At 40.6% G+C, this 57,671-nt stretch carries 51 protein-coding genes and 1 pseudogene (2 of these 52 cut by a window edge); 21 read left to right on the top strand and 31 right to left on the bottom strand.

Going from position 1 to position 57,671, the window contains the following annotated elements; all coding sequences use genetic code 11:
* A protein-coding gene (gene hemL / locus FCR06_RS02155; RefSeq protein WP_138497226.1) for a glutamate-1-semialdehyde 2,1-aminomutase crosses the window boundary here: on the bottom strand, positions 1–1,261 show its 5' portion. It extends 38 nt beyond the left edge of the window; the window shows 1,261 of its 1,299 coding nt (coding positions 1–1,261); it begins with the start codon at positions 1,259–1,261; its stop codon lies off the left edge, out of view.
* A 106-nt stretch (positions 1,262–1,367) separates the two neighbouring features.
* Here hemL and FCR06_RS02160 point away from each other — a divergent pair, with 106 nt between their 5' ends.
* Complete coding sequence (locus FCR06_RS02160; protein ID WP_138497227.1) at positions 1,368–1,562, top strand: ChaB family protein; 195 nt, start codon at positions 1,368–1,370, stop codon at positions 1,560–1,562.
* A 95-nt stretch (positions 1,563–1,657) separates the two neighbouring features.
* Positions 1,658–2,308, top strand: a complete 651-nt coding sequence (gene hisIE, locus FCR06_RS02165) for a bifunctional phosphoribosyl-AMP cyclohydrolase/phosphoribosyl-ATP diphosphatase HisIE (protein WP_138497228.1) — start codon at positions 1,658–1,660, stop codon at positions 2,306–2,308.
* Positions 2,309–2,326: 18 nt separating this feature from the next.
* Here hisIE and FCR06_RS02170 read toward each other — a convergent pair whose 3' ends face one another.
* Together FCR06_RS02170 and FCR06_RS02175 are read right to left on the bottom strand one after the other, a co-directional pair.
* Positions 2,327–3,220, bottom strand: a complete 894-nt coding sequence (locus tag FCR06_RS02170) for a phosphotransferase (RefSeq protein WP_223280013.1) — start codon at positions 3,218–3,220, stop codon at positions 2,327–2,329.
* A gap of 150 nt (positions 3,221–3,370) precedes the next feature.
* Positions 3,371–4,636: an MDR family MFS transporter gene (locus tag FCR06_RS02175; RefSeq protein ID WP_223280014.1), complete on the bottom strand. Its 1,266-nt coding sequence runs from the start codon at positions 4,634–4,636 to the stop codon at positions 3,371–3,373.
* Between the two features lie 481 nt (positions 4,637–5,117).
* On the opposite strand from FCR06_RS02175, the gene FCR06_RS02180 reads away from it, so the two are divergent.
* A complete protein-coding gene (locus FCR06_RS02180) occupies positions 5,118–5,315 on the top strand; it encodes a DUF2811 domain-containing protein (protein ID WP_073640948.1) in 198 nt (65 codons plus the stop codon).
* Positions 5,316–5,387: 72 nt separating this feature from the next.
* Here the strand turns inward: FCR06_RS02180 and FCR06_RS02185 are convergent, their stop codons facing one another.
* Positions 5,388–5,624 (bottom strand): hypothetical protein, encoded by a 237-nt coding sequence (locus FCR06_RS02185; RefSeq protein WP_138497230.1) that lies wholly within the window; start codon positions 5,622–5,624, stop codon positions 5,388–5,390.
* A 323-nt stretch (positions 5,625–5,947) separates the two neighbouring features.
* Positions 5,948–6,667 carry a response regulator transcription factor gene (locus FCR06_RS02190; protein WP_138497231.1) on the bottom strand — a complete coding sequence of 240 codons (720 nt, stop codon included), beginning with the start codon at positions 6,665–6,667 and terminating at the stop codon, positions 5,948–5,950.
* 695 nt (positions 6,668–7,362) lie between these two features.
* Between FCR06_RS02190 and FCR06_RS02195 the strand changes: the two genes are divergently transcribed.
* Complete coding sequence (locus FCR06_RS02195; protein ID WP_138497232.1) at positions 7,363–7,989, top strand: CPP1-like family protein; 627 nt, start codon at positions 7,363–7,365, stop codon at positions 7,987–7,989.
* A 148-nt stretch (positions 7,990–8,137) separates the two neighbouring features.
* On the opposite strand, the gene FCR06_RS02200 is transcribed toward FCR06_RS02195, so the two are convergent.
* Positions 8,138–8,857: a response regulator transcription factor gene (locus FCR06_RS02200; protein ID WP_138497233.1), complete on the bottom strand. Its 720-nt coding sequence runs from the start codon at positions 8,855–8,857 to the stop codon at positions 8,138–8,140.
* 1,667 nt (positions 8,858–10,524) lie between these two features.
* Between FCR06_RS02200 and FCR06_RS02205 the strand changes: the two are divergent.
* A pseudogene (locus FCR06_RS02205) lies at positions 10,525–10,971 on the top strand (rhodanese-like domain-containing protein); the annotation flags it as partial.
* Positions 10,972–11,638: 667 nt separating this feature from the next.
* Here FCR06_RS02205 and FCR06_RS02210 read toward each other — a convergent pair.
* The 6 genes from FCR06_RS02210 to trpB all read right to left on the bottom strand — a co-directional run bounded on the left by FCR06_RS02210 (position 11,639) and on the right by trpB (position 16,768).
* Complete coding sequence (locus FCR06_RS02210) at positions 11,639–12,268, bottom strand: ribonuclease H-like domain-containing protein (protein WP_138497520.1); 630 nt, start codon at positions 12,266–12,268, stop codon at positions 11,639–11,641.
* 88 nt (positions 12,269–12,356) lie between these two features.
* Complete coding sequence (locus FCR06_RS02215; RefSeq protein WP_138497234.1) at positions 12,357–12,905, bottom strand: CAP domain-containing protein; 549 nt, start codon at positions 12,903–12,905, stop codon at positions 12,357–12,359.
* Between the two features lie 299 nt (positions 12,906–13,204).
* Entirely contained in the window at positions 13,205–13,735 is a 531-nt protein-coding gene (locus tag FCR06_RS02220) for a CAP domain-containing protein (protein WP_138497235.1), read from the bottom strand.
* A gap of 248 nt (positions 13,736–13,983) precedes the next feature.
* Entirely contained in the window at positions 13,984–14,271 is a 288-nt protein-coding gene (locus tag FCR06_RS02225) for a hypothetical protein (RefSeq protein WP_138497236.1), read from the bottom strand.
* An 89-nt stretch (positions 14,272–14,360) separates the two neighbouring features.
* A complete protein-coding gene (locus FCR06_RS02230) occupies positions 14,361–15,497 on the bottom strand; it encodes a class I SAM-dependent methyltransferase (RefSeq protein ID WP_138497237.1) in 1,137 nt (378 codons plus the stop codon).
* 35 nt (positions 15,498–15,532) lie between these two features.
* Positions 15,533–16,768, bottom strand: a complete 1,236-nt coding sequence (gene trpB / locus FCR06_RS02235; protein WP_138497238.1) for a tryptophan synthase subunit beta — start codon at positions 16,766–16,768, stop codon at positions 15,533–15,535.
* A 286-nt stretch (positions 16,769–17,054) separates the two neighbouring features.
* On the opposite strand from trpB, the gene FCR06_RS02240 reads away from it, so the two are divergent.
* Both FCR06_RS02240 and FCR06_RS02245 read left to right on the top strand, forming a co-directional pair.
* Positions 17,055–17,402 (top strand): translation initiation factor, encoded by a 348-nt coding sequence (locus tag FCR06_RS02240; RefSeq protein ID WP_138497239.1) that lies wholly within the window; start codon positions 17,055–17,057, stop codon positions 17,400–17,402.
* A gap of 145 nt (positions 17,403–17,547) precedes the next feature.
* Complete coding sequence (locus tag FCR06_RS02245; protein ID WP_012410519.1) at positions 17,548–17,706, top strand: YqaE/Pmp3 family membrane protein; 159 nt, start codon at positions 17,548–17,550, stop codon at positions 17,704–17,706.
* A gap of 444 nt (positions 17,707–18,150) precedes the next feature.
* On the opposite strand, the gene FCR06_RS02250 is transcribed toward FCR06_RS02245, so the two are convergent.
* The 9 genes from FCR06_RS02250 to FCR06_RS02290 all read right to left on the bottom strand — a co-directional run bounded on the left by FCR06_RS02250 (position 18,151) and on the right by FCR06_RS02290 (position 28,054).
* Positions 18,151–18,843: a carbonic anhydrase gene (locus tag FCR06_RS02250; protein ID WP_138497521.1), complete on the bottom strand. Its 693-nt coding sequence runs from the start codon at positions 18,841–18,843 to the stop codon at positions 18,151–18,153.
* Between the two features lie 28 nt (positions 18,844–18,871).
* Positions 18,872–19,183 carry a P-II family nitrogen regulator gene (locus FCR06_RS02255; protein ID WP_138497240.1) on the bottom strand — a complete coding sequence of 104 codons (312 nt, stop codon included), beginning with the start codon at positions 19,181–19,183 and terminating at the stop codon, positions 18,872–18,874.
* 4 nt (positions 19,184–19,187) lie between these two features.
* Positions 19,188–20,156: a sodium-dependent bicarbonate transport family permease gene (locus FCR06_RS02260; protein WP_138497241.1), complete on the bottom strand. Its 969-nt coding sequence runs from the start codon at positions 20,154–20,156 to the stop codon at positions 19,188–19,190.
* A gap of 471 nt (positions 20,157–20,627) precedes the next feature.
* The gene (locus FCR06_RS02265; protein ID WP_138497242.1) at positions 20,628–21,275 is read right to left on the bottom strand and encodes a carbonic anhydrase; all 648 of its coding nucleotides are present in this window, start codon (positions 21,273–21,275) and stop codon (positions 20,628–20,630) included.
* Positions 21,276–21,818: 543 nt separating this feature from the next.
* Positions 21,819–22,076, bottom strand: coding sequence for a DUF5340 domain-containing protein (locus tag FCR06_RS02270; RefSeq protein WP_138497243.1), 258 nt, complete (start codon positions 22,074–22,076; stop codon positions 21,819–21,821).
* 276 nt (positions 22,077–22,352) lie between these two features.
* Entirely contained in the window at positions 22,353–23,243 is an 891-nt protein-coding gene (gene trpC / locus FCR06_RS02275; RefSeq protein ID WP_138497244.1) for an indole-3-glycerol phosphate synthase TrpC, read from the bottom strand.
* 90 nt (positions 23,244–23,333) lie between these two features.
* Complete coding sequence (gene lpdA, locus FCR06_RS02280) at positions 23,334–24,764, bottom strand: dihydrolipoyl dehydrogenase (RefSeq protein ID WP_138497245.1); 1,431 nt, start codon at positions 24,762–24,764, stop codon at positions 23,334–23,336.
* A 427-nt stretch (positions 24,765–25,191) separates the two neighbouring features.
* Complete coding sequence (locus FCR06_RS02285; protein WP_138497246.1) at positions 25,192–25,797, bottom strand: LuxR C-terminal-related transcriptional regulator; 606 nt, start codon at positions 25,795–25,797, stop codon at positions 25,192–25,194.
* Between the two features lie 367 nt (positions 25,798–26,164).
* Positions 26,165–28,054, bottom strand: a complete 1,890-nt coding sequence (locus tag FCR06_RS02290; protein ID WP_138497247.1) for a tetratricopeptide repeat protein — start codon at positions 28,052–28,054, stop codon at positions 26,165–26,167.
* 138 nt (positions 28,055–28,192) lie between these two features.
* On the opposite strand from FCR06_RS02290, the gene FCR06_RS02295 reads away from it, so the two are divergent.
* On the top strand, positions 28,193–28,558 hold the full coding sequence (locus tag FCR06_RS02295) for a hypothetical protein (protein ID WP_138497248.1): 366 nt from the start codon (positions 28,193–28,195) through the stop codon (positions 28,556–28,558).
* Positions 28,559–28,647: 89 nt separating this feature from the next.
* On the opposite strand, the gene FCR06_RS02300 is transcribed toward FCR06_RS02295, so the two are convergent.
* Positions 28,648–31,038, bottom strand: a complete 2,391-nt coding sequence (locus FCR06_RS02300; protein WP_138497249.1) for a tetratricopeptide repeat protein — start codon at positions 31,036–31,038, stop codon at positions 28,648–28,650.
* A 134-nt stretch (positions 31,039–31,172) separates the two neighbouring features.
* Between FCR06_RS02300 and FCR06_RS02305 the strand changes: the two genes are divergently transcribed.
* Positions 31,173–31,421, top strand: coding sequence for a hypothetical protein (locus tag FCR06_RS02305; protein WP_138497250.1), 249 nt, complete (start codon positions 31,173–31,175; stop codon positions 31,419–31,421).
* Positions 31,422–31,639: 218 nt separating this feature from the next.
* Positions 31,640–31,978 (top strand): hypothetical protein, encoded by a 339-nt coding sequence (locus tag FCR06_RS02310; protein WP_138497251.1) that lies wholly within the window; start codon positions 31,640–31,642, stop codon positions 31,976–31,978.
* A gap of 65 nt (positions 31,979–32,043) precedes the next feature.
* On the opposite strand, the gene FCR06_RS02315 is transcribed toward FCR06_RS02310, so the two are convergent.
* From FCR06_RS02315 to nfi, 3 genes are all read right to left on the bottom strand, one after another.
* A complete protein-coding gene (locus FCR06_RS02315) occupies positions 32,044–34,002 on the bottom strand; it encodes an FHA domain-containing protein (protein ID WP_138497252.1) in 1,959 nt (652 codons plus the stop codon).
* A 50-nt stretch (positions 34,003–34,052) separates the two neighbouring features.
* Complete coding sequence (locus FCR06_RS02320) at positions 34,053–34,631, bottom strand: FHA domain-containing protein (protein ID WP_138497253.1); 579 nt, start codon at positions 34,629–34,631, stop codon at positions 34,053–34,055.
* 107 nt (positions 34,632–34,738) lie between these two features.
* Complete coding sequence (gene nfi / locus FCR06_RS02325) at positions 34,739–35,404, bottom strand: deoxyribonuclease V (protein WP_138497254.1); 666 nt, start codon at positions 35,402–35,404, stop codon at positions 34,739–34,741.
* A gap of 144 nt (positions 35,405–35,548) precedes the next feature.
* Between nfi and FCR06_RS02330 the strand changes: the two genes are divergently transcribed.
* A complete protein-coding gene (locus FCR06_RS02330) occupies positions 35,549–36,388 on the top strand; it encodes a prohibitin family protein (protein WP_138497255.1) in 840 nt (279 codons plus the stop codon).
* A gap of 25 nt (positions 36,389–36,413) precedes the next feature.
* Positions 36,414–36,995, top strand: a complete 582-nt coding sequence (locus FCR06_RS02335; protein ID WP_223280015.1) for a hypothetical protein — start codon at positions 36,414–36,416, stop codon at positions 36,993–36,995.
* 363 nt (positions 36,996–37,358) lie between these two features.
* On the opposite strand, the gene sbcD is transcribed toward FCR06_RS02335, so the two are convergent.
* The 3 genes from sbcD to FCR06_RS02350 form a co-directional block, all read right to left on the bottom strand.
* On the bottom strand, positions 37,359–38,612 hold the full coding sequence (sbcD, locus tag FCR06_RS02340; RefSeq protein ID WP_138497256.1) for an exonuclease subunit SbcD: 1,254 nt from the start codon (positions 38,610–38,612) through the stop codon (positions 37,359–37,361).
* Positions 38,613–38,723: 111 nt separating this feature from the next.
* The gene (gene cysH / locus FCR06_RS02345; protein ID WP_138497257.1) at positions 38,724–39,449 is read right to left on the bottom strand and encodes a phosphoadenosine phosphosulfate reductase; all 726 of its coding nucleotides are present in this window, start codon (positions 39,447–39,449) and stop codon (positions 38,724–38,726) included.
* 550 nt (positions 39,450–39,999) lie between these two features.
* Positions 40,000–41,589, bottom strand: coding sequence for a DHA2 family efflux MFS transporter permease subunit (locus FCR06_RS02350; protein WP_138497258.1), 1,590 nt, complete (start codon positions 41,587–41,589; stop codon positions 40,000–40,002).
* A 169-nt stretch (positions 41,590–41,758) separates the two neighbouring features.
* Here FCR06_RS02350 and FCR06_RS02355 point away from each other — a divergent pair, with 169 nt between their 5' ends.
* Positions 41,759–42,412 (top strand): TetR/AcrR family transcriptional regulator, encoded by a 654-nt coding sequence (locus FCR06_RS02355; protein ID WP_138497259.1) that lies wholly within the window; start codon positions 41,759–41,761, stop codon positions 42,410–42,412.
* Positions 42,413–42,607: 195 nt separating this feature from the next.
* Here FCR06_RS02355 and patD read toward each other — a convergent pair whose 3' ends face one another.
* Positions 42,608–42,961, bottom strand: a complete 354-nt coding sequence (patD, locus tag FCR06_RS02360; RefSeq protein WP_138497260.1) for a heterocyst frequency control protein PatD — start codon at positions 42,959–42,961, stop codon at positions 42,608–42,610.
* A 296-nt stretch (positions 42,962–43,257) separates the two neighbouring features.
* Here patD and FCR06_RS02365 point away from each other — a divergent pair, with 296 nt between their 5' ends.
* Positions 43,258–45,531 (top strand): RelA/SpoT family protein, encoded by a 2,274-nt coding sequence (locus FCR06_RS02365; RefSeq protein ID WP_138497261.1) that lies wholly within the window; start codon positions 43,258–43,260, stop codon positions 45,529–45,531.
* 123 nt (positions 45,532–45,654) lie between these two features.
* Here the strand turns inward: FCR06_RS02365 and FCR06_RS02370 are convergent, their stop codons facing one another.
* Positions 45,655–46,851, bottom strand: a complete 1,197-nt coding sequence (locus FCR06_RS02370; protein ID WP_138497262.1) for a sensor histidine kinase — start codon at positions 46,849–46,851, stop codon at positions 45,655–45,657.
* 438 nt (positions 46,852–47,289) lie between these two features.
* Between FCR06_RS02370 and FCR06_RS02375 the strand changes: the two genes are divergently transcribed.
* The 5 genes from FCR06_RS02375 to FCR06_RS02395 all read left to right on the top strand — a co-directional run bounded on the left by FCR06_RS02375 (position 47,290) and on the right by FCR06_RS02395 (position 54,101).
* On the top strand, positions 47,290–50,295 hold the full coding sequence (locus tag FCR06_RS02375; protein WP_138497263.1) for a type ISP restriction/modification enzyme: 3,006 nt from the start codon (positions 47,290–47,292) through the stop codon (positions 50,293–50,295).
* 31 nt (positions 50,296–50,326) lie between these two features.
* Positions 50,327–51,043, top strand: coding sequence for a class I SAM-dependent methyltransferase (locus tag FCR06_RS02380; protein ID WP_138497264.1), 717 nt, complete (start codon positions 50,327–50,329; stop codon positions 51,041–51,043).
* A 582-nt stretch (positions 51,044–51,625) separates the two neighbouring features.
* Positions 51,626–52,705: a M4 family metallopeptidase gene (locus FCR06_RS02385; protein ID WP_138497265.1), complete on the top strand. Its 1,080-nt coding sequence runs from the start codon at positions 51,626–51,628 to the stop codon at positions 52,703–52,705.
* A 171-nt stretch (positions 52,706–52,876) separates the two neighbouring features.
* Positions 52,877–53,176 carry a protealysin inhibitor emfourin gene (locus tag FCR06_RS02390; protein ID WP_138497266.1) on the top strand — a complete coding sequence of 100 codons (300 nt, stop codon included), beginning with the start codon at positions 52,877–52,879 and terminating at the stop codon, positions 53,174–53,176.
* Positions 53,177–53,192: 16 nt separating this feature from the next.
* Entirely contained in the window at positions 53,193–54,101 is a 909-nt protein-coding gene (locus tag FCR06_RS02395) for a DUF4437 domain-containing protein (protein WP_138497267.1), read from the top strand.
* Between the two features lie 5 nt (positions 54,102–54,106).
* Here FCR06_RS02395 and FCR06_RS02400 read toward each other — a convergent pair whose 3' ends face one another.
* Complete coding sequence (locus FCR06_RS02400) at positions 54,107–55,606, bottom strand: amidohydrolase family protein (protein ID WP_138497268.1); 1,500 nt, start codon at positions 55,604–55,606, stop codon at positions 54,107–54,109.
* A gap of 117 nt (positions 55,607–55,723) precedes the next feature.
* Between FCR06_RS02400 and FCR06_RS02405 the strand changes: the two genes are divergently transcribed.
* Together FCR06_RS02405 and zwf are read left to right on the top strand one after the other, a co-directional pair.
* Positions 55,724–56,518, top strand: a complete 795-nt coding sequence (locus tag FCR06_RS02405) for an aspartyl/asparaginyl beta-hydroxylase domain-containing protein (protein ID WP_138497269.1) — start codon at positions 55,724–55,726, stop codon at positions 56,516–56,518.
* Between the two features lie 250 nt (positions 56,519–56,768).
* On the top strand, positions 56,769–57,671 hold the 5' portion of the coding sequence (gene zwf / locus FCR06_RS02410) for a glucose-6-phosphate dehydrogenase (protein ID WP_138497270.1). The gene runs 477 nt beyond the window's last position; 903 of the gene's 1,380 nt are visible here — the first part of the coding sequence; its start codon is at positions 56,769–56,771; the stop codon falls past the right edge of the window.

Raw genomic sequence — 57,671 nt, forward strand, 5'->3', positions numbered from 1 at the left:
TTCGGTCAATATCTTCTTCGGTGTGAGCCAAAGATGTAAACCCAGCTTCAAATTGAGAAGGTGCTAAGTAGATACCGCGCTCCAACATACCGCGATGGAAGCGTCCGAATTTGACTGTATCAGACTTTTTCGCGTCTTCGTAGTTGTGAACTGGACCAGATGTAAAGAATAGGCCGAACATAGCGCTGATTTGACCACCACAAGCCGCATGACCAGTTTCTTTGGCTACTTGTAACAAACCATCTGCTAACTTTTTAGTAATTCGGTCAAGATACTCGTAAGTACCGGGCTTTTGCAGCAATTCCAAAGTCTTAATACCAGCAGTCATCGCTAAGGGATTACCTGAAAGAGTTCCGGCTTGATATACGGGACCAGCAGGGGCAACCATTGACATAATATCCCGACGACCGCCATAGGCTCCTACTGGCAAACCGCCGCCAATTACCTTGCCTAAGGTTGTTAAATCAGGAGTTATGCCAAACTTTTCCTGAGCGCCACCGTAACCAATACGGAAGCCCGTCATCACTTCGTCAAACACCAATAACGCCCCATGCTCATGGGTAAGTTCGCGTAAACCTTCGAGGAAACCAGCATCAGGCGCAATAAACCCAGCATTACCGACCACTGGTTCAAGAATGACACCAGCAATTTCGTCCTTATTTTCTTCAAACAAGGCTTTGACGGCTTCTAGGTCATTGTAAGGTGCGGTTAAAGTCCCGCTAGTTGCTGATTTAGGTACTCCTGGCGAGTCTGGTAAACCGAGTGTCGCAACACCAGAACCCGCCTTTACTAAAAATGAGTCAGCGTGTCCGTGGTAGCAACCTTCAAACTTAATGATTTTGTCTCGATTTGTGAAAGCCCGCATTACGCGCAAAACTCCCATACAGGCTTCAGTTCCCGAGTTAACAAATCTTACCATCTCAATGCTAGGAACAGCATCGATCACCATTTCTGCTAAGACATTTTCTAGTACCGAAGGCGCGCCGAAACTGGTACCTTTATCTAAGGCATCATGCAACGCTGCAATCACTTCCGGATGAGCATGACCGCAAATAGCTGGCCCCCAAGTGCCTACATAATCTATATATTGGTTACCATCTACATCCCAAATGTAAGCATCTTTAACGCGATCAAAAACAATGGGTTGTCCGCCCACAGATTTAAAAGCACGAACTGGAGAACTGACTCCTCCTGGCATCAGGTTTTGAGCAGCGCCAAAGACTTCTTGTGATTTTGTTGTTTTAATTGAGGTATTTACCAAGGTTCTCTCCTAACAGTGGGCAATAAAAAGCTCTATCTTAGGATAGGGTCAAAAGCTGCTTAGAACTTCYATCGTATAAAATTAGCCGAACCAAGAAAATAATAATATGTTATACAAGTCTAACGAAGACTTGCCTTTAGATATTCAGACTCAATTATCTGAGGCATACCAGGATCTTTACCGGGCAGCTTTTAACTCGGCAATTCATTGGTATGGTGAAGCTTCAAAAGCTCACCAAGTTGCGCGAAGTGCTGTAAAGATGCAGTCTGCGATGGAACGAACTGCTCTTGTTGAGAGCTAAATTAAGATTACTAAATTCAAAAAACATACCAGCTGCCCTATTTAGAATGATATCGTGAATCCATTAATCATTCTCATTAGAGCAGATTAGCTGGTATGTATTCTAACGATTCGCATTCGCTACATTACGCCATCCCTGTTGAGGAAATTCGCTACGATGAACGGGGTCTAGTGCCTGCAATTGTCCAAGATTATCTTGATGGCACTGTCTTGATGATGGCGTGGATGAATCAGGAGTCGTTACAAAAGACTTTGGAAAGTGAAGAAACTTGGTTTTGGAGTCGTTCTCGGCAAGAGTTGTGGCACAAGGGAGCGACTTCTGGGCATATTCAAAAAGTGCGGAGTATCCGTTATGACTGTGATAGTGATGCCTTGCTAATTGGGGTAGAGCAAGTAGGAGATATTGCCTGCCATACAGGAGAACGGAGTTGCTTTCACCAAATCGAAGCAAAAATAGCTCCTCCACCCGGGGATACATTGTCACAATTATTTCAAATAATATGCGATCGCCGCGATAATCCAATTGAAAGTTCTTATACCTGCAAGTTATTAGCAGGTGGTGACAATAAAATTTTAAAAAAGATTGGTGAGGAAAGTGCTGAGGTGATAATGGCTTTTAAAGATGATGAACCAGAAGCGATCGCTGGTGAAGTTGCCGATTTGCTATATCATACTTTGGTTGCCTTAGCTCATCATCAAGTTGATTTAAAATCCGTATATCGGAAGCTCCAAGAACGCCGCCGATAGCAAGTGTCGGAAAGAGGATTAATTTAACCTTGTACCTACGGGTTCAACTTCTCTAGCCAAACCAATATGTGCCAATGATAATGAGATATCGTTAAATTTTATCCCGGCTAAAGCCCACTGAAGTTCAAGTGTTCCCACCCAGAAACGCGCTCGGTCAATAACACTTGGTAACATGGGATAGTCACTTTCCATATGCTGCACAATACTTTCACCGTAATTACCAAGTTGCACGGCAATATCACAAGCTGGGTCGCCTAAACCAGCTGTCCCAAAGTCAATCAGACCACTGATGCTGTCTGATATGGGGTCAAACAGAATATGATACACTGCCTTATCACCGTAGATTAGTACGGGTGTGTATGTCATATCAAGTTCACCTGTAATCACGGGCGCAAAAAGTTCATGTATCCAAGTTTGCTGATGACGCCATAAGTGAGGAAAAAGAGTTTCTTGAACTTGCTCATACAACCGCAACCAATCTTCACGAGAACGCGCTGCATTAGAAGAAGACACCCCGGCATTGACTAAAACTTCATTTGGAATGCTGTGCAATTGGTGATGAAATTTGGCTAATTGAGAGATAGTACGCGCTTGTGATGCTTTACTGAGTTTGAGCAGGGTGTTACGGGATAGTGGTTCACCTTCGATAAATCTGTAGCTAGCAAAGCCTTCTTCTAAGTGTTCAAAGTAAGGAACCCGCAGTTCAAGATATTTTTGCACTACTTCCAACACCTTAGCTTCATGGAAAAGCGCTTGTTTTCCCCAGTCATCTTTGGCAAAGCGACATACAAGTTCACGATTAACAATTACCACATCATTAATCATCCCATCTTGATTAAAGTCAAGGTGGTCAATAGAAAGATTTAGATAGACAGCACGAATTTTTTTGAGATACCAAAAAGGGATATTCACAGTGAAACTTACACAATTACAACAAATAAAAAATCAAAGTTCATCGAACTTTTAGCCCGATCGCAGCGACTGATAATGATTTAGCTGTTTGTTGTATTAACCTATCACTGTGATTTAACTCCTGAGAAATATCTACGTGTGAGCATAACACTATTTGGCTGATTCATTGGCCAAAATTCGATTTAGGTACTGTAAAATTACCACAGCGAGCGCCACGCTCAAAGAAAAGCATAACCAAAAGCGATCGGCAATGATTCGCGGTTGGTCTAATGCCCATCCACCCAAGGGATGACCAATAGAATAGCCAACAGCCCAACACAAAGCGTTAATGGAGAAATAAACGCCGCGTTGATTTTCTGGGGCTAATTCAGTAACTAAAGACGCAGCAGATGGCGTATAAGAACTAATCGCAAAAGCAAATACTCCCAATGCCAATGCTGCCCAAACCATATTATGAGATGTGGCAGTACCACTTACCCAAATCAGTCCAAAACCAACTGCCCAAAGAATGCCAGAAACAGTGAGCGCAAGTGTGTGAGAGCAGCGTTTTAAGGCGCTGGTAACAGGCAACTGACAGATAATAGCTACCACCAAATGCCAAGCAAATAATCTGCTAATAGTAGTTTCAGCAAATCCTCGGTCAGTACTCTCGATGACAAAGTTTTTGAAGTAAAGCGGCAGGATACTGTGTATCTGAGAAATATAAATTGTAAAGAAGATATTAGCTGCGATGTAGACGAGGAAACGACGATCCCTGAACACTGCCATCCAAGAAGCAAAATATTGTGTTTTTTCTTGGTCGATTTCCTGCGCCTTGGTATCACTAACTCCTACATAGATAATGCCAAAAAACACTAGAAAAGAGATGGCATCAATCATAAATAGCCAGCGATAACTTCCAATTATCGCTATCAAAAACCCTGCTAGCGTAATTCCGATCGCTAACCCCAGATTATCTGCTAATCGGCTGATGGCAAAAGTTTCACGCCGATTCTCAATCTCGCTGGCGTCAGCAACAATAGCTTCAACAGCTGGCCAATAGAAACCTATTCCTAAGCCGTTAATCAAGTTACCGATTACCAAAATAGTAAAATTATTGGTTGCAGCGAAAACTAAGGAAGCAATAGCAGAAATCGCCGTGGCCAACAACAAAGTGCGGCGGCGTCCCCAGTCCCTAGAATCAGCCAAAGAACCACCAACAATGCGCCCGAAAATACCGGAAATTGAGGCACAAGCTAAGGCTACGCCAACAGAGGTTGCAGATAAACCAACTTCGTTGACAAAAAAGATGGGCGCGTAAAACAAGGTAAAGCCCGTACCAACTTCCGAGAAAAATCTACCAATCGCTAAAATCCAGACCTGAGGATGTATCGAGGGCAACCACGAGGATAACTGGGATTGGGAAGCTAATTTCATCAGCTTAAATGTCATTTTTTCCTGACATTTTTGTAATTCTTATCATTGGCAGCAATTTTCCTCATTAATTCCACAGGGTTTCCACAGGGATTTTAGCAGTTTTCCACAGGTGTTCTACGAGCTAATGGGCTTCTGGTTATCTACTGGGGATTGTTAGTTAATAGTAGTCAGAACTTAAAGGACTGAGTTTTTGTCAAGTTAAGTAACAAAAATTAGGCTAAAAGTCTGATTCTTTCGTGCTTATTTATTTTTTATACAAGCGTTTTTAACATTTCGCAGCATTGACAAACCCACCCCTTCTTAGCGCACAATGATGCGGCTTGCTTTTGTAGTCCATTCAACTGTTGACATCGACTGTGTAAAATTACCTGAGTTGTTGGCGTAGATTCTCAAGCAAGCGAAAGATTGTGTGAGGTAGCCCGAAGCTAGTTCACAGCAAGCAACTTATCCCTCTTGATTGACCTCAGAGGAGGAAAATCTTATGAAAGCAACAGTTAGTATTTTTACAGAAATTCCCGAATCACTTCACGAATCCTTAAAAAACTACTTAGAAACCCATCCTGATTGGGATGAAAACAGAGTATTGACAGCGGCGCTATCATTATTTTTACTCCAAAATGGAGAGAGCGATCGCCGTGCTGCTAGAGTCTATCTAGAAACTTTGTTTCACCATTCCTAAGTAAAAATACCCTGGATTGCAGCAGCAATAGCTAATTTACTAGACACTCCATAGGTACTAGTATCAAGGGCGTTATTCTGGCTCATGCCTGATATAGGAACAACAAACCCGTGCCCGATTAATGGGTTTTGAAAGCAAGCAGCTGCTTTGCACTTGGGGGTTCCAAAAGTTCGACGAAGTGGGTGGAACCACCTGTTGTGAGCGCTGCCGACGCTTTTCTAGTGCAAAGTCGAGCAGTAGCCTTTGCTCCGATAGTGCAGCTAAGCCGAGTCTTCTAGTGTCAAAGACACTCTTGCATTCGAGCGTCATAATCCTCTCTAAGAGACGCTTTGCGTAGCGTTAGCGAGGCAGGAGCATCATCCCGAAGGGGTAAGCAGTCATCAATCATCAGTCAGCAACTTCAAACCGGATAATTTATTTCTTAGAGTTGCCCTATGTAGCGGTTTTTGTCTAAATATATACTTAGTGTAGCACAGTTAGCTGTGCTACACTCCGAAGGTACACCAGTTTGCTCAAGTTTGCTAAACTTTTTGTAGTTCCTCCTGATGGCTGAAAAACCAAAATAAATTTTATCCAAAATCTGAAATCTAAAATTGTTTTGGTCAAGAGTTAAAAAACTCTAGACTATGTACTCAGGACTTAGCTTCCAACTGTTGAGGGTGAGCAGGAGATTCAAACTTATACCCTACACCACGTACAGTTTGAATTAACGCTGGCTGACTCACATCAATTTCAATCTTCTTGCGAATTTGACCGATGTGCACATCTACAACCCGTTGGTCGCCGACATATTCATAGTCCCATACCTCTTGAATTAATTCTGCACGCCGCCAAACTCGACCTGGATGACTGGCTAAAAAATGCAATAAGTCAAATTCTAGAGCAGTTAAGGGTACTGGTTGGTTATTAAGTGCCACCTCCCGGCGCACAGGATCGATCATCAGTTTTTCAAATACCAAACGTTTCTGCTCGGCAGTAGTTATGACTCGCTGGCGTCTCAAAATCGCTCCTACTCTGACTTCTAGCTCTCCCAAACCAAAAGGCTTCGTGAGATAGTCATCAGCACCTTTGGAAAAACCGCGAATTTTGTCAGCTTCGTCAGCACGACTAGTCAACATTAGAACAAAAACACCATTACGACTTTGCATCTCTTGGCAGAGGTTAAACCCAATTACATCTGGTAAATTTACATCTAAAATCACCAAATCAGGGTTAAATTGCTCAAATAGAGTTAAGGCTGTCTTTCCATCTTCGGCAGCCTCCACCTGATAGTTCTGCTTCATTAAAAAGCGTTGAATTAAATTCCGAACCGCAGGGTCGTCGTCAACAACAAGAATCTTGGCGGGAGCCATGACCATCACTTTGCACAAAAATTCGTAAGATTAACAAGAAGGTTGCGTAAAAACACAGTTGCCACTTTAGGAGCTATTAAGAATTTACAGAGCTACGGCATGATTATCTTGATTATTCAAATAATTAATATTGGAATCAGGATTGTTGGGGATGAGAACGGTAAACTTCTGGAAAACCATAATCTAGCCCTGCATGGTGTGCAGGTTTTGTAACTGTCAATGTGCTTACCATAAAGACGTTCAAACCCTAGCCACAGCGGTTTGTAAAACCCGAATACTTTTTACCCCAATTAGCTGGTAACTTAAAACGTTTCAATTTTAAATCGAGATGTGGTTTTACACCACAAGCGATCATCAGTATAATTAAAAAAACTTTGTTAGGGCACAGTAAGTCGCCAAATTTGAAACAGTAAAGTTAATTTTTTCATAAAAACTCTGCGTTTTAGGTACTATTTAGTTCAAATTCTAGATTAGAGCGAGAATTAGGCAACGACATGAGGGTATACACGGAGTTATGGCGATATGTTAAAGTGACTATAGTCTAAATCTCAAAGTCGGTCAAACTAACTCGTGCTACTATCCTGATAGACCATAAATATAAGTCGAAACATTAAGTTTCGATATAGGCAAAAGCTAAATTTGTTTTTTCTTTGACAATAGACTGCCGCTGACTGAGGCTGAAGTAACAAACTCCCATGAGCGATCAAAATCCCTACGAAAAACTTGGGGTATCAGAAGAGGCTTCCTTCGATGAAATTCAGGATGCTCGTAATCATCTATTCGAGCAACATAGTGGTGATGCCAAGCATCTAGAAGTGATCGAAGCGGCTTACGATGCGATTTTAATGGATCGTTTACGGATGCGTCAGGAAGGTAAAATTAAAGTTCCTGAACGTATTCGCTTTCCAGAGTTGCGAGTACAATTGCCCCCTAAAGAAGCTCAAACCCCTCGTGAGCATTCACCTGCATGGCTGCAACGAATGATTGATCGGCCAACACCAGCTGATATCCTCTTACCAGGAGCCTGGTATCTTGGTTTGAGTGCTATTAGTCTGTTTTACCCAGAGGGAGGCGACCAGGTTTTACAATTAGCATTAGTGGTTGGGGTAAGTATCGGTATTTACTTTCTCAAGCGCAAAGAAGGTAAGTTTGGCAGAGCAGTTTTATTCACTCTTGTCAGTTTAATAATTGGCTTAATAGCTGGAGGTCTACTTGCTAGCTGGCTCTTACCACAAATATCATTCATAAATATCGGATCAAATCAGTTTTCTACAGCACTAACTTTTATTTTGTTATGGTTAGTTAGTAGCTTTCTACGCTAAATCTATACCTTTAGGAAACACACTTCAAAAAATACAGGGAGTAGGGAGTGAGCAGAGGGCAGAGGGGAGAATAACTCTTAATTCCTCACTCAGCACCGGACGCTCTTAACTCCTGATTTAGCACTGGGCACTTAATAATGTCCAATCTTTATAAATTAGTATTTTCCTCAGGGGCTTCAAACTTGTAGCCGTAGCCGCGTACAGTTTTAATAAACTCTGGTACACTGGCGTCGATTTCCATCTTCTTACGAAGCTGACCAATATGTACATCAACCACTCGTCCATCTCCAACGTATTCACAACCCCAGATTTTTTGGATTAGCTGTGGACGACTCCAAGCTTGACCCGGATGACTTGCCAAAAAATGCAAGATATTAAATTCTAAGGCTGTTAAGGTGAGAGGTTTATCATTAAGTGTTACCTCGCGACCTTCTGGGTTAATTACTAACTGCTTGAAGACAATACGTTGTGTAGGGGAGGGATTAATGTAGCGTATCCGCCTCAAAAGAGCTTCTACTCTCACTTCTACTTCTGCAAGGCTAAACGGTTTAGTCATGAAATCATCAGCACCAGCGGCTAAGATTTTAATTTTATCAGCTTCGTCAGTTCTACTAGTCAATATCATCACTAAAACATTAGTACGACTCTGCATTTCTTGGCAGAGGCTATAACCGTTAACATCTGGTAAATTCCAATCCAAAATCACTAGGGCTGGGTTAAATTGCTCAAACAACGACAAAGCAGTCTTACCATCTGCCGCCGATTCTATTTGATATTTTCGACTCAAGAAACGATAGACGAGATTTCGAACGCCGAAGTCGTCATCGACGATGAGAATTTTCGCAGTAGTATCGGGAACTGTAATCATAATGTTACCTTGCTGCTTATTGTTGGTTGGGCAATTAACTGTTGTGCTAGTTTTGCTTTACGTGTTTGTGTTGAAAGTATATTCACGCTGATTTTGCTAAGTGCGATCGTTAGTGTAGTACTTGTTTACAATTAAATCTCCATAAAATTGAGCAAAACTTCAGCCATCGTTATGCTTATACAAGTTATAAGCATTGTATAACTTTGGTAAAAGTTTTAAATTTTATGGTAAAATCCTAAACTGAATACACACAGTTAAGTGCTACTAAAGCTGATCTGCATCACCACAAATAGCTCAAATGAAACACCAGAGCAACGGCGATCGCTAAAATTTTGTCAAAGAACACACTGCCTGATTAATACGTTTCTATCAAGGCTCGGGAACCAAGCCATAAGCCAATCTAGATTCTCAATTATCTACTCAACTGTACTTTAGCCAAGGGATATGATTCGTTGAGGAAGACTGGGAAAATTTACTCAACGTGCATTTGTATGTAGTTATTCTCTTAAGCATATACTATACTACAAGTTTTACTTTCAGACTACGAACAGAATAATTAGTAATTCCTCATATCAGTTAAAGAAGGATAAAGCCCTAAGTAATTCGTAATTGATGGACAGAGGAGTTAATAAATTAATAGATATATAAAAATGTAATAATAAATATTTTTAAATTAACTGTAACCATGGATGAGTTATAATTATGAATTCATCCGAGCAGGTAAAGACTTAGAGCATCAGCAGAAGGCATAAGAACAGCAAAAATAACTTTAACAGACAAAACTTTGAGTCAGCACAATATTAGCAAGAGCTTTAAAGATTATATCGTTTCCTAAAAAGTCTGATAAAAATAGTGGATCTACAATAAAACCACAACCTGTAATAAAAGCAACAAATGATGTGTTTAATTTCTCAATACTTTGCTAAAGACTTCTCTCGATTCATGTAAATAGAACGGTGTGAAAAAACAAAACTATTTTAAGAAAAATTAAATTGGTTTAAACCTTCTTTCTTCAAGCATGGCTGCCTCCTACATCCTGCCATATTAACATTGCGTAAAGCTTTTTCTTGACAAAGACGCACTTGCGTTCGGCATAGCTTCTGTTCTTGCACCAATGCATAGAGCGACACATCACAAAGTTAAGATCTGTACGTAAGTGCGTCTTGTAGAGAAGAGAGGCTTTCAACGCTCGAATGCAAGAGCGTGTGGTAGACAAAACTAGATTTAGCTGCAATCTCGAATCAAAATGTCACTTGGTTGAGAGCCGCCAGAGCCGTTCAATGCTAGTGGCTCAACTTTATAACATAGGGGCGTCAGTTTTCAAGAAAATGCATTATGACTTCAATCCTCCGTTTCGTTCTCTTGGTAACTCATTTGCGTTTTCAAATGAAAAATTTTATCAATTAAACAAGAAAATTATTAATCTTCTTTTTTAAATAGTTTTAAATTATCAAATTTTAGAAAGATAAAAATAATTATTTTTAGAGTAAATATATAGATTTATATAGTATTAATTGACTAAATTTGCAATGGATTAAATGGTAGAAGTTGAGAAAATTACTAAGTCTATCTGAAGAGAGACTTTAAATATGTTCATCCTCGCGAAAGAGCAATTCGAGATATCTTATTTGTTAAATTGCTATTAATATCGTCAGCAAGGAATAGTTATGAATAACAATTTAGTAGGCGGCATCATTCCCCCACAGCCACCAATACAAGCACAATCTGATGCTCATACACTGAAGTCTCGCTTGGAATGGGGTGAACCAGCTTTTACAATATTGGATGTGCGCGATCGCAGAACCTATAATGAAGGTCATATTATGGGAGCGATGCCTATGTCAATAGATGAATTGGTAGACCGTGCAGTAGCCTCTTTAGATAAAAGCCGTGATATTTATGTTTACGGCGCTAATGAAGAAGAAGCTGCCCAAGCCGCACAACAACTTCGTTCTAATGGGTTTGAGCATGTTTCTCAACTTCAAGGTGGTCTTGAGGCATGGAAGGCGATTGGTGGTCCCACCGAAGGCATTATTGAATCAAAAACTCCTGCAGGTGCTGATGAGTACAATGTGGTAGCTCGGCTACAAAATCATGCAGAAAATCAGCCAAAGGGAGGTAGTAGTCCCGTTGAAAGTATTAAAAAGGGAGTCAGTAACCTTAAGGAAGACATTCAACAGAAAGCTGGTGAAGTTAAGGAAGGCGTTCAACAGAAAGCTGGTGAAGTTAAGGAAGGCGTTCAACAGAAAGCTGGTGAAGTTAAGGAAGGCGTTCAACAGAAAGCTGGTGAAGTTAAGGAAGGCGTTCAACAGAAAGCTGGTGAAGTTAAGGAAGACATTAAAGAATCTTGAACTTTTAGAAGTTCAGACGGTCATAATGTTGGATCTCAGACAAGAAATAGCCTGAAAAATTAGTCATTAGCTGTAGGCGAATGTTGGGGAGCCGCTGCAAAGAGAGGGGTCTCCCCAATAAGCAAGTGGTATTTGAGAAGCATAGCTTGCTTACCTTACATTAACCTATATTGTAAAGGTTTTCTTCGATAACGCTAAAGCTTGAACTAATCCGACTATAAATTAATGACTAAATAGTTTATAATCATATTCCACAATTGGGAAATTTCAATTTAGGATCAGCTGTGTGGTTAGCGACCAGAGTTAAATGTGTAGTTAATGCTTGTTTAGAGACCCTGTAATCCAAGACAAAAAGCAGTTAACAATAAATCAAGATTTTGGCATTTTTGTTTTAATCACAAATTTAAGATTGATTCTACTTTTAAAATAATTAATGTTCAAATAAATCTTTGAATAGTAACAAATCTAGAGAAACTATTGTTGGCAAAAATTCAAAACATTCTTGAGCAAGTTGCCAACGTTGTTCTCGTTTGAGCATTTCGGTGAGTTTCTCTTGCACGTTAAGTAAGTAGCGCACATCATTGGCGGCATAACTCAATTGAGCCTCAGATAGATTAGCAGCATTACCCCAATCAGAACTTTGAGCGCTTTTATCCAGTTCGACTCGTTCTAATTCTTGGACTACATCTTTGAGTCCGTGGCGATTTGTGTAAGTACGAGCTAACTTACTAGCGATTTTTGTGCAAAAAACAGGGTGAACTTGAATTCCTAAATTGGCTCGCAAAGTAGCAAGGTCAAAACGAGCAAAGTGAAACACTTTTACAACATTCGCGGCCAATAAAAGTTCTTGTAGATTTGGGGCGTCACTTTGTCCTTTGGCAATGCGGATTACAGTAACTTTTCCTTGTTGGGTGCACAACTGAACCAGACACAAACGATCGCGTTGCGGTAATAATCCCATCGTTTCTGTATCTACTGCAATTGCTGCCGATTCTAAATACTCTTTAAGGGCTGCATCACTGAGGTCGCGATCGCTCACCTGAAAATCTTGTAATGTCATCAAAGGTTCAAAAATAATGTAGTGTCCAGCAGACAAAAGTCTTGTCAGACAATACATTATTATTGTCCAAAAATATCAAAAATTAAATCTACCTAGTGTGAAAAAACATTTGTGTTAGATAAACTTCGCCTTGACTATTAGTAGCAACCCCAATTCCTGTGAGGTTATAATTTCCTTTAATATTTTTTAGATGTCCAGGGCTTTTGACCCAACCACTAACAGCTTCGGCTGCCGGGTTGCTATATCCCAGGTTGAAAGCGACATTTTCTGCTGCACTGTTGTAAGGAATGGTGATAGCTTTGACTCGTCCTTCAAATCCCCGATGGCTAAATGGCGTTTTACCTTGAGCCATATTTTGACTATGAATTCTTGCCTGTCGTGTAATGCTTGCATTTAGGGTCAATTTTGATAGCCCTTTAGAAGCTCGATATCGATTAATTTGCTCAAAAACAGATTTTTCTAGCTCAGTAGGTTTAAAAGTAGGAGTTGATATTGCAACCTGACTAGAAAAAAGCGACAACAGCTTATTACGGGTGGATGTATTTGTAAAAGTATGATTTGGTATCGGAACAGTCGTTAATCCACTAGCAAGGACAAGCGCAGTTAAAGCGATGCCAAAAGCAGTTTGTCGAAACATGGAGAATTGCGTAATATGTAGAGATATAAGACTTATACTCTACCTTATAGTTCTGAAAATATATACGAGAATACTATTAAGGATTGATGAATTTCGGCAATTTGACCGCATCCTTTCTAGGCAATACAAGCAATCATTTCCAATTGTCAATAGTTCCATAGGTTAGCTGAGGAAAAATTAGCCTTAGTTTGATCAAGAATTGAAGATTTTGATCAATTTAGACATCTTTCGGAGCGTATAGCTGTACGCTCCTATATATCAATTGCGAATTTCGTCAAATAGTCTAAATTTTACTTAACCTATGTGCGCAGGAAAATTTGCGTGAAATAGATTTGCCCTTTACTATTGCTAGCAACACCAACCCCGGTCAAATTATAATTACCTATGATATTGGCTAGATGCCCTGAACTTTTGAGCCACCCTTGAACAGCTTGCGTAGCAGGGTCGCTATATTTCTGGTTGTAAGCTACATTTTCACCAGCTGCTTTGTATGTAATACCGATCGCTTTCAGGCGTTGTTGAGCTCCACTATGTCCAAAAGGCACTTTACCACTAGCCATATTCTGACTGTGAATCCTGGCCTGGTTATCGATAGCAGAATTACGAGTCAGCGCTGGTAGCCTCTTAGAAGCTCTGTAATTATTAATTTGGTTGAAAACTGACTGTTCTATAGCAGCAGTGTTAATGGTAGATTGGGCAATCTTAACAGTATCACTTGATATATGTGAAAACTTCGGCGTCAAAGCTGGCTCTTTTACAGAAGTAGCGACCGCTCCACTGCCAAGAACAAGAGTCCCTAAACCAATGCTGTAGATTGTTGTTCTAATCATTTGCTGAAAGTAGAGTTCCAGACTATCTAACCAAAGTATTATTGATTGCACAACTTGGTTATAAGTCTATATACCTCAACTTATGCTGCTATATGTTCAAAAACTACTAGCAAACTTTAAAATTTACAATCTTACAGAAAAATTTTTATGTTCATAGATAATTATCTTCTTCCATTAAAACGATTATTTATATTAAATGACTCGTCAATGGTATGGATTTATTTCCTACAATTTTTGCGCGGTTTCAATTAGTCTTGGCTAAGAGTTTGTAACTCATCCTGCACAACGCGCAAGACCCGCATTATGTATTCTGCACGCCATTTTTCCCGTTGATTAATTACTTCGGCATCCGGTTGATAACCTTCAATTTCAGTAATCGATAAAATACCTTTAACTTCTAGTAACCGTTCTATGGTGTCCAAGCGATCGCGCAGTACGGATACCTCACCAGTCAAAGCCATAACTATCGCCAACAATTTATCGATTTGCGGATTCTCTAAGTAAACTGGGTGTTTACCTTTAACTGTTTTTGCCATCCTAACTCCAATTTTCTCAAAACAAGGCTAGATTGCAAAATAAGGAAACCCAGAGAAAATCGGACTTCCTTAGTTACAAATTACTCTGCTTACTTAGTTGCAGCAACCACAAACCAACTCCCTTGGCTATTGGAGTTACCATTTTGAGCTTTCCATGCTCCATTAGGGACAAATTTCTCAAATGTTTTATCTGGTGTAAAACCAGCCTCAGTAGCTAGTGCTACCAAATCCAAATCACGTACAGCACTCCAGAAGGGTTCGTTGTTGTTAGCGGTTTCCCAATCAAAAACAAACTGTGTATAAGCATCCATGTGACGATACAACGGCGCTTCCACATGCAGCATCATCCCACCAGGAGCCAGTAGACGGTAAGACTCTTGCATCACTTTGCGGACGGCTGGGGGAGGAATTTCATGTAGCAAAATGTGAGAAACTACTAGGTCAAAAGATTCATCCGGGAAGTTAGTCTGTTCGGCGTTTTGCTGAGAGAAGTATACGCGTTTGCCCAAAGATTCGGCTCTTGCATGAGCGTAACGCAGCATAGGTGCGCTTATATCTATGGCGTGGACTTCTGCATCTGGGTAACCATCTACGTAGGGTAATGTGCTATGACCCACAGAGCATCCCAGATCAAGAATTTTTCTTGGTTGAAACTTGGGATACTCTTTTAGAAGGTAGTTTTGGACTATAGATAGCCCCATATCATCGTTGAGTGGCCCCAACCAACCTATACCATAAACATAAGTGCCGCGATCGTAAGTTGCGCCAGCAGCTACATCATTAGCGGTAAATTCGCTGTGATATCCTCCAGGCATACAGTGAATGTCTACAGCCTCTTGATAAGTAGGTATTGAAAAGTTTGGATCGAGGGTTAAAGTACCCAGTTCATTGCCTTTGTCTTTAGCACGCTCAATCAACTCTGGCAGTTGCCTATCAACGCTGGCATTTACCGCATCCCATAACATTTCCTGGCTGACTCGTTTCAGGACACTACTCCAGCGGTAGTAAGGTTCGCCTTGCATTACTTCCCGAATTTCATAACGATTCTGGGGAGGACGCTGATGTTCTTGTTCAAACTTTGGTTTGGCTAGTTTTTCATAAACTACTTTATTGCCAGGAGAGAGATTCCGAAAAATGTGCAGTTTTAAACTTTGGACAAACTCTTGGCGTGCCAACTCGTCTTGAGTGGTTTTCGGTAGCATAGGGTGTTGGAATTGTCGATCCATCGTTGCTATCTCCCTAATATTTAACGTATATTTATTTACGCAAGATCTAAAGACTTGGCTACTGTTTGTACATCCTTATCACCGCGTCCAGAGCAGTTAATCACAATCCGAGGACTGCCAGTTAGTTGAGGACACAGCATTTCTAAGTAAGCGATCGCATGAGCTGTTTCCAATGCTGGAATAATTCCCTCCAATTTTGATAATTGTTGGAACGCCGCCAAAGCTTCTGCATCCGTCACACTATAATATTCGGCACGACCAATATCCTTTAAATAGCTATGTTCTGGCCCCACACCGGGATAATCTAACCCTGCACTAATTGAGTGCGCCTCGATGATTTGCCCATCCTCATCTTGCAGCAGATAGCTCATTGCTCCGTGTAATACACCAACTCGTCCTTTTGTCAAGGTAGCTGCGTGTTTTTCGGTATTGACACCTTCTCCAGCTGCTTCAATACCAATTAAGCGTATAGAAGCTTCATTGATAAACTCAAAAAATAGTCCCATAGCATTGGAACCACCACCAACACAAGCTATGAGGATATCAGGCAATCCACCCCATTTGTCCATTGCTTGGGCGCGAGTTTCTTGACCGATAACAGCATGGAAATCACGTACCATCATTGGGTAAGGATGAGGCCCCGCTACGGAACCCAGGATATAATGAGTAGTTTCTACATTCGTCACCCAATCGCGGATTGCTTCGGAAGTGGCATCTTTGAGGGTTCCCGTTCCCGCTTCCACCGGACGTACTTCTGCCCCCATTAACCGCATTCTGAAGACATTCAAGGCTTGGCGTTCCATATCGTGAACGCCCATATATATTACGCATTGCAGTCCAAAACGAGCGCAAACTGTGGCTGTGGCTACTCCATGTTGTCCGGCACCAGTTTCAGCAATAATTCGCTGTTTACCCATGCGCTTTGCTAACAATACCTGACCAAGGGCATTATTAATTTTGTGAGCGCCAGTATGATTTAAATCTTCACGTTTTAAGTAAATTTGTGGCCCGGTGCGATCGGGTCGGGCATAATGAGCAGTCAGGCGTTCAGCGAAATACAATGGTGTGGCACGTCCTACATAATCCCGCAACAATTRCTGTAGTTCTGCTTGAAAACCAGGATCGTTGCGATACTGCTGATAAGCCGTTTCTAATTCAGCGAGAGCAGGCATTAACGTCTCAGGTACATACTTACCGCCAAAGCGTCCAAAGCGGCCTAGCAAGTCAGGAACTTGAGCAGTTGAATTTGTAGACAGGGGAGTGGTAGTCACAGGCTGAATTTTGATAAGAGAAATAACTTAATTATTATAAGAAAGTCTAGCAAACAACGAGGGGTAATACTTGCTGTACGTATACTTTTGGAACAATTGTGCCTGTGTAGGATGTATTTATCTGACGGTCTGATAAATCAAGCATTGGCATTAGTAGAGGAATAGAGCTGATGAGGCAGCGTTATATGATGGTTATATGACCTACAGTTGAGCAGTTGTTGTTTGTGTCTGTGAACCTTAAGATTGAAGTTTCCACTGCTGGGAAATTTTTATTAATAAATATTTTATGTCTTCTGCCAATTCCAAATCTTCTGATAAAAACTTTGTCTACCGCGAATTTGGTAGCGATAACTCCGCGGCTACAGAAAGACCAATTCCAGAATCACCTCCACAACAGCAAAATCTGAGAGTGCAAGCTTCCCGCAAAGGACGCAAAGGCAAAACGGTGACTGTGATTAGCGGTTTTCAAGCCAAACCAGAAACTTTGGCAGATTTGCTTAAACAGCTGAAAACTCAGTGTGGTACAGGTGGGACAATTAAAGACAATGAAATTGAAATTCAAGGCGACCACAAGCAGAAAATTGTTGAGATTTTGACCAAGCTTGGTTATAAAGCCAAAATCAGTGGTGGCTAATTTTAAATATGTGCGGTTTCCCGCATCTTAACCGGAAGATAAATTGAGAGGGTCAATGTTATCTTTGAAAAGGATAAATATGCTTGAACAGTGGTCAACGACTTAGCCAATAAGCTGTCTTAGATGAGATTAAGAGGAGGTTTAAATGGATTTAGTTCGGATTCTGTGTGCCATTTTCGTGCCACCTTTGGGAGTTTTTTTACAAGTAGGTTTTGGTATAGACTTTTGGATTAATATAGTTTTAACGCTTTTTGGTTACATTCCTGGAATTATTCACGCAGTGTGGATAATTGCTAAGAAATAATTCTTTGTAGGTAATTTGGGTGTACCAATCTCGGTATTAGTAATTTTGAACAAGACTTCCGTAGAGGTAATTTATAAATTGCCTCTACGAAATAAGTAAGGCAAAAGTTAAAATATAAAAAATAATAATTCAATGTCTTTTGAAGTCAATTATTAATTATCAAAATTTAAATAATAATTAATCAGGAGTTTATTTGGTTGTTCTTGCTTTGATCGCCAAAGTATTTTTGCAGTAAAATATTAGTATATTCTCTCAATCTTCAAACAATTAGTTATAGCCGTAGTCACACTATTTAGGACATAATGAGAAGCGTGAATGCGAGCAACAGTAATAGTTTTACCTCCTGCCTTCAGCAAGAACTGCCTTTTCTTCGACACGCTACGCGAACTGGCTCTTGCTATAGCGGATCTCTGATTGAGAGAATACGCTAATAATCTTGGTTAATCAACTAATTAGAGTTACTCCTCCCGTATCTAAATCGTAACGACCTCCAACAATTTTCAATTTACCAGACTGTAACCGCTCAGTTAAAAGCCGCGATCGCTTCAGCCGTGCAATTTGATATTGGACGTTGGCAACTACAGCATTATCAACCGCGTCCCCTGGCTGAAGCTTGGCGCTTTTGACAACAGGCTTAATCGCCTCAACAAAGCTACCAATATCACCAAGTAATGCTTCATTTTTTACAGCAGCGGTTACGGCTCCACATCGCTCATGACCCAGCACCATCAATACTGGCGTACCTAATAAAACAACGGCATATTCGATACTGCCAAGTGATTCTGGCGTAGCAATATTTCCGGCGAGGCGAACATCAAAGATGTCTCCGATACCCTGGTCAAAAATAATTTCTGCGGGTACTCGTGAATCCGCACAACTGAGGATAGTTGCAAAAGGATGTTGCGCTTGAGCAACTTCCTGCAACCGAGCCGCAGATTGATCGGGATATTGGGGTTGATGCCGAACAAAGCGCTGATTTCCCTCTATCAACTTTTGCAATGCGGCATCAGGACTAAGAGTTTCAGGAGGCAGTTCGGCAGCCTTCACTTGTTCAACTTGCCAGAAGAAATCACTGGCAGTTACCATCATCCCGAATGCTCCTGTGACTCCTAACTTTAAAAACTCACGACGTTCCATGAAATGCTTCATTAGATTTATGATTTTTTTATAGCGACGCAACACATTTCATTGAGCGAATTTCCATTGCGTCTGAGACGTAACATGTGCCGCCAAATTTGTTAAGCAGTGGTTTAATGTTTTCTACAACACGCTTAATTTCTTCTGGCATACAAAACGCAATGATGTAAACATTATCAAGCATCGTCATGTCTAAATCTTCCGCCGTTCCTCGTAATCCTTTGCCAGCAACATTTCGGATTACAGCATGACCATGTACACCGGACTTGTCTAAGCTATCTAAAATTTTGCCAAGTTCAAAAGAGTTGGCAATAATTTCTATCCTTTTAACTAGGTGCATGTTATTACCTCCAAAACATGTTAATTCCATAGAGATATAACGGAATTCCCACAATAATATTGAACGGGAATGTTACTGCAAGAGCTGTAGAAACGTACAGACTAGGGTTTGCTTCTGGAACAGTCATCCGCATAGCTGCTGGCACAGCAATGTAAGAGGCACTGGCACACAACACCGCAAACAAGAGCGAATCACCTTGAGGCATATTGATGAATTTGGCAATTAACAACCCAATGCCTGCATTAACTATTGGAACTAATATGGCAAAGAGAATCAGAAAAACTCCGGTTTTTTGTAAGTCTTTAATTCTCCTGGCTGCCACTAGTCCCATATCCAGCAGAAAGAAGCTGAGAACACCATAAAACATCCCCTGAGTGAAGGGTTCTAAAACCTTCCCGCCGTGTTCTCCTGTTAAGAAGCCTATTATCAGGCTACCAACTAAAAGAAACACTGAACTATTAAGAAATGCTTCTTGCAAAACTTCTCCCCAAGCAAACTCTCGCTTTTCATCCAAAGAGAACAAATTCACAAGAATTAGACCAACAATGATCGCTGGAGATTCCATCAGGGCAAGGGCCGCTACCATGTAGCCATCAAAAGTAATACCAAGCTCGCTGAGAAAGGAGCTAGCGGTGATGAAGGTGACAGCACTGATAGAACCATAAGTTGCCGCGATCGCCGCAGCATCGTAAATATCTAGCTTCAGTTTGAGGATAAAAAACGTATAAATGGGGACAAAACAAGCCATCAACATGGCTGCTATCAGTGTCAGAACTACTTCCTGAGTGATTCCGCTTTTAATTAGTTCTACCCCCCCTTTAAAACCAATCGCCAATAGCAGATAAAGCGAGAGGAGTTTCGGGACTGGTGGAGGAATTTCTAGATCAGACTTGACAAAAACGGCAGTCATGCCTAAAAAGAAAAACAGAACTGGCGGATTCAGGATGTTGGATATTATTAAGCTGACATCCATTTCCACTCCTCCTGATACTGGTAAAGTTGGGAATTAAAAGAATTTCTCATCTGAAAAAATTTAATGGCTCGATCATGATGTATCGTGTCTTGTTACCCTATGTCAATTAGGCAATGAAAAACTCCACCCCTAAGGAGTGGAGTTTTTGGGTATGGAGAGTGGCAGATGACCATGTGTGGGCAGTGTACGGAAAGAGTCACTTATCACTCCTAACTCATCGCTTTTAACTCAGCACTGCCAATGCCCAAGTTTTCGTTCTCTTCGATTTGGTATCAGAAACTACTACAACTCGGCTAAATCACATTACCGATTTTAAATGTCTGACGACTTACGCAACTGTAATTACGAATTACTGTCTTCGCAGTAAGCTGTATCCTCGTCCCTTGCGCGTCTCGTAGAGAGTGTTATTAGCTTGCTTCTCGCCGGAGGCGAGTATTACGAATTACGAATTACGAATTTTATTAAACAGTACTAGTCTATCTTCCATTCCATAAGCAAAGGGCAGTTATGCAATTGCCATTCTAAAGTTGAGACATTCAAATCTTTGATTAATCCAGTGCTTATATTTAGTACCCAACCATGAACCAAAGGTGCTTTTTGCGTATAAAGTACCTGGCGCATTATGGAAGTTTGGTATAGATTTTTTACTTGCGTTACAACATTCATTTCCGCCAACCGATTCAGACGTTCTTCTCGTGTTGGTAAGATATCAATTTCTGCTTTTTTATGTAAATATAATTCTCGAATTGGATTTACCCAGTTATCAATAATTCCGATGGTTTTCCATTCTAAAGCTGCCTTAATTCCGCCACAATCGGAATGACCACAAACAATAATGTGTTTCACTTCCAAATGTAAAATTGCGTATTCTAAAACAGCTAAAAAGTTCATATCTGTCAGAGAAACTTGATTAGCAATATTACGATGTACAAATAACTCTCCCGGTTCTGTACGGGTAAAATTTGTTAAGGGCAAACGACTATCAGAACAACCAATATACAGAAATGGTGGTGTTTGACCGTTAGATAATTCTTCAAAGTAATTTGGGTTTAGAGTCAGCTTTTCGGTAACCCAAGTCTGATTATTTCTGAAGAGTTGATTAATGCTGTTATATTTCATTCTTTCATCAAATTTGAGAGAGAATTTTTTGAAGAAGAATTCAGAATTTAGGAGCAAAGCAAGGAAAGCTCCGCCAATGCATCAGAGTTGCAGAGTTAGTTATAGAGAATACTCCAATTCAATTCTGACTGATGACTGATGTTTTGATTCTGTTTTTTATAAAAATTTTAGTTATTGAAATTTCCTTATAAAGCAATATCAACTTCTTCAGATATAAAATTTCTCAAGTTGATAATTATGATTCTGTATAAATTCAGATTGCAGATTTTTAACTTCATACATAGTCATACTTATGCAATCAATAAGATACCCGACATATTTAATATATCGGGTGTCTCAATCTAATAATTTTTACAAATAAAATATGATTGCCATAGCATGTCTGATTTTACAGAGCAGACAAAGTTAAGTAGAAAGCTAACCTAACAAGAATGATAAATTTTAGATTGAAACATTTAATACCACATAAAAAAATGATTGCAACAGATGGATTCACAGAATAATTTTAAAAAATACATTCTCAATCCAAAATCCAAAATGGTATCATCTGGAATCAGGAGCAACAACTTTACTACCGTTATGATGGTTGATTGACCAACGATGATCGACATCTAGAGAGGAAAACTGGCAATTTTCTTCTAGTCGTTTTTGTTGCACGGCAGCTTTCCGGAGAGTAATAATTAACTGATTCACCTGATGCCGTAAATCTGGATTATCATTTACTGCTAACATTGTTTGTCTTTCTAAAAGTTGAAGTATAAGTTCGTAGTGGATAGGTGAAGGTAGGGGAATTTGCTCCATGAAGTTAGAGTTTCATTTCAAATTTAGGATTTTCATGAGTCAGAGTTAATGCTTGAAGTTATGAGCGGAAAAGTCTCGGCTCAAACTTCTCTCTTTTTAATGAATTGTTACATAACAAATAACTATTTGTTTAGGGCTTTGATTTGCCTAGCGATAAAGATTTGGCAAAGATATTGCTCTTTTTATGCAGCAAGCTGCTGTATATCCACGTATAGTATGCCCAATTGCCCAACTATTATGTACAGTGACCCTGTCTTTTGCAGGGTCGGTGTTTTTTCAAAAATTTCCTGAAAATAGAGACGCGATCGCCGCACCAGGATCGGGTTGTTTGACCAAAGATTCTCCAATGAGTACAGCAGATGTACCTGCTTTCACTACTAAGCTCAAGTCATCTGGTTTGTGTAGTCCTGACTCGCTGACAACAAGGATGTTTTTCTGTTGCAATTGGCTACCTCTTGCAGCCAAAAGTTGGCAAGTAGTTTCGAGGTTAACAGAAAAATCTTCCAAATTGCGATTATTGATTCCCACTAGGGAAACGCCATCTAAAGCTAACACACGGTCAAGTTCTGCCAAACTATGGACTTCAATCAAGGCTGCCATTTTTAGATTGTTGGCAATTTTCAAGAAGTATTGCAAATCTCCATCGTTAAGGATAGCCGCAATCAACAAAATCGCATCTGCACCTTGAATGCGTGCTAAATACATTTGGTACGGATAGATGATAAAATCTTTGCACAGCAAGGGCAAATCTACCGCAGCGCGAACCTTGGCTAAGTTGTCAAAGCTTCCCTGAAAAAACTTGGCATCTGTCAACACAGAAAGACAACTAGCGCCGCCTTGCTCATAAGATTGGGCGATCGCTACTGGATCGAAATCTGCTCGCAAAACCCCTTTGCTGGGAGAAGCTTTTTTGACTTCCGCAATCACTGCTGGCTTGGTTTTACCTTGATGCAAAGCTGCCACAAAATCACGGGTTGGTGGCGCGGAAAGTACCTGTTTCTGCAATTCCCGTAAAGGTAACCTTTCCCGCATTTGGTCTACTTCTTGTTCTTTATGCCAGACAATTTCTTCTAAAATATTGTTTGGCTCGGCATCAGGCACGGCAGTCTGATAACGTAATACGGATACAGTAATAGCTGGATTAGGTGAACGGCGACGGATTTGCATAAATTGGGGACTGGGGACTAGGGACTAGGGACTGGGGACTAGGGACTGGTGACTGGGGAAGAATTCTTCCCAGTACCCAATCCCCAATCCCTAAATAGCGATCGCTCGTTTATAAGCTTCGTCTAGGACTTCTGAGAGTGTCGGGTGGGCGTGAACTAGATGGGCGAGACTTTGGACAGATTGACGGTGAGCGATCGCGGCTGATGCTTCGTGAATTAAATCTGAGGCGTGGAGTCCAAAAATATGAACGCCTAAGACTTCTCCTGTGTCTTTGCGATAGATCACCTTGGCAATACCGTCGGCTTCGTTTTCTGCCAGCGCTTTGGAATTTCCTTTGTAGTAACTCCGACTGGTGGCGATTTCAAACCCTTCGGCTTGTCCCATTTCCTTAGCTGCTGTTTCTGTTAACCCTACATAGCTAACTTCTGGGTGGGTAAACGCTGCTGCGGGGATGCTGCGATAGTCTACTATCTTCTCCCTGCCAACTATGTTTTCCACTGCGATGATGCCTTGAGCAGAAGCGGCATGGGCTAACATCATTTTGCCATTAGCGTCACCAATTGCCCACAGATGCGGCACTACTTCACCTGCTGACAATACTGCCATGCGATCGTCAACTGGAATAAAATTCCGGCGATCAAGTTCTACACCCACAGACTCTAAACCGAGATTTTGCGTTGCTGGGATGCGTCCTGTAGCCACCAAGCAAGCATCTACTTCGATGACATCTAAATCTTCTTTGGTTTTGAAATCTGCTAACTCAATTACCACAGGTGAACCAGGGATAACTTTTTTAGCATATATCCCGACTTTGGTTTCAATGTCGCGGGGAGTAATCAGCACGCGTTCGGCAAGTTTGGCAATATCGCGGTCAAATCCTGGCATTAATTGGTCTAGGGCTTCAATCAAGGTGATTTCACAGCCCAAAGCTGAGTAAATATCAGAAAACTCCAAGCCGATGTAACCACTGCCAATAATTGCTATCCACTCTGGTAGTGATTCCAACTTCACACCTTGGTCGCTGGTAAACACAGTTTTACCGTCTACTTCAATTCCTGGAGGAACAAAAGGAATTGAACCAGGGGAAAGGATAATGTCTTTAGCTGTGATGGTTTTGTCACCGCCATCTCCTGCGATGGAGACTTTTTGTGTGCCAGCGATTTTTCCCCAACCCCGAATAATATCAACTCCCAGACGTTTGAGACTGTTAGTTAAGTCGCCTTGAATCTTCGAGACGAGATTTAAGGCATGATTAGCGATCGCTTGGCGATCAAATTCCACGCTTGCAACTTGAATTCCCAGCGACTTGAGGTGGTGGGCATCGCGTAACTCCCGCACACGTCCAGATGCTGCTAACAGCGCTTTAGAAGGAATACAGCCGCGATTAACACAGGTTCCTCCCATATCAGCAGCTTCAATAATCGCTGTTTTTAAACCACAACTTACGGCGTGTAGGGCTGCGCCATGTCCGCCTACACCAGCGCCGATAATTACTAAATCATAATCAAATTCTTGACTCACGTTGGTTTCCCCGTGTGCTTCGCCTATTTATTCTCAACTTGACCGACAATCAACGCAACCCCCATAACAATTATCAGTTCTCGGTTGTTAGTTTCATCGCTGGGTTTAAGCCCCTACTACATAGTTAGCAGTTATCAGCGATCGTTGAACACCAAGAACTGGTAATCAATTAAAACCCTTCACCATACGCCTGATAACTGTTCATTTAATTTAACCTTTGGGTGTTGCTAATTTACTTAAATTATGATTCAAAGTTGAATGGTGAAAAGATGGATGTTTTGAGTAATTATAGTCAAATCAACATACTTGTTTTTTTATACACCAAGGGAGTAGAGAGTGGAGACTAAGCTCCTACCTTCAGGTTATAGACTCAATCTAAAATCTTTCGAGCCAAAATCCAAAATTGTTTAATAAATTAATTTTGATTTCAATCCTGTTGTTCAGGCATAACAAATGCTTGTCGCTTAGCATGAATATTTTTCATGTGCTTTTTCACTGTATTGATAGTGATATAAAGCTTATTTGCAATTTCTTTGTAGGTGTAGTTGTTTCTGTAGAGAAACCAAATTTCTGCTTCTCGTCGTGTCAATTCAAATTTTTGAACTTCAGTGAGTACGACATGTCTCAGAGATTCGCTTTGATTTTGTATAGTTACTAATAAACAGGGTACATCAAAACCATCCAAATCAATTAGCCTAACTCGAATCCGAAAAATGTTTGACTTGTCAAGTATAAGTTCATCTGAGAAGATAATCAGTTTATCAGAAAAGCAAGATTGATTGCTAAGTAGTGATTCGCAAAGATTCCAAATAGCTGGCGGTACAAAATTATCGGGACAATTTTCTTGATGAAATTGACAAAAAAATTGGTGCGCAGAACCATTGGCATGAAGCAGTTTTCCAGTATTACTTAAAATTAAAATCCCATCTTCTAAGCCTTCAATGACTTCTTGTAAAAAATTAGAACGCTGCAAATCATAGTTGATATTTTCTAGCTGTTGTGTTTCAACTAATGTCTTTGTAAGAGTCATCATAGTAAATATTTTAACATCCCAACTGTGGTATTCATGGTACTTAGATATACATCATGAATTTTTTAGATAGTTACGCGAATAAATTTTTGATAATTACAGCTCAATTCCGCTCACAAAATGAAATTTAAGTATTGTTTTTGACAACTATTTAGAAAATACTTAAATTTCACAGTTTGTGTAGTTTTTTTAGAATTAACTTAGGCATGATTTAAATACACCTCTAAAATTGCCTATTTCGGAAGCCGTTTTTAATACATTTACGATTCGCGCCGCAGTTTTGATGTCTGTTGACTCATAGCAAGTTGCATTCGAGCAATTAAGCAACAATTGAAAATATGCAACTTTTATCGGGTGGGGGAAGCGATCGCTAGTGATATGCTTCTCTTAAAAAGCTTGCATAATTTGCCCGAACCGTCATAGTAGTAGGATGACTGACACCTAAAGTCCGTTCGCAAATTTTCAAAGCTTGCTCAAATAAAGGTTTGGCTTTTTTGTGGCGTCTTGTATGACGGTAGAGTGCTGCTAGATTATTCAGACTAATGGCGACATCAGGATGATTTCCTAACAGGCGTTTTCTCATTGCCAAAGCTTGCTGATACAGTGGTTCGGCTTGGCTATAGCGTCCTGTAGACTCGTAGAGTTGTCCTAAATTGTTTAGGCTAGTAGCAACATCGGTATGTTCTGTTCCCAGTAAACGTTTTCTCAATTTTAAAGCCTGCTTCAGCAAGGGTTCAGCTTCGCGGTAGCGTTGTGTATAACAGTAGAATGCTGCTAAATTGTTCAGGCTAGTGGCGACATGGGAATGTTCTTCGCCCACTAGGCGTTTCCACATTTCTAAAGCTTGCTGATACAAAGATTCGGCTTCGCTATAGCGTCCTGTAAATTCGTAAATTAATGCTAAATAGCTTAGGGTAGTGGCGACATCGGTATGTTCTTCTCCCAGCAAGCGTTTTCTCAGTGACAAAGCTTGCTCAAGCAAAGGTTCGGCTTCGCTATAGCGTCCTGTAGTTTCGTAGAGTGCTGCTAAATTGTTCAGGCTAGTGGCGACATCAAGATGGTTGTCTCCCAATAGGCGTTTTCTCAGTTCTAAAGCTTGCTCATACAAGGGTTCGGCTTGATTGTACCGTCCTGTAGATTCGTAGAGTACTGCTAAATTGTTTAGACTAGCAGCGACATAAGAATGTTCTGAATCAAGATGATTTTGAGTCAGTTTTACACAGCGTTGCAACCAAGGTTCTGCTTGCTGATAAAGTCCTTGACCTTGATAAAACCAAGCTAATTTGGTAAACAGAGTAATCAGATTTTCATTACTGAGATACTGGCATAGGCGGTTTGCAACTTCCGTAATGTGCGGAATATGGCGAGTGAGGTTGAGAATATCTTCAGGCCTAGGCTGTTGGGGAATTAGCTTTGCTACCTCTAACATCATTGCTGCAAATTTAGTTTTTGCTTCATCCGCTTCAGTTGATTGATTCAACTTTATTTGGAAAAGTTGCCGAATTAGAGGATTTAGACGATAAAATTCTTTACTTTTTTGCTGTAGCAAATGCAATTCTAGTAAATCGGCTATGGCTTTTTCATTGAGTTTTTGCTTTTTGTTATCTTCTATTGTTTCTAGAGATAAAGGAATGTCAGCTGAAGCACACAAACTTAGCAAACAGCCAAAGCTTTGGGCATTCTCATCCAACTGTTCCCAACTCAATTCAAAAACTTCAGCTACAGCGTATTTATGAGGCATCAATGAGTTAGCATTGACTACTGCTTGATGTTCCTCTCGCTTTTTTTCTAACCGCTTGAGCAGTATTTTCAGAGATAAATCTGGCATTTTATTGAGATATCGCCCCACTAACTCTAACGCTAAAGGCAAGTATCCCAAAAACTTACAAATTCTTCTTGCAACCCAAGCTTCTTGTTGCAGTCGTTCCCGAACCACCAGCGATTTTAATAATTTCATCGCCGCCAATGGTTTGAGAACATCCAAATCGCTATTATATTTCGCCTTCAGGTGAGCTTGTAACTTTTCAAGTTTGCCCTGACTGTTGGAAATAGCTAATTCAGGAGAATTCTGGGCAAATTTCTCATATAGTTCACCCATCCATTTTGTGAAAGCAGCAATATCAACGTTTAATTCTCTGGCAAGTTTAGCTTCTCTTTTACCTAAGTTTTCAGTTTGAAAATAGTTTACAAAAGCTGCCGTTTGCTCCAGAGATAGGCCATTAGTAGCTGCTTCTTTGGCTAGAAAATTAGCCCATTGCATAAATAGTTTGTGTAATTTATTTTTGATTCTACTTTGTCTCGATTTTAAAATCTCTTTTGTTTGAGGTAAAGATACATTGCATAGAAACGATTTAAAAGCAGTGACTAACTTTAGCCATCGCCAGTTGAGCTTCAGAAGGTGAAAGTTGAGCTTCTGAAGGTGAAAGTTGAGCTTCTGAAGGTGAAAGTTGAGCTTCTGAAGGTGAAAGTTGAGCTTCTGAAGGTGAAAGTTGAGCTTCTGAAGGTGGAAGTTGAGCTTCTGAAGGTGGAAGTTGAGCTTCTGAAGGTGAAAGTTGAGCTTCAGAAGGTGAAAGTTGAGCTTCTGAAGGTGGAAGTTGAGCTTTTGAACCTCAAATTTGGCATTTGGGACTCAAAACGACTAAGCGATGTCTACGACGGGGTAAGCCTACGCTCTATTTTTTACTGTACTTTGGATATGAGGGGGCATGAGAATCGAACCGCAAAGGACGCGAAGCAAGAGACAAGAGAAAGCGTTGCCCTTTGAAGTTACAATTGATGGGTCGCTCCTAAAATTTAAACTACAACTGTTGTGTGGCGTCAATTTGGTGTAGTTTTGGGAGAAAGGGGCGATGTTTAAGGATGTGCTTCTCTTAAAAACTTTGCATAATTTTCCCGAATCGTAATTGTATCAGGATGATCTACACCTAAAGCACGCTCAGAAATTGCCAAAGCTTGCTGATACAGAGGTTCAGCTTCGCTGTAGCGTCCTATAGAACAGTAGAGTTCTGCCAGATTGTTCAGGGTAGTGGCGACATCGGGATGGTTGTCTCCCAATAGGCGTTTTCTCAGTCCTAAAGCTTGCTGATAAAGAAGTTCAGCTTTGCTATAGCGTTCTGTAGAACGATAGACTGTTGCGAGATTGTTCAGGGTAGTGGCAACATCAGGATGGTTTTCTCCCAGTAGGCGTTTTCTCAATGTCAAAACTTGCAGATGCAAAGATTCAGCTTCGCTGTAGCGTCCTGTAGAACAGTAGAGTACTGCTAGATTGTTTAGGCTAGAGGCGACATGGGGATGGTTGTCTCCCAATAAGCGTTTTGTCAGTTCTAAAGTCTGCTGCAATAGGGGTTCAGCTTCGCTGTAGCGTCCTCTAAAACGGTAGAATAATCCCAGATTGTTCAGGCTAGTAGCGACATCGGGATCGTTATCTCCCAGTAAGCGTTTTCTCAGTTCCAAAGCTTGCTGATAAAGGGATTCAGCTTCCTTGTAGCGTCCTCTATAATCATAGACTAGTGCCAAATTGTTCAAGCTAGAGCCGACATATGGATGGTTGTCTCCCAGTAAGCGTTTTGTCAGTTCTAAATTTTGCTCTAACAAGGGTTCAGCATCACTGTAGCGTCCTATAGAATTGTACAGTAATGCCAGATTGTGTCGGCTAGCAGCAACATGCAGATGTTCTAAACCAAAACGATTTTCAGTGACTTCTACACCCTGCTGCAACCAAGGTTCTGCCTGATAATATAAGCCTTGTCCTGCATAAAACCAGCCTAACCCTCTGAATATATAAATTAAATTTTCATCGTTGACATAGCTAATCAGATGACTGGCTACTTCTTGCAGATGAGGAATAAAAGGAGTGAGTTTTTGAATTAAATCGTGGTTAGGGTATTGCGAAATTTCCTTTGCTACCTCTACCATCTGAGCAGTAAAAGCAGTTTTCACTTTGTCAGCTTCGCTTGACTCATCAAGCTTCATTTGGAAAAATTGCCGAATCAGTGGATGTAGACGATAAATTCCTTTACTTTGCCATTGTATTAAATGCAGTTTCCGCAACTGGGCTATAGCTTTCTCCTTAAGTTCTTGTTCATCGTCATCTTCTACCGCCTCAACAGAAAAAGCAATATCAGCCAAGGCATACAAACTCAGCCAACAGCCTAATCTTTGTGCATTTTCATCCAACTGTTCCCAACTCAATGCAAAAGCTTCAGCCACACCATATTCATAACGCATTAATGGGTTAGCATTAGCCACTGCTTCGTGTTCCAGTCGCTTTTTCTCTAGCCGCTTCAGCAGTTTTTCCAAAGACAAATCTGGCATTATATCTATATATCGCCCCACTAACTCTAACGCTAAAGGCAAATATCCCAAGAATTTACAAATTTTTCTCGCAACCCAAGCCTCGCTTTTCAGCCGTTCTCTATCAACCAGCGATTTTAATAATTTCATCGCCGCCAATGGTTTGAGAACACCCAAAGGCAATTGCGGCAAAGTTCTATCAAACCCCAAGCGCGTTGTCAGCAATACTTTAAACCGGGGTGATTCTGGGGGTAGATAAGGCTGAACCTGTTTTTTGTAGTCTGTAACATCATCAAATAGCAGCAGCACTTCACCTTGTTGCCAATTCTGCCAGCAATATCTCAGCCTATCTGCTAATTCCCACTCATCCGGTGCAATGAGTTTAAATTTCAGTTCCGCAAATCTGAGAATTTGAATTTCGATATCTATTCCCTGTGCAGATAAACAGCAAACTCCACCTTGATAATTCTGCAAATGCTGTTTGGCATATTGAGTAGCGAGTTCAGTTTTACCGACTCCACCCATACCCGCCACAGCTACAATTGCAACTTGCCGAGATGTTTGTAATGAGGAGTGCAGTTCTTCTAATTCCGCCTCACGTCCCACAAATTTTTCAAATGGAACAGCAGGGGGAATATTTTGATGAATTTCTTTAATTGTTRATTGTACATCTTGCCCGCCATTATATTTTGCTGTCAGGCAAGCCCGTAACTTTTCCAGCTTACCGCGACTATTAGAAGTAGCTAATTGAGGATAACTCTTGGCGAACTTGTCATACACCTCAGCCATCCGCTTTTTGAAAGCAGCTGCACCAATGTTTAATTCGCTGGCAAGTTTCGCCTCACTCTTGCCTGAGTTTTCAGTCTTCAAACGCTCTACAAAAGCTGCCGTTTGCTCTGGGGATAAGCTATTAGTAGCAGCTTCAGTGGCTAAAAAATCAGCCCATTCCATAGACAGCTTGTGAGATTTCTTCTCGATTCTACTTAATTTCTACTTTCGTTCTACTTTGTCTCGATTTCTAGGGAATCTCCTCTTCTTTGGGCAGACATAAGATTTGCATACAAACATTTAGAAGAGATTCAGCCATGAAAACTGTCTTAACAACTCCAGTCAACGCTAATCAAACCACCCAAACTTCACAATTAATCCCCGCCTCGCCAACATTAGTAGAAAATCCATCTAGCTGGATGCGAAACGGAGACAGTCCAGGTGAAATCATCATTGCAGTGGCAATTTTGACTTCAGTATCCATCGCTGGAATTGCCTCTGTGATTATCGCAATTACGGGTTTAGTTAAAACTTTACTACGTCCAACAAACAAAAAAACCAAGTAGAGGAACTAGCAAAGGCAAATTCTTCGCTTCGTTGTTATCCCGCCTCGGAATCAATTCCCAGGCTAATAGCTTAAGTCCATTCAAACGGACTAAATTTTAGTTAATTTGAGTCAGTTTTAACTAACTTGTGCTGTTAGTCTGCGATTTGAATCGCAGGTGGGCTGATGGTATGGCCTGTAATTTGAGCCTTTGAGCCTCTGAACTCGAACGTTGAGCCTGTGAACCCGAACGTTGAACCTTTAAACTCGAAAATTGAGCCTCTGAACTCGAAAGTTGAGCCTTTGAACTCGAACGTTGAACCTCTGAACTCGAACGTTGAGCCTTTGAACTCGAACGTTGAACCTCTGAACTCGAACGTTGAGCCTCTGAACTCGAACGTTGAGCCTTTGAACTCCAACGTTGAACCTGTGAACTCGAACGTTGAACCTGTGAACTCCAACGTTGAACCTGTGAACTCGAACGTTGAGCTTTTGAGGCTCGAAGTTGCACCTTTGAACTCGAACGTTGAGCCTCTGAACCTCGAAGTTGCACCTTTACCCCTCAAGTTTCAAGTTTAGTACTCAAAACAGTTAAATAAATACTCNCCCCCTGCCCCCTGCCCCCTGCCCCCTGCCTGCTTCTACTAAGGTGACTGATTTAACGCCCACTTCAACCACTGCCCAAAGGATCTGAGTAAATTCAACCGATGAACTCCAGGCGCACGGGCGGTGGCGAGTCCATCAACGGCGACTAATGCAGCGTATTGCAAGCCCAAGAAACTATCAACTGCGGCATAAGGGCCACCAAGGGTAATCGCCCCTGCCGCATACACCTGTCCTCTATCGCTACGCATTTCTACTAATTCAAAATTGTTCGCTACAGTTAATCGCCCCAGATTATTCAGTGGCAAGTTGTAATGTTTGACAAAATCTTCTAGTAGGGGACTAGCATTTACTTTGGCATCGAGTCCAGTAGCATCAATAATAAAGTCAGCCATCAACTTCATTTCCCCAAAGCTTTTTTCTCGGATATGAGTAATAGTCCGGTTTTGGGGGTCTCGTTCCACATTCAGCACTTCACCGAAGGTAATTTGATACCAGCCTTCGCTTAAACCTTGGGCAGTAATCTCCTGCCAGTCGTGTCTGTCGGCAGTGGTGGTACCACCCCAGTCTGCTAGTAAGCTTTTGCGTTCATCGGGGCTGGCTTTTTCTAACATTGCCCGGAGTTCGCCGCCCCAACAAGCTTTGGGCCAGTTAAAGGGTTGAAATTCGTAATGATTTTTGACTACGCGCTGGGCATTTTGAAATTTGTTGCCTTGGGGTTTAGGCGATCGCATTAAATGCAAAACTGAAATATTCCGATTTCGCTTTCTGGCTTCAAAAATCCGCTGCACAACCCGCGAAGCGACAATTCCCCGTCCTCGAATCAATACTGTACCACCCTGTTGCTCTAGTTGCTGATAAACGCGATCGTGTKCTTCATAAGCWTTCACAACAGATTTAAAGTCTTGATATTTTTCTCTATAAGCTTGCAAATCTGGGAGAAACTGAATTGCCGGATATCCAGTAGCTAAATGTAAATAACGACTAACTAAAAAAGCATAATTTCCTGGGGCGCGAGAATAGGCTACGCAATACCTACCATCATCGGTTTTGCGAATTGCCCGAACTCGCCCATAGCGATAAATTTGGTTCCAGCCAATGCGCTTGGCCTCTCTATCTATGGAATTAAAAACGTTACCAGCACGCGGTGTATAAGTTTCGGCAAATGTTGGTTCAGCAAACACCTGCCATAAATATTTTAATGCTGAATTTATTTGTCCTTTGGTGGAGTCACTCCAAGCTTCGCGCAAGGCATAACTCGGCCAGCCCCAAATATTATCAGGACAAGAATCAGAATTTGAGCGCAGTCTTTCATGTAAAGGAATTTGGGAATTCAGACACAGGCGCTTATAACGGGCATAAGGTTCGGCTTCTAATCCCACAGCTACAATCTTGTCAGCACGCACACCACTAATTCGCAGCAAATCAATCCAAACAAAGTTACCCAGTCCTGCCCCGATCGCTAGATAATCAGATTCATCCACTGGCAGTCCAGTAGCATAAAGCGCTTGCACGGGAACTTTTTCTACTTGAAAAACTGGTGGCGGAAAATTGGTACCTGCCGAGATTCCAGGCTGGACTACAGGCAAACTGGGGTCTGGAGTATTGGTATTTGGGTTAAAGCGAATCGTTGAAGGGGGGCTGGTATCTGGTTCGGTGAAACTAGGTGCAAACTTGACTGTAATCACATAGGGGCCAATTTGCAACGTATCGCCATTAGTCAGAACACTGCGCTTTTGTTGTATCCCGTTGACATAGACACCGTTAACGCTGCCTTGGTCAATCACCACCAGATGATTGAGTTCCCAGTCAACTAGGGCATGGTAGCGAGAAACTTCATTACTATTAAGCAGCATCCTCGAAACCCGCTGTCCTCCTACTTCAGCAGGTAACCGGGCGAATTCCCGACCAAAGGCGATCGGTATACTCAACATTGGTTCTCGTCGTTCTCCGGTTGCTGGATCTTCCCAACTTAATTGGATTTGTAGCTGATTAGTCATTGGTCATTTGTCATTTGTCATTGGATTTATCCCCCCATCCTCCCATCCCCCTAACTACCCGGCGCTACTAACACACTCATCGCCGCAGCCAAAGAAGTCCCGCACCAAGGACAGCCAATTTGTAGATACTCTGGCGGGGAAACTTTGTGACATTTGGGACATTCTAAGCCATAAACTCCTAGCGGTGGTGCGGGGGGTGTTGGTGGATGATGGTGATGGTGATGGTGATGTCCGCTAGTCACTGGTTGGGGGTTGACTGCTGGGGGTTGGGGTGGCACCAAAATTGTTGCCGGAATGTTGTTGGAAACACCAGTAACTTTGAGTTGTATTTGTCCTAAAGAGATACTAGTGCCGTCAGCTAAAGGCATTTCACCTTGGACTAATTGCCGTCCATCGACCAACGGGGGATTTTGCGATCGCAAGTTCCTAACATAAAAGCGCTGTTGCTGGTTATGAAAAAATATTTCAATATGCAAACCAGATACAGTAGGATTATTCAGAACAATATCGCACCGCTGGGGATCGCGACCGATGCGGACAGTACCAAAATTTTTACTTGGCTGTTGCTCGTAAATGTTCTGAGTTTTATCTTCACCTGCATCGTGCCACTGTAAAGTTAGTGCGTTCATTGTTCTAACTTCTTAATTGGTATTTAGTTACTTCAACTTGTTTCTGTGCGATTCCTAACACGATTCACTAGGTGCAAGCAAGTATTTAAAAAAAACTTCAATAACCTTTATCTTGCTGATGCTAATTTATCAGCAATGCGTGTAGTTTCTGGCAGGCGATATTTCGGTGTGCAGCGTAATACATACTCAATTGCTGTAGGTACACTGATTCGATGGCCACTGGAGATGTACAAGGGTTTTACTCCTGTGCGCGATCGCAAAACTGCTCCAATTATTTCACCTTGATCGATTAGCGATCGCCAGTTACCTCTGGTTTCTGGTAATTCTTCATGCTTACCAATCAACAATGACTTAGCTACACCAATTGTCGGTATATCCACAAGTAACCCTAAATGGCTTGCTATCCCAAATCTCCGAGGATGGGCAATTCCCTGCCCGTCGCACAGAATTAGATCTGGTGTTGTTTTAATTTTCTCTAAAGCATCTAGCACAGCGGGAATTTCTCGAAATGAAAGGAAACCAGGAATATAAGGAAAGGTTGTAGGACGGTAGGCTAGGCTTGTTTCAGTTATTTGCAAATCAGGAAAACTCAGTACTGCCACAGCTGCACGGCTAATGGTGCCATCGGCTTCAAAACCCATATCCACACCAGCAACATACTGCACGGGTTCTTGCAGTCTATCCGATGTAATTACCTGATTTCGCAATTGTTCTTGGATAGCTATGGCTTCGTCCACTGTCGAAGGCCAAGCATGATGTTGATAAATCTTCATATTTTAAATTCAATTAAAAAAGTATTTTTTCCAAAATCGTTAGTGATAGCAGTGTATCTACAAATTAGATTATTTATTCAACTTGTATCACTTTTTAGGAAGGTATAGCCTTTTGGCTATATCACTTAATTTACCAGAACAAATATGCGTAACAATAGCCGGATTCCTAGCAATAACTTGAAATATAGCTTTTATCTTATAGGAGGAATAAGTTTATTAATTTTGGCAATAATTATCCGCCCTTTTACTATTGTCAATGCAGGCGAACGGGGCGTTATTATGAAGTTCGGTAAAGTCCAGGATCAAGTTTTAGATGAAGGCATTCACCCAATTCTACCGATTGTGACATCAGTCAAAAGATTGAGTGTGCGCGTGCAGCAAAATACTTTTCAATCTGATGCTGCTTCTAAAGACCTCCAGAAACTCACGACACAAATTGCTGTCAACTGGCATATTGAGCCGAACCGAGTCAATAAAGTTTTTCAACAAATTGGGGAGCAAGAGCAAATTATTACAGGAATTATCACTCCAGCTGTATCTGAAGTTTTGAAAGCAGCAACATCTAAAAAAACAGCTGAAGAAATTATTACTAAGAGAACTGAACTTAAAGAAGAAATTGATAAGACTCTGAAAACTCGTTTGGCAGCATATAGTTTGATAGTAGATGATGTTTCTTTGGTAGACTTCGCATTTTCTCCAGAGTTTGGTAAAGCTATTGAATCCAAACAAATAGCAGAACAAGAGGCTAAACAGGCTGGATTTATTGCCCAAAAAGCAACTCAAGAAGCTCAAGCAGAAATCAATCGTGCCAAAGGTCAAGCAGAAGCGCAAAGATTACAGAGGTTAACTTTAACTCCAGAATTATTACAGAAGCAAGCAATAGAAAAATGGGATGGTCGTTTTCCAATGGTGATTGGTGGTAACGGCTCAGTACCATTAATTAATATTAATCCTAGCAATTTGGCAAGTACAGAAAATAAATAGTAATTTTTAACAATGTTATTTAAGCTTGTTAAAAGGGAATCCTGAGAATATAAGTTTATTTTCTCAGGTTTTTTCTTTTATTGCTATGACTCAGTTAAATATTGTAGAACTTGCAAAACAGGGAGATGTAGGGGCGATCGCATCTCTGATGAACCGCCATCTACAACCCAAAGGGATTGCTGCTAAAGTTGCCTTCAAGGATGCTTACTTGGAGGTAATACTAGAATCTACCGAAGTACCAAATCAGCAAACCTTGGTAGCATTTGTCTGTAAAGGGTTAACTAAATTAGGGGCTATGTCTGTTCAAAAAGTAAAGATTTACGGACAGCAAAATGGAAAAAACTTTTATGCTTGGATTAAAGATTTTGATTTAGGAATAACAGAACCTGACACAGATTTAGAGGATAATCAACAATTTAGTAACAATTCTCAGATTTTAACTCTTTCTATTAATTTAAGTGGTAATATTGCTCGGGAGTTAAAAACTGAAGATTTTGAAAATATTGCTAATAAAATAATCAATGATATTCTCTACTCTTGTGATGATATTTTAATTGAAAAAATAAGTATTAGTAATGAAAACTGTGTAATTTCAAAAGAGCGTTAGTCTTCATCTTTTTAAGAAGAATGTAATAAAGTTAATATAACTATATATGCTTAAAACATATAGTTATAATTTTTGTGAATGAATATATTGTATTATTTTCACCAATAAATGGGGAATCCTAAGATAAATGATAATTTATCAAAATTTTGTATTTATTAGTTATGACACAACCGAATATTTTAGAACTTGCTAAACAGGGAGATCCACAAGCGATCGCCGGGCAAACTGCTAATATTTGGGAAGATAGTACGTTTTTCCGTACTTGGACATAGATAATTAGAAGCTGTCCTTGCATTTAATGCAGCACATATTTTCGTGTTGAGAGTTGACGCTTAAGTGTTAACTGTCAGCAGTCAACAAACCTCATTCATTAGTTGCTGCTTCTAACCAAATTTCTACATCATCTGCTAGCAACTTTTGTGCAGCTTCTAGCATTGATGCTGCGATATCTTTGAGGTCTTCGCGATTATTCAAGTAAGTTTTCAAGGCTTCCATTGGGTCAATGCTACTACTAGCACTCAATTCCGGAATTCGGGGCCTGGCTAATTGACTCACTAATTCTGCTTGTATGGTGTAGGTGTGAGCTGGACTCAAAGCACTATGTAGAGAAGAACTTTCAATTAAATCCATCTGCTCAGAGCGGAGTTTGTAAATTAGCCGCACTACAGCATCTTCAATATCATACTTGGCGATCGCTTTGATTAATACCGCTTGAGGATCGTCTGCTTTGGAGACATCCACCTCAATTGTGCAAAAATCCCGAACTAGTAACTGACAGAATTCCCACTCTGCTTTACCCCGCTCCAGTTCTATCATTACATAGCCTTTGTCTTCTTTTTCTTCACTAAAGTCTACCCGCTCAATACTCCCTGGATAAATTACTGGCGGGTTATTAGATTTATTCAAATTTTGATGACGATGGACATGTCCTAAAGCTACATAATCAAAACAAGGTCGCGTCAATAAAGATAGCGGTAGAGTAAAGCCTTTACCCACTGCCAAGTAGCGTTCTGCTCCCAAGGTAGCATTGTCAGCCATCAAATGAGCCAAAAGTACAGTTGGCACATCCGGGTCAAGACGGCGAATTTCCCCTTCTATAACAACTTGCAAGCGTTCGGTTAACAGTTGGTTGACTTCCGCCAAAGATAAACCTTCAGTTTCTTGGCGAGTCATCAATGTGGAACGAGTCAGCCAAGGAAGGGTAATTACTTGTACTTTGCCATTGACGGTTTCTATGCAGTGTGTGGTTAATGTATCACCGACAATAAAACCAGGCACTCCCAAGGTGCGGTAAATACATAAGCTCGCTCCTCCTAGTCCTTGGGAATGTTGGTCGTGATTCCCTACTAACAGCACTGTCGGAATATTGGCATCTACCAGACGGCGAAACTGGCTAGCAAAAGCTTGTTGTACATAAGGTGGTGGTGTGGCATCCGGAAAAGCATCGCCACCGAATATTACTAGATCCACGGGATCTGCGATCGCCTGGTCAATACATCGAGATAATGTATTGACAAAATCCTCCAATCGTGTGTTTAATCCAGTTGCGGGATTAATTCGTCCGTGGGAAAAGCCGCTTCCCATGTGAATGTCGGAAAGGTGGAGGATTTTTATCATACTTGTCCTTTGTCTTTAGTCATTTGTCTTTGAAGTTCTAATCTCACAAAGCCTAATCTCAGACTTATCTCTCTGTCTAAATACTAATGACAAATGACTAATTACTAATGACTAAATATGAATTCCGCATTCTGTTTTATTGCTTCCCCGCCAGCGTCCAGCGCGTTCGTCTTCGCCATCTGCTACTTTGGTGGTGATGGGTTTATCCCCGATGCTGGGATAACCTTGGTCGTGTAAGGGATTGTAGATGACTCCGTGTTCAGCAACGTAAAGCCAGCTGTCTTTGCGTGTCCAGGCAGCTATAGGATTTACTTTCAAACGATTCTTGCCGTCTAATTCAAATATGGGCATATTAGCACGGGTTACTGCTTGGTCGCGGCGGCGTCCAGTAATCCAAGCGACGCTGTTGAGTTCGTCTAAACCCCGTAGCAGTGGTTCAATTTTAGTAATTTCGTGGAATTTGAGAATATCTTTGTCCCAGAGTGCATCGCCAAACTTGGCTTCAAAAGTTTCGGGGCTGTCTGCTTCTAAAGTTTTGTAAGTTTGCAAATCTAAGTTGTATATTTGTTTGGCTTTAGCAACTAGTTCTAAGGTTTCGTCGAAGTGGTACAGGGTATCGAGAAGTATTACGGGAACCGGAAACTTGAGTTCGCTGTAAAGGATATGGGTAATTACCATGTCATCCACATTAAAGGCGCTAGTTTGCACCAGTCCTGTGGGGATATTTTCTACAGACCATGCCAAGATTTGTTTCGGGGTGGCAGTTTCAAATTCCTGGTTTAATTTTTCTAAGTCAAAAGCGATCGTTTCGTTTTTAGATGCTGTGGAAACTGTCATGGTAATTTTCTGTTCAAATAATTTCTACCTTGATTAAGATTTATTTTACTGTATAAAGGCGCGTATTCCGCTAGGAGATCAGGTAATTATAGTATTCGGAAATTACTACACTTTGGGAAATCAGGAGCCTTGCCAAAGACGTTTTTCTTAGCTGCGGTTAAGAGTTAGAAGTTATTCTCCTTTTACAGGTTTGCCCGTGTGCCCAATGCCACTATTAAGTATTAAATAAGTAAAAACTACAGTATTTATGAAGAAAGTTTACAGTAATTTAAGTTTTACAGGTTTTTTATGGATATATATACTGATTTTGATATGGTTAAGAAACAGTTAACCAAAAGGATTTTACTTAAATGAATAATTCAAAATTCCGCAATCCATTAAGTGAATCTATAATTATGGGCGCTTTAATCGCGTTAACCAGCGTTAGTGTGATCACGATAGTGAACCTTTTCTAAAATAAAAAATTCTAATTTTAATAACAAAACTTTACATAGCCCTGCTCAAAACTGAGTAGGGTTTTTAGATTTTTTTACAGCTTTGCTAGTTAGCACTAATGGCCTATTGGCGCTTTTGCTCCTGCGCCGCCTTTGCCCAGGAATAATAACAGAGGTAATGAGCAAAGGAAGGCGATGCCTACCACTCGAAAGCAATCTGCGTAAGATAAAACAGCAGCTTGAGTATCAACTATTTGACTTAATAAAGTTAGTGCTTGTTGTTGAGATGTTGTTGCATCCATACCTTGGCTTTGGAGTACCCCGTTGAGTATATCAAGGCGCTGATTGGTTTCTGGGTCATAAGGAGTCAGTTTTGTTACCAGAACGGCTCGATGAAAAGCTTCTCGTCGGTCAAGGAGAGTCGTGAGTAGGGCAATGCCGATGCTACCACCTAATTGTCGGGTAAGGTTGTAGAACCCAGAGCCAGCTGAAATATCTTGCTTGGGTAGCGGCCCTAAAGTTGCCAGACTTAAGGGAAGAAACATCAATACAGTAAAAGCCCCACGCCATACCAATGGCCAAAATAAATCATCTGTGCCGGTTTGTGGGGTAATTGCTGCTAATTGAAACATGACTCCAGACGAGCCGACAGCGCCCATTGAAATTAATATTCTGGCATCGATTATGCTAGAGAGTTTGCCTAATATAACCATGACGATCGCAGATGCCAAAGCACCAGGCGCTAACAATAGTCCTGTCTGCGTTGCCGTAAAGTGTAGTATACTCTGAGCAAATATGGGTACGGCAAATAGTGTGCCATAAAGCCCCATCCCCACCATTGCGGATAAAACACTTCCAGCAGCTAAAGAACGATGACGCAAAACTCTCAAATCAACCGCAGGATGGGCTATTCTCAATTCCTGCCAAATAAATAATCCCAATCCGATAGCGCTAGCCACAGCCAAGCTAGTGATAAAATCAGAGGAAAACCAGTCATCCTTCTCTCCTTCCTCTAACAGAGTTTGCATACAACTGATCGCAATCACCAAAAACCCAATCCCGAACCAATCGACGACTTTGCTTTGTGTTTGGCTTTTGTCTTTGTCTTTGGGCAAAAATACTAAAGACATCGCTACTGCAACAATCCCGAAGGGAATATTAACAAAGAAAATCCAGCGCCAGCCCAAACCATCTACTAAAAATCCGCCTAAGGTTGGGCCGATGGCTGGCCCAGCAATTACACCCACCCCAAAAACTGCTTGAGCTAAACCCTGTTCCGCAGGTGGAAAAGTCTCGAACAAAATTGCTTGGGCTTTAGCTAGCAACCCGCCACCACATAAACCTTGAAGAATTCGAGAAATCACCAGCATCGGTAAATTCAATGCTAACCCGCATAAAACCGAAGCAATGGTAAAGCCAATCAAGGAGAAGATAAAGTAAGTTTTGCGCCCAAAGTAATCTCCCAGCCATGCAGACAAGGGAATTAAAACAACGTTAGCGATCGCATATCCAGTCACCACCCAACTCACTTCAGTGACAGTTGCACCCAGACTAGCTTGGATATCAGTTAAGGCAACGTTAACAATACTGGTGTCAATCACTTCCAAGATGGCACCAAGGGAAGCTGTAAAAGCGATCGCCCACTTTAAAGGCCCCTGGACATAACCAAATTGGTCAAAGGTAGAATTTTTAATATTAGTAGCCATTATTACAAGTAGTATTTCACAGATTGTCAGAGCAATCTCCAAACCAAAATGAGATCTCCTATACATACGCTACGGTAGCGTATCATATTAAAATGGTCAAGGGAGGCTTGCATAAAAAGCAACAGAAATACTGATACTAAAGATGGATGGTCACTGGGATGATATTTTTATGAGTAACCAAATCAACAGTTCCTCTGGACGCCCACGTAGCATCCATGCCGACCAAGCTATTTTGCAAGCGACCTTAGACTTGCTTGCAGAGGTGGGATATCAAAGCATGAGTATAGAAGCGATCGCTGCTCGTGCTGGGGTTGGTAAAACCACCATTTATCGGCGTTACACTTCCAAAGAAGAACTAGTTGCAGACGCGATAGAAAGTCTCAGAGATGATTCAGCGATCCCCGATACCGGGATCTTTTGGGGAGACATGGATATCGTCATCAAAAATGCTACCAGAAAAATAGATAGTCCCCTTGGTCGGCAAACACTCGCATTGATTATCAGCACAGCATCTAGCAATCCTGAGTTTGCCAAAGTTTACTGGACAAAATATACAAAACTCCGACGTGAAGCCTTTGCGAAAATACTTGAGCGTGCCAAATCTAGAGGGGAAATTCACGACGAGGCTGATATAGACTTAATTATCGACCTGATGAGTGGGTCACTATATTATGCACTGATTTTCAAACCCACCACCGAGCCGGTAGAAGCGTACATGCGCCGCACGATGAATCTTCTCATGAAGGGAGTGGGGATTGGGGATGAGGGCACAGAGGCAGGGGGGCAGAGGAGCAAGGGGGCAGAGGAGCAGGGGGGCGAATAATAACTTCATATTTAACAGTCAACAGGAGCCAGTGCGTTGCAGGGGTTACCCCGTTGTTCGCACAGCGTCTTTGTAGCAACTCGCGTTCAACAGTCAGTACTACCAATGCCCATTTTCAACTTGTTGCCAAAATAACTTTTCATGAATCGTCCTAGATGAGATGATGTACTAATTAGAGAAAAAGGTGAACAATTGTTATTTTTCTCCCTCCGCTTCTGGTTGCAAAATCGCATCACAGTATTGGATGAGAGTTGTCAAGCGATCGCTAATTGTTTGCAGTCTCGTTTCTACAGTAGATGCCTGTCGCGCTCCTTGGAAAAACATTACATCTATTTCCAGCAAGCGCAGTTGCTTACTTATCTCCGTTTGATAAGACTGCACTCGCGAGTCTTGATTGGCCAAAGGTACAATTTCCTTTGCAAACAGTTGCTGCAAGGAAGCTACACACCGCCGCAGTTCGGGTACATCTATTTGGGTAGTTGTGGCATCGGGGCGTAATTGCTCTAGTAAGGTTACTAGTGCCTGATATTTCTCACGGTATAAAGACATCCAGTGCTAGTTAAGATAATATTAATGTCAACTAATTTTTCTTATACAATAAACTTTCTTAACCCCCGATCAGCACTAAAAGCCTCAAATCGTGATTTGAGGCTTTGTTTGCAATCAATCGATTTTTAAGCTTACAATCCTTGAAACTTACATTGGATGACTACCCCGTCGCCAATTGCAGAACCATCCTGACACTGTTTTTCCACCCATCTGGTGGCAATAGCATCTTCTGATGGTGATGCTGCCAGTTTTGTATATTTCTAATTTATCTACCGAGCCCCTTAAGACCCAATTGTATGAGCAGCATAGCTATTAATTCATCAGTTGATCTTGCCATTCCGGAATGGTTAAAGAAATGTTTGAAGCAGTCATCTACAACTAGCGGCCAAGCGGAAGATGGCCGCAAATATAATGATGCAGTCTTAATTGGTCGAGCATTTGAATTTGCTTACCAACTACATCAAGGTCAATACCGCAAATCAGGAGAACCATACATTGCTCATCCCATTGCTGTGGCAGGATTGCTGCGGGACTTGGGAGGTAGTCCTGCTATGATAGCAGCTGGATTTCTTCATGATGTAGTTGAAGATACAGAAGTTACTATAGAAGAAATCGAAGAACACTTTGGCCCAGAAGTGCGTCAATTGGTGGAAGGTGTCACCAAGCTTTCTAAAATCAATTTCACCAGCAAAACCGAAAGCCAAGCGGAAAATTTCCGGCGGATGTTTTTGGCAATGGCCCAAGATATTCGAGTGATTGTGGTGAAGTTGGCAGACCGTTTGCATAATATGCGAACCTTACAATACATGTCTGAAGCCAGCCGCCGCCGCAGTGCCCAGGAAACACGAGATATCTTTGCACCTTTAGCCAATCGCTTGGGTATCTGGCGAATTAAGTGGGAATTAGAGGATTTAGCTTTTAAATATTTGGAACCAGAAGCTTTCCGAGAAATTCAGCAGCATGTTTCGGAAAAACGCACCGCACGAGAAGAAAAGCTAGTCAAATCTACAGATATTTTACGGCAGCGTTTGCAGCAAGCCGGGATTCACTGCCAAGATATTAGCGGTCGCCCCAAGCATCTTTATAGTATTTACCAAAAAATGCAGCGGCAGCAAAAGGAATTTCACGAAATTTATGATTTGGCAGCTTTGCGGATTATTGTTCAAACCAATGAAGAATGCTATCGAGCGTTGGCTGTAGTTCATGATGCTTTTCGCCCAATTCCTGGAAGATTTAAAGACTATATTGGACTGCCAAAACCTAATCGTTACCAGTCGTTGCATACTGGAGTCATTGGTTTGACTGGTCGTCCTTTGGAAGTCCAAATTCGGACGATAGAAATGCATCATGTCGCCGAGTATGGGATTGCCGCTCATTGGAAGTATAAAGAAACAGGAGGTTCTAGCATTAGCCATTTGACAGCAACAGATGACAAATTTACTTGGCTGCGGCAACTGCTGGAATGGCAAACGGATCTTAAAGACGCTCAAGAATATCTTGATAGCGTCAAAGACAATCTATTTGAAGATGATGTCTATGTCTTCACCCCTAAGGGGGATGTTGTGCCTTTAAGTCCTGGATCTACAAGCATAGATTTTGCCTATCGCATTCATACAGAAGTGGGAAATCACTGTTCAGGGGCGCGGGTGAATGGACGAATGGTACCTCTCTCAACGCGGCTGCAAAATGGCGATATTGTGGAGATTCTTACGCAAAAGAACTGCCATCCGAGTTTGGATTGGTTGAATTTTGTGAGAACTTCAGCAGCGAAGTATAGAATTAAACAATGGTACAAGCGATCGCGCCGGGAAGAAAATGTCGCCCGTGGACGAGAATTATTAGAAAAGGAACTTGGTAAAACTGGTTTTGATAGTCTTTTAAAGTCCGATGCAATGCAGATTGTCACTGAAAAGTGTAACTACCACAGTGTGGAAGATTTACTGGCTGGGTTAGGTTACGGCGAAGTGACGTTAAATTTAGTACTAAATCGTTGGCGAGAAGTGGTAAAGGCACAACAACCAGTTACAACTGTACCGCCATTTCTTCCCAAAGAACCAACATCCACAGCAAAAGCTTTGCGAGATGCGCCTCCAAATATATCTCGCTCCGCAGATTCCCCGATTATTGGCGTAGAAGGTTTGGTGTATCATCTAGCTAAGTGTTGTACCCCAATTCCTGGTGAAGCAATTATTGGTGTAGTGACGCGAGGTAGGGGAATTTCAATCCATCGTCAAGGCTGCCATAATCTGGAAAATGTCGAGTATGAGCGCCTAGTACCAGTTAGATGGAATCCAGTATCCGAAAACAGCGGTCGTCCGCAAACTTACCCAGTGGATATTCAAATTGAAGCACTTGACCGCGTAGGAGTGCTAAAAGATATATTATCACGGTTGAGTGACCAGGGAATCAATGTCCGCCATGCCCAAGTGAAAACTGCAATTGGTCAACCTGCATTGATGGATTTAGGAATAGATATACGCGATCGCTTTCAACTAGAGCAAGTATTTATTCAAATTAAGAAAATGAGCGACATTTTGAATATCCGCCGTGTTGGTCAAATTGATGAGTAGTAAGAGTAGAAAATTATAGTATGTTCCTATAATTGATAGGGTGCGTTACATTACTTTAACGCACCAGTTTAAATTGTAATTTTACTCTTAAGTTTTAAATTTTAAATTGCAGCAAAGCGATAATCATACCTGAGCAATCGCTTCTAATGGCAAAATGACTGTAAATGTAGACCCTTTCCCCAACTGTGAATCTACTTTAATTTCACCATGCATTAACTGAACCAGGCGGGACACTATTGCTAAACCTAATCCCGTACCATCAGATTTTTGCACTTTTGAATCGGTTACTTCACGAAAATAGGGATTGAAGATTTTTGTTTGAGCATCCAAAGAAATACCAATACCACTATCAGTAACGGAGATAGCCCACTGCTGTGGAGATACCGTCCAGCACTCCAAATGAATTGAACCAGATTCTGTATAGCGAATTGCATTACTCAGCAGATTTGTCACAATTTGCTGAAGCCGAAGAGGATCTGTGTTAACTTGACTTGGGGCGCGTTCGCATTCAACAACCAAGGATAATTCTTTTCCAGACGCTAGTGGTTCAATCATTTCTAAAACAGAGTTGATTAAACTACGCACATCGGTTTGAGCAGGATGCAATTTCATCTGTCCGGCATCATAACGCGAAATTTCCAGAGTATCGTTAATCAACCGCACAAGAAGTCTACCACTCTTGAGAACTCGCTCGATACTTTCAAGATTTGCATAGGTGTCTTTAAGTTCTGGTTGTTGACGCTGCTGGCGCAAAAATAAGTCTGCGTAACCGATAATTGAAGTCAAAGGCGTCTTCAACTCATGAGCCAAATGAGAGAGGTTTTCTTTAGTAGCGCGAACTAAACGAGTTAGCTCTTGGTTAGTCAACCGCAACTGACTTTGGAGTTGTTTGAGTTCTTGTAATCGTCCTTGAGTATAACTATTAAAGCATCGAGCGATCGCTTCATCAATTACTGTATCAATCAGGCGAACAGCCCTTAGCACTTCTTGTGCAGATCCTTGCAATAAATCTTCTTCTAAAAACGAAAAAATCACAAACCGCAGTAAACGATACTCTCGCGCAATTTCCTCTGGTTCAAATCCCTGTTCAGCGCGAAGTGTACCGTGTTCCAAACTTGCATCTACTACTGTCTGTAAATCGCTAGTTGCAGATTCAGAAAGTACTGTTGCTAATGCTTTTAAAATGCGGGGTAAGCTATCCCGTACAGCGTTGAAAGTAAGTTCTTGAGTAGCCTCAATTTGTTCATCTTCGTAAACTGCTTCTACCCATTTATGAAGAATGGCATCACTTTTTGCAATTAAAGTCTGACTAAAATCCATCTTTTGCCCAACCAAAGACTGTCAGCGCGAAGCCCCTTGCGCTAAAGCTAGCTTAGTTCATTTGATGTCAAGTTTGCAACTGACACAAGATGGAGGTTAGTGAAAAGTCGGTTGATTGATTGTAATTTCAATGCTGATTCCCTTATTCGATCGTTAAGGTAAAAGCGATCGCTTAACCAAGTAGATTTTGTCTACAGAGTAAGATAAATTAACACCTTTAAGTTTCTTATTATTTTATTTCTCTGACTTTATTAATAGGTATAAAACATATAATATTTCTACTTTTTATAGAATTATAATTTGCAAATATTTACATCAGTATCATTACAGTAGTATATAAATACTACTGTAGAGAAAATCCGTGCTATCAGCAATCTGTAATTTTTTTACCGAGGATACATTGAGCATGACCTAAAAAATATAAAAGTTTAATAAAGTATGTCTAAACTTCTGGTTACTCAATATCATACAGAAGTAGAAAGAATTATCCAATATGGCGGTTCACGTAAAGAAACATCAATTCGGGTTGCATTTCAAAACTTAGTCAACGAATATTGCAAACCCAGAGAATTTAGACTTATTCCCGAACTAGATTATAAAACACCCAGCGGCAAACTTGTTTATCCAGATGGCACTGTTAAAGATGCTTTGCGTTTGGATTGGGGATACTGGGAAAGTAAAGATGAATATGACAATTTAGATCAAGAAATTGAGAAAAAGCTCATAAAAGGCTACCCAGATAGTAATATTTTGTTTGAAGACTCGCAAACAGCAGTTTTAATTCAGAGTGGACAAGAAACCATGCGCGTCCCAATGAAAGATGCTGACGCCCTGGATGGAATAATTACATATTTTATAAATTATGTTCGCCCAGAAGTTAAAGATTTTCGTAAAGCAATTGAAACTTTTAAGCAAGACTTACCAACTGTTTTAAATGCTTTGCGTGACTTAATTGATAATCAAATCAAAACAAATGCAGCTTTTCAAACAGCAAGAGCTAAATTTTGGGATATCTGCAAAGAATCTATTAATCCTGAAGTAACTTTGCTCGATGTTAGAGAAATGATGATTCAGCATATTTTAACTGAAGACATCTTTATCAGCATCTTCAACGAATCTCAATTTCATCGAGAAAATAACATTGCTCGTGAATTAAAAGGGGTGATAGATACCTTTTTTACAGGTAGTACTAGAAAGAATACTCTTGGTACGATTGAGCGTTACTATGGAGTTATCAGAAGAACTGCTGCAAATATCTACAATCACCATGAAAAGCAGAAGTTTTTAAAAGCGCTTTATGAAAATTTCTATAAAGCATATAATCCTAAAGCGGCTGACAGGCTAGGTATTGTCTATACACCAAATGAAATCGTGCGCTTCATGATTGAAAGTGTAGATTATTTAACCCATAAACATTTTGGTAAAATACTTGCTGATAAAGATGTAGAAATTTTAGATCCAGCTACCGGTACGGGTACTTTTATCACTGAATTAATCGATTATTTACCTAAAAATAGTCTGGAATATAAATATAAGCATGAAATTCACTGCAACGAAGTAGCGATCTTACCTTATTATATCGCTAATTTAAACATTGAATACACCTATAAACAAAAAACGGGTGAATATCAAGAGTTTGAAAATATTTGTTTTGTCGATACGTTAGAGCATACATCATTTGCAGGCAAGCAATTAGATTTGTTCTCTATTAGTATAGAAAACACGGAGAGAATTAAACGGCAAAACGAAAGTAAGATATCAGTCATTATTGGTAATCCTCCATATAATGCAAAACAAGATAATTTTAATGATAATAATTCTAATCGTTCTTATGGAGCAATAGATAAGCTTATAAAAAATACTTACATTAAATATAGTAAAGCTCAGAATAAAATTGTTGTTTATGATATGTATACTCGTTTTATTCGTTGGGCAACTGATAGATTAAGCAAAAATGGCATTTTAGCATTTATCACTAACTCATCATTTATTGACCCTAGGACATTTGATGGTTTTAGAAAAATTGTAGCTGATGAGTTTAGTCATATTTATATTATTGATTTGCATGGAGACGTTAGGAAAAATCCGAAAATATCAGGAACTACACATAATGTTTTTGKTATACAAGCTGGTGTTGCTATTATATTGATGGTCAAAAGGGAGAGCAGCAACAGTACACCTTGTAAAATATTCTACAATCGTCGCCCTGATTTTGATACAGCAGAAACGAAATTAAAATTTTTAGCTGAAACTAAATTTAGTGATATTCATTTTGAACATATTACACCAGATAAAAATCATAACTGGATTAACCAGACAGATAATGATTTCGATCATCTTTTACCATTAGTTGATAAAGATGTAAAAGCTGGCAAAGTACAGGAAGCAGTTTTTAAGTTATTTTCTAGAGGAATTGCAACCCAAAGAGATGAATGGGTTTATGATTTATCAGATCAAAATTTAGCGGAAAGAATGAATTTTTGTATAAAAGTTTATCAGAAACAATTGGTTATTCAAGATTTTGAAGAACTTTCACAAGAAATCAAATGGGATGAAGATTTAAAAAGCTACTTGAAAAGAGGAATAAAAAAAGATTTTAAAGCAAGTAGTATCAAATCAAGTCTCTCTAGACCTTTTTACAAGCAGTATTTATACTTTGACAAGCACTTCAATGGCAGAACATATCAATGGTTTGATATTTTTAATGGAAATGATCTACAGAACAAATATATAGCTTTTTCAGCTTTGGGAAATACTAAACCATTCCATTGCTTAGGGAGCAACTTATTAATTGACTTGCACCTAACAGGAGATTCTCAATGCCTTCCCCTCTACCGCTACGACAAAGACGGAAACCGCATCGACAATATCACCGACTGGGGATTAACCCAATTCCAAATTCATTACAAGGACTCGACAATTAGCAAATTAGATATTTTCCACTACACCTACGCTGTCTTACACAATCCCGCCTATCGCATCAAATACGAACTCAACCTAAAACGAGAATTTCCCCGCCTACCCTTCTATGATGACTTTCACCAATGGGTTAACTGGGGTAAACAGTTGATGGATTTGCACATTAATTATGAAACTGTCGAACCTTATCCTTTAAAACGAATTGATTTACCTCTCACTAAAAATAGGATACCAAAGGCAAAACTCAAAACTGATCCAGCCAATGGAACCATTATTTTAGATGATGTTACCACTCTAGAAGGTATCCCCAAAATTGCTTGGGAATATCGCCTCGGCAACCGTTGTGCTTTAGAATGGATTTTAAATCAATACAAAGAAAAGAAACCTAAAGACCCGACAATAGCCGAAAAATTCAATACATATCACTTTGCAGATTATAAAGAAGAGGTAATAGATTTACTACAAAGAGTCTGCACAGTCAGCGTGGAAACAATGCAGATTATTCAACAGATTGAGGTGTTGTAATCGATTTGCTATTTTTTAGTAGGATAGGTTCATGCAAAATGTATTTCCTGGAGAAGTATTCGCTAACACTGCTGATTTTGACACAGGTATTCGCCAACTGTTACCACGATACGATGAGATGTTAGAGGTAATTACCCGTTGTCTGCCTTCGACAACTGGACGTATTTTAGAATTAGGTTGTGGCACAGGCGAACTTAGTCTCAAAATACTCAACAGCCATCCAGATACTGAAGTAATTGCCTTAGATTACTCGCCTCGAATGCTACAATTTGCCCAAGAGAAAATCGCAGCAGCAGGATATCAACAACGATGGACTGGTATAGAAGCAGACTTTGGTGACTGGGCAAATAATCCAGAGAAGTTGGATATTGCTAGCAAATTTGATGCTTGTGTTTCATCCTTAGCAATTCACCATCTTCAGGATGAGATGAAATTGAAGTTATTTGAGCGAATTGCTACTAGCCTTACTCAAGACGGCTGTTTTTGGAATGCAGACCCTACTTTACCAGAATCACCAGCTTTAGCAGAAGTTTACCAAGCGGCACGTGAGAAATGGGCAGTTCAAGAAGGAATTAATTTGACAGAGATTCACGCCAAACGCGGCACCAGTAGTACTCAAGGTTACTCCAGTCAAAACCAGGTAGCTACTTTAGATACCCATTTACAGATGTTAACTACAGCTGGGTTTAAGACAGTGGCAGTACCTTGGAAATATTACGGTTTAACTGTATTTGGTGGCTGGCTGTAAAAACTTTAGATTTTGAATGTCCGGATTTAGATTTAATAAAAAGTTAAAATTCCTGACTTATTTAAAAAGTCAGGAATTTTATTATTCACAAATTATTAAGTAATAATATAGCAATCAGCTTTAATTTTTGAACTTATTTGCGTAGTGCGCTTCGTGCAGTGCAATTGGGATAGATAGGCAATAAGCAACAGTTAACAAGACTCTTCAAGTTATACATAGCTTTGTAATAATTAAATAGGAGTCAGATAGTAACAAAATGGCAATAAATAATATTATTTACTTTGAAAAGAACTATTATATAAACGCATCAGGTCTAGAAAGAGTAAGGAATTTCGAGTTCTGAGTACTAAGTAAAACTTTCTGACTTTACTTAGGAGATTAAACAAAGAACTTGTTTCTTTAGCAAAAGTACCCCATAAGGGTACTATGCATACTCAACAGACTTATCTGAATATATAAAGTAGAAAATTTACTAACAAAAAGACACCAGGGGCACAGGATTTGGATTCATTTTTCTACTTTTTTTAAAAGTGTGGTTAAAGCCACTCGCCATCACTTAGTTTCAAAAGGAGAATATCTTGGATGGCTCGAAATAAAAAGAAATCAGCCCGGTTTAAGCATGAGCATCCACTTTACTCTAGATGCCCGATTTGTTGTATTGTCCCGCCACACATGCTGGAAAATGTCGTAGTGAATGGAAATTCCCAGCAGCGGAGTTGGGCTTTTCATACATTAAATATTTCGGCACAATTTCTGGGACGGAGAAACATCGTAGGTAATATTTCTTTTGCACCTTCTCCGGGTGAGAAGCGCCGCACGATTTACGATGCTAAAAGTGGGCAGCAACTTCCTGGCACAGTGGTACGTGCTGAGGGAGACCCTCTCAGCAGTGATATAGCAGTAAATGAAGCCTATGATGCTGCTGGTGCTACTTATGACTTGTTTTATGAGATATTTGATCGCAATTCCGTTGATGACAAAGGTCTGCGTTTAGATTCTACCGTGCATTATGGCGTCAAATACGATAACGCCTTTTGGAACGGCGACCAAATGGTTTATGGTGATGGCGACGGAGAACTGTTTCAACGCTTTACAGCATCAATTGATGTAATTGGACACGAGCTAACTCATGGTGTCACTCAGTATGAAGCAGGGTTACTGTATTATGGCGAATCAGGGGCACTCAATGAATCCTTTTCTGATGTTTTTGGCTCCTTGGTGAAACAAAAAGTCAAAAATCAAACTGCACAAGAGGCAGACTGGCTAATTGGAGAAGGTCTTTTAGCCCCAACTGTCAAAGGTATTGCCCTCCGCTCGATGAAAGCACCGGGAACAGCATACGATGACTCAGTACTGGGTAAAGACCCCCAACCTGGGCACATGAAAGATAAGTATACTGGTACTGATGATAACGGTGGGGTGCATATCAACTCAGGCATCCCTAACTATGCCTTTTATTTAGCGGCTACCGAGATTGGCGGTTATGCCTGGGAAAAAGTCGGTAAAATATGGTACATAGCTTTGCGCGATCGCCTGCGTGCAAAAGCAGATTTTAAAAAAGCTGCCAATGTCACGATTCAAATTGCTGGCGAACTTTACGGTAATGACAGTAATGAGCAGAAAGCCGTGCAGAACGCTTGGCAAAAGGTAGGGGTTATTTAGTACAGACGCGATTAATCGCGTCTGTACAAGAGTGAGGAGTTGAGAAAAAACTTTAACTCCTAAGTTTACTTTTAGCCATGCTAGTTGTTGTTGCTAAACTGGGAGGTGAGAATTCTCATCTCCCATTCTTTGCATTTCTCCCAGCTAAATAACACAACAAACAGCAAAAAAATGCGGATATCATTTGAACGCACAGGCGGCTTTGCTGGAATTAGCAAGAAAACAACGGTTGATACATCTGAACTCCCAGCAAACGAAGCTAATACCCTTAAGAGACTAGTGGAAGCTGCTGATTTTTTTAGGCTACCTGAACAAATTACCTCGCCTAATCCCCAGAGCGATCGCTTTCAATATAAATTAACAGTGGAAGATAACGATAAGCACCACACGGTGATTGTCAGCGAGTCAGTATTGCCAGGAACCTTAAGACCCCTGATTGAATGGCTACAAAATTCAGCACAAAAAAGGTAATTTGCTCCAGAAGTTAATGGAAAATAAATATAACTCTGCACCCGAACAAGAAGCTAGTGATTTTTTGCATCTAGCATCTGTAAAAGAGGATTGGGGTGGAGACGGTAGAGGGCGCATGAACCTGTCAGGAAGGCGCACAGCAATCTCCAAAGAGTACGTACCTCGTCAGTATCATTTTTTTGAAATAAATACTGTGCCAGAAGAGCATGGGTGGCGAGTAAGTGGAATGCCAGAAAATGTAGCACCTGGAAGCCGTCGATTACTGACTTGGCATGATAGTGGTGCATCTACTTCAAAAGTAGTTTTACCGCCTCAGTTTGAAGCGCCTTCTGGCTTTTTTACTGCCGATTTAGAGATTTTTGTACTTAGGGGTGCAATTCAATTAGGTGAGTGGCAATTAAATAAGCATGGCTACTCTTTTATCCCCGCAGGAGTGAGAGTAGGGCCTTGGAAAGCGTTAGGTGATGAGGTAACAGAAATCCTCTGGATGGAGAATGGCCCAGTTCCGTTGAAGTATAAAAATGCAATAAACGATCATCCAGATGCTAGATTGCATGACTTCATTCCAGCATTGGATAGCAAATTGCTACCGTGGGGCAAGACAGATACAGTTCAATTTGAGGTATCTAAAAAAAAGTACCTCAGAAAAGATAGTAACGGCGGTGGAGTATGGTTGCTTGCTATCTTGCCACATTACGATGGCAAGTATCAAATGATTCAATCTTATAACGAAGAAGCATATGGTTTAGTTGGATACTGTGATATAGGAAATTACAGTTTTGCAAAAGACCACTTTGGCTATTGTCCTAGCTTTAGCACTCTTCCTAAACACACAACGGACGATGGCGGTTTGTTCTTTGTCAGAGTTGATAGGGATTTATCACAAGTTGGAACAGTCTTGTCATATGCAGCTGAAGACGCATAGGCTTTTTAAGCATCAATGTTTCCGTAAGGATTACTAGAAGGTCTTTTTAAATAACGTCCAGTTGGCGAACCCAAAACCTGTCCATTGTTGTAAATAAGATTTCCCCGCAAAAAGGTACTCTTCACCCGTCCAGTTAACTCTACTCCTTCAAAAGGTGTATAACCTTGTTGTGACTCCGACTCAGCCGCACGTACCACAAAGCTTTCATTAGGATCTACCAATACCAAGTCAGCATCATAACCAATGGCAATATCACCTTTCTCTAACAACCCAAAGCGCCGCGATGGGTTCCAAGATAGTAACTTAGCCATGTGACTGTAAGACATTCCCCGCTTACTACCTTCACTAAATACACCAGAAAGTAAATATTCTGTACCGCCAAAACCAGACTTCGCTAACCAAATATTATTCGGTTGTTTTGCCCTTCTTTTTTGTTCCGCAGAACAGCAAGCATGGTCGCTAACTATCCAATCTACTTGATTATTAAGTACTGCTTGCCATAAATATTCCACATCAGCACGGGGACGAATAGGAGGATTTACTTTTGCCCAAATTGTATTGGGAGTATCGACATCTAATAATAAATGTCCGACAGTAACCTCTCGTCGAAAATTGATATGAGGAAAAGCAGTTTGCATAGTCAAAGCTGCTTCCATTGCCTTACGCGAACTCAAGTGCAACAAATTGATATTTACACAGTTAGTCTCGTGTGCCAAATAAGCTGCAATGCAAATTGCTAACCCTTCAGAATGAGGTGGACGTGCTGCACTATAGGCGTGTAGTCCGCTAAGACTAGAATCAGTTTCAACTATTTTGGTATAGGCGTTGAGAATTTCTGCAACTTCACAGTGCAAACTCAAACTGATAGTATCTCGCGCTTGTGGATGTTCTGCCATCAAGCGAGTTAGACCACGCATAATAAACTCAAAATGAGCGAAATCGTAGCGTTCCTCTTTATTAATCATTAAAAACAGGTTTTGCTGGTCTGACAAACCATGCAACCCATATCCACCATAAAACATGAAGATTTTAAACGAAGATATCCCGTATTCCTCAAACAAAACAGGTATTTCATCGATATGCTGGCTAGCTATAGGTGCAACGTGATAGCTATAATCTACAAAAAAATTGCCTGCGGATAACGCTAACACCTCTGGAAAAAAATCTTGATAAGAACCACCTTTATTGAGATAATACTGCCCTGTACGAATGTAATTTAAGCTAGTAGTTACGCCTCCCATTGCCGCTGCTTTGCTTTCAGTCACAGCATCTTTGTCGAGGGGTTGATAGATACCAATGTGCATATGGGCATCCACAACCCCAGGAAAGCCCAGCAAGTTTTTGCCATCAAATACCTCTTTAGCTGTGTCTGGGCTAATATTAGGGGCAATCTGAGCAAATTTTCCATCCTTAATTCCTAAATCAAGTAGTTCGATTGCATCTTGATGGGGACGAACTACCCGCACATTTTTGATAACTCGATCTAATACGGGAGTTTCAGACATAGTAGACCTCACACTAAAATGAGTTTAGTCCGGAATTCCAACATCGAATCAGGACGAAGACCAAATCCCATCATTATATAACGGTTTTTTATTAAATTATCTTCAGGAGAAAAGACAATGGAAACCTTTAATGAATATCATCTAAACCCAGAGCAATTTCCTTTTCTCAAAAGCTTTCAAGATAATTGGCAAGTGATTAGAGATGAGTTTACACATTTTGTGAAAAATGCATCTAATGAGGAGTTTAAATTTACTTACGATATTCTCGGTCCCAAAAATAAGACAATTAAAACGAAGGGAAATTCTAAATACAGTGCTTTTGGTATTTTATTTCAAGGTCTTTTTATTGAAAAATATATTCAAATACATCAAATACAATATCCTGATTATGAAGCAGATAATGCATCAGGAAAAGCACTTGCCTTAAGAGAAAAATATTTTTTAAATTTAGCTAAAGTAATAGAAAAAGTTAACTTTAGTGATGATGAAATCATCAGAAATGTGTATTTTGGTACATTCCATCCCGGCTTGGATATCAAGCTACATGTAAACTATAACCCTCATATGAATCGTGGTTATCTAGGATTGATTGTACCAGAGGGAGATGTGGCTATGAAGATATGCCACGAGCAGCTTTATTGGCATGAAGGAAAATTTTTGGTTTTAGATCATAGCTATCCACACTGTCCGCATAATTACACGAATTATGACAGAACTGTATTAGTTATAGACTTTTTTAAACCGGATAAATATAGAGAAGAAGTTATCCAATTTGAAAAAGAACAAGTCATACAACGTATGCAAGATAATCCTTACAGCTTAGGTGTTTTTGGTAAAAGTGATAAAGCTAAAGAAGAAGATTTTATTAAGTATGGTTTAGCTCATCAGTTAAAGTGGGATAAAGCTTTATAAGCTTAATTTTATCTCTACACTGCCTGAGTAAAGTAATCCAGACGAGATAATGGCAGGGATTCAGAGAAAACAAAATAGCAAATTTTACTCAATTGAGGGAAAATTATTTAAATATAAAAAATATTACCAATACTTACTCAAGGTCAGTAAGAGTAAGTCCTAGTATCTGGTGATTTTTCACAATTTAAGGCTGCAAGGTAACGATATGAGCGGCCATCATGAAAAAGTTATATTCCTAAAGAGGTTAGTCATGGGAACTCCTGATTCAGACGCACTGGTATTTTTTGGGGCAACAGGCGATCTGGCCTACAAGAAAATCTTTCCCAGCCTTCAGGCAATGGTACGGCGGGATAATCTCAATGTCCCAGTAATTGGCGTTGCCGGACGATCTTGGACAACAGATCAACTTAGGGAAAGGGTACGTGATAGCCTAGAACATCATGGTGGTGTAGATCAAGTCGCATTTGAGAAACTTTCCTCACAACTCCAGTACATTTCAGGTGACTACAACAAACCAGAAACTTACGAGAAATTACGTCAAGCCCTTGGTGATGCAACTCATCCCCTTTACTATCTGGCAATTCCACCGAGCCTGTTTGCACAAGTCGTGGCAGGATTGGGCGAATCAGGCTGTGCTAAAAATGCTCGGGTGGTAATTGAAAAACCATTTGGACGGGATTTAGAATCAGCACGCGAATTAAATAAAGTTGTAACATCAGTTTTTCCCGAATCATCCATCTATCGCATCGACCATTACCTGGGTAAAGAGCCACTGCTGAATTTACTCTATTTTCGGTTTGCCAACTCTTTTCTCGAACCAATCTGGAATCGCAACTATGTTGAAAGCATCCAGATTGTCATGGCAGAGAACTTTGGCATTCAAGGAAGGGGGCGCTTCTATGAGGAGACTGGTGCGATTCGGGATGTGGTGGAAAACCATATGCTGCAAGTATTAGCTTCAGTATGCATGGATGCTCCTGGCAGTACCGCTGCTGATGCGATTCGGGATGAAAAAGAGCGTATTCTCAAAGCTATACCTTCACTGCAACCCGATGATATTATTCGCGGTCAATTTTGCGGCTACCGCAACGAAGAAGGTGTTTCTCCTGATTCCCAAGTAGAAACTTTTGTTGCTGTGCGGTTCTTTATTAAT

This window comes from Nostoc sp. PA-18-2419 (genome assembly GCF_005869855.1).
Classification (GTDB): Bacteria; Cyanobacteriota; Cyanobacteriia; order Cyanobacteriales; family Nostocaceae; genus Nostoc.

Coding starts and splice junctions, on each gene's coding strand:
- FCR06_RS02160 (WP_138497227.1), top strand. CDS start 1,368: ATGTTATACAAGTCTAACGAAGACTTGCCTTTAGATATTCAGACTCAA.
- hisIE (WP_138497228.1), top strand. CDS start 1,658: ATGTATTCTAACGATTCGCATTCGCTACATTACGCCATCCCTGTTGAG.
- FCR06_RS02175 (WP_223280014.1), bottom strand. CDS start 4,636: ATGAAATTAGCTTCCCAATCCCAGTTATCCTCGTGGTTGCCCTCGATA.
- FCR06_RS02180 (WP_073640948.1), top strand. CDS start 5,118: ATGAAAGCAACAGTTAGTATTTTTACAGAAATTCCCGAATCACTTCAC.
- FCR06_RS02185 (WP_138497230.1), bottom strand. CDS start 5,624: ATGACGCTCGAATGCAAGAGTGTCTTTGACACTAGAAGACTCGGCTTA.
- FCR06_RS02190 (WP_138497231.1), bottom strand. CDS start 6,667: ATGGCTCCCGCCAAGATTCTTGTTGTTGACGACGACCCTGCGGTTCGG.
- FCR06_RS02195 (WP_138497232.1), top strand. CDS start 7,363: ATGAGCGATCAAAATCCCTACGAAAAACTTGGGGTATCAGAAGAGGCT.
- FCR06_RS02200 (WP_138497233.1), bottom strand. CDS start 8,857: ATGATTACAGTTCCCGATACTACTGCGAAAATTCTCATCGTCGATGAC.
- FCR06_RS02210 (WP_138497520.1), bottom strand. CDS start 12,268: ATGACATTACAAGATTTTCAGGTGAGCGATCGCGACCTCAGTGATGCA.
- FCR06_RS02215 (WP_138497234.1), bottom strand. CDS start 12,905: ATGTTTCGACAAACTGCTTTTGGCATCGCTTTAACTGCGCTTGTCCTT.
- FCR06_RS02220 (WP_138497235.1), bottom strand. CDS start 13,735: ATGATTAGAACAACAATCTACAGCATTGGTTTAGGGACTCTTGTTCTT.
- FCR06_RS02225 (WP_138497236.1), bottom strand. CDS start 14,271: ATGGCAAAAACAGTTAAAGGTAAACACCCAGTTTACTTAGAGAATCCG.
- FCR06_RS02230 (WP_138497237.1), bottom strand. CDS start 15,497: ATGGATCGACAATTCCAACACCCTATGCTACCGAAAACCACTCAAGAC.
- FCR06_RS02240 (WP_138497239.1), top strand. CDS start 17,055: ATGTCTTCTGCCAATTCCAAATCTTCTGATAAAAACTTTGTCTACCGC.
- FCR06_RS02245 (WP_012410519.1), top strand. CDS start 17,548: ATGGATTTAGTTCGGATTCTGTGTGCCATTTTCGTGCCACCTTTGGGA.
- FCR06_RS02250 (WP_138497521.1), bottom strand. CDS start 18,843: ATGGAACGTCGTGAGTTTTTAAAGTTAGGAGTCACAGGAGCATTCGGG.
- FCR06_RS02255 (WP_138497240.1), bottom strand. CDS start 19,183: ATGCACCTAGTTAAAAGGATAGAAATTATTGCCAACTCTTTTGAACTT.
- FCR06_RS02260 (WP_138497241.1), bottom strand. CDS start 20,156: ATGGATGTCAGCTTAATAATATCCAACATCCTGAATCCGCCAGTTCTG.
- FCR06_RS02265 (WP_138497242.1), bottom strand. CDS start 21,275: ATGAAATATAACAGCATTAATCAACTCTTCAGAAATAATCAGACTTGG.
- FCR06_RS02270 (WP_138497243.1), bottom strand. CDS start 22,076: ATGGAGCAAATTCCCCTACCTTCACCTATCCACTACGAACTTATACTT.
- trpC (WP_138497244.1), bottom strand. CDS start 23,243: ATGCAAATCCGTCGCCGTTCACCTAATCCAGCTATTACTGTATCCGTA.
- FCR06_RS02285 (WP_138497246.1), bottom strand. CDS start 25,797: ATGATGACTCTTACAAAGACATTAGTTGAAACACAACAGCTAGAAAAT.
- FCR06_RS02290 (WP_138497247.1), bottom strand. CDS start 28,054: ATGCAATGGGCTAATTTTCTAGCCAAAGAAGCAGCTACTAATGGCCTA.
- FCR06_RS02305 (WP_138497250.1), top strand. CDS start 31,173: ATGAAAACTGTCTTAACAACTCCAGTCAACGCTAATCAAACCACCCAA.
- FCR06_RS02320 (WP_138497253.1), bottom strand. CDS start 34,631: ATGAACGCACTAACTTTACAGTGGCACGATGCAGGTGAAGATAAAACT.
- nfi (WP_138497254.1), bottom strand. CDS start 35,404: ATGAAGATTTATCAACATCATGCTTGGCCTTCGACAGTGGACGAAGCC.
- FCR06_RS02330 (WP_138497255.1), top strand. CDS start 35,549: ATGCGTAACAATAGCCGGATTCCTAGCAATAACTTGAAATATAGCTTT.
- sbcD (WP_138497256.1), bottom strand. CDS start 38,612: ATGATAAAAATCCTCCACCTTTCCGACATTCACATGGGAAGCGGCTTT.
- cysH (WP_138497257.1), bottom strand. CDS start 39,449: ATGACAGTTTCCACAGCATCTAAAAACGAAACGATCGCTTTTGACTTA.
- FCR06_RS02350 (WP_138497258.1), bottom strand. CDS start 41,589: ATGGCTACTAATATTAAAAATTCTACCTTTGACCAATTTGGTTATGTC.
- FCR06_RS02355 (WP_138497259.1), top strand. CDS start 41,759: ATGAGTAACCAAATCAACAGTTCCTCTGGACGCCCACGTAGCATCCAT.
- patD (WP_138497260.1), bottom strand. CDS start 42,961: ATGTCTTTATACCGTGAGAAATATCAGGCACTAGTAACCTTACTAGAG.
- FCR06_RS02365 (WP_138497261.1), top strand. CDS start 43,258: ATGAGCAGCATAGCTATTAATTCATCAGTTGATCTTGCCATTCCGGAA.
- FCR06_RS02370 (WP_138497262.1), bottom strand. CDS start 46,851: ATGGATTTTAGTCAGACTTTAATTGCAAAAAGTGATGCCATTCTTCAT.
- FCR06_RS02380 (WP_138497264.1), top strand. CDS start 50,327: ATGCAAAATGTATTTCCTGGAGAAGTATTCGCTAACACTGCTGATTTT.
- FCR06_RS02385 (WP_138497265.1), top strand. CDS start 51,626: ATGGCTCGAAATAAAAAGAAATCAGCCCGGTTTAAGCATGAGCATCCA.
- FCR06_RS02390 (WP_138497266.1), top strand. CDS start 52,877: ATGCGGATATCATTTGAACGCACAGGCGGCTTTGCTGGAATTAGCAAG.
- FCR06_RS02395 (WP_138497267.1), top strand. CDS start 53,193: ATGGAAAATAAATATAACTCTGCACCCGAACAAGAAGCTAGTGATTTT.
- FCR06_RS02400 (WP_138497268.1), bottom strand. CDS start 55,606: ATGTCTGAAACTCCCGTATTAGATCGAGTTATCAAAAATGTGCGGGTA.
- FCR06_RS02405 (WP_138497269.1), top strand. CDS start 55,724: ATGGAAACCTTTAATGAATATCATCTAAACCCAGAGCAATTTCCTTTT.